Source organism: Luteimonas sp. Soil_C_5 (assembly GCF_057656615.1).
Genome location: NZ_JBDGKA010000004.1, coordinates 55,856 through 111,826, shown reverse-complemented (window position 1 = coordinate 111,826; position 55,971 = coordinate 55,856). Strand labels below are relative to the sequence as shown.

General features: G+C 66.6%; 53 protein-coding genes (2 of these 53 only partly in view). 30 read left to right on the top strand and 23 right to left on the bottom strand.

Annotated elements, in window-relative coordinates:
• Positions 1-754: the 3' portion of an NADP-dependent malic enzyme gene (locus AC3A5K_RS12375; protein ID WP_487617847.1), read on the top strand. 1,529 nt of this gene lie to the left of the window's left edge; 754 of the gene's 2,283 nt are visible here — the last part of the coding sequence; the start codon falls outside the window, past its left edge; its stop codon occupies positions 752-754.
• Between the two features lie 88 nt (positions 755-842).
• Here AC3A5K_RS12375 and AC3A5K_RS12370 read toward each other — a convergent pair whose 3' ends face one another.
• The 3 genes from AC3A5K_RS12370 to AC3A5K_RS12360 are packed head-to-tail and all read right to left on the bottom strand — an operon-like array spanning position 843 to position 3,490.
• Positions 843-1,235: a response regulator gene (locus AC3A5K_RS12370; RefSeq protein WP_487617846.1), complete on the bottom strand. Its 393-nt coding sequence runs from the start codon at positions 1,233-1,235 to the stop codon at positions 843-845.
• Positions 1,236-1,239: 4 nt separating this feature from the next.
• A complete protein-coding gene (locus tag AC3A5K_RS12365) occupies positions 1,240-1,680 on the bottom strand; it encodes a response regulator (RefSeq protein WP_487617845.1) in 441 nt (146 codons plus the stop codon).
• A gap of 1 nt (position 1,681) precedes the next feature.
• Positions 1,682-3,490: a sensor histidine kinase gene (locus AC3A5K_RS12360; RefSeq protein ID WP_487617844.1), complete on the bottom strand. Its 1,809-nt coding sequence runs from the start codon at positions 3,488-3,490 to the stop codon at positions 1,682-1,684.
• 199 nt (positions 3,491-3,689) lie between these two features.
• Here AC3A5K_RS12360 and aceE point away from each other — a divergent pair, with 199 nt between their 5' ends.
• Both aceE and AC3A5K_RS12350 read left to right on the top strand, forming a co-directional pair.
• Positions 3,690-6,380, top strand: coding sequence for a pyruvate dehydrogenase (acetyl-transferring), homodimeric type (gene aceE, locus AC3A5K_RS12355; RefSeq protein WP_487617843.1), 2,691 nt, complete (start codon positions 3,690-3,692; stop codon positions 6,378-6,380).
• A gap of 59 nt (positions 6,381-6,439) precedes the next feature.
• Positions 6,440-9,445 (top strand): reverse transcriptase domain-containing protein, encoded by a 3,006-nt coding sequence (locus AC3A5K_RS12350; RefSeq protein ID WP_487617842.1) that lies wholly within the window; start codon positions 6,440-6,442, stop codon positions 9,443-9,445.
• A 119-nt stretch (positions 9,446-9,564) separates the two neighbouring features.
• On the opposite strand, the gene AC3A5K_RS12345 is transcribed toward AC3A5K_RS12350, so the two are convergent.
• A complete protein-coding gene (locus AC3A5K_RS12345) occupies positions 9,565-9,789 on the bottom strand; it encodes a hypothetical protein (RefSeq protein ID WP_487617841.1) in 225 nt (74 codons plus the stop codon).
• 86 nt (positions 9,790-9,875) lie between these two features.
• Here AC3A5K_RS12345 and AC3A5K_RS12340 point away from each other — a divergent pair, with 86 nt between their 5' ends.
• From AC3A5K_RS12340 to AC3A5K_RS12330, 3 genes are all read left to right on the top strand, one after another.
• Positions 9,876-10,214 (top strand): hypothetical protein, encoded by a 339-nt coding sequence (locus AC3A5K_RS12340; protein WP_487617840.1) that lies wholly within the window; start codon positions 9,876-9,878, stop codon positions 10,212-10,214.
• A 128-nt stretch (positions 10,215-10,342) separates the two neighbouring features.
• Positions 10,343-11,674 (top strand): serine hydrolase domain-containing protein, encoded by a 1,332-nt coding sequence (locus tag AC3A5K_RS12335; RefSeq protein ID WP_487617839.1) that lies wholly within the window; start codon positions 10,343-10,345, stop codon positions 11,672-11,674.
• A 110-nt stretch (positions 11,675-11,784) separates the two neighbouring features.
• The gene (locus AC3A5K_RS12330; RefSeq protein ID WP_487617838.1) at positions 11,785-13,122 is read left to right on the top strand and encodes a Fic family protein; all 1,338 of its coding nucleotides are present in this window, start codon (positions 11,785-11,787) and stop codon (positions 13,120-13,122) included.
• 189 nt (positions 13,123-13,311) lie between these two features.
• Here AC3A5K_RS12330 and AC3A5K_RS12325 read toward each other — a convergent pair whose 3' ends face one another.
• Positions 13,312-14,619, bottom strand: a complete 1,308-nt coding sequence (locus tag AC3A5K_RS12325) for a putative bifunctional diguanylate cyclase/phosphodiesterase (RefSeq protein ID WP_487617837.1) — start codon at positions 14,617-14,619, stop codon at positions 13,312-13,314.
• Between the two features lie 495 nt (positions 14,620-15,114).
• Here AC3A5K_RS12325 and AC3A5K_RS12320 point away from each other — a divergent pair, with 495 nt between their 5' ends.
• A complete protein-coding gene (locus AC3A5K_RS12320) occupies positions 15,115-15,510 on the top strand; it encodes a hypothetical protein (protein ID WP_487617836.1) in 396 nt (131 codons plus the stop codon).
• A gap of 213 nt (positions 15,511-15,723) precedes the next feature.
• On the opposite strand, the gene AC3A5K_RS12315 is transcribed toward AC3A5K_RS12320, so the two are convergent.
• A complete protein-coding gene (locus tag AC3A5K_RS12315; protein ID WP_487617835.1) occupies positions 15,724-16,728 on the bottom strand; it encodes a DUF1990 domain-containing protein in 1,005 nt (334 codons plus the stop codon).
• A 454-nt stretch (positions 16,729-17,182) separates the two neighbouring features.
• Here AC3A5K_RS12315 and AC3A5K_RS12310 point away from each other — a divergent pair, with 454 nt between their 5' ends.
• Positions 17,183-17,368, top strand: a complete 186-nt coding sequence (locus tag AC3A5K_RS12310) for a hypothetical protein (RefSeq protein WP_487617834.1) — start codon at positions 17,183-17,185, stop codon at positions 17,366-17,368.
• 210 nt (positions 17,369-17,578) lie between these two features.
• On the opposite strand, the gene AC3A5K_RS12305 is transcribed toward AC3A5K_RS12310, so the two are convergent.
• Positions 17,579-18,646, bottom strand: a complete 1,068-nt coding sequence (locus AC3A5K_RS12305) for a hypothetical protein (protein ID WP_487617833.1) — start codon at positions 18,644-18,646, stop codon at positions 17,579-17,581.
• 320 nt (positions 18,647-18,966) lie between these two features.
• On the opposite strand from AC3A5K_RS12305, the gene AC3A5K_RS12300 reads away from it, so the two are divergent.
• The gene (locus tag AC3A5K_RS12300; RefSeq protein WP_487617832.1) at positions 18,967-20,073 is read left to right on the top strand and encodes an LBF_2804 family protein; all 1,107 of its coding nucleotides are present in this window, start codon (positions 18,967-18,969) and stop codon (positions 20,071-20,073) included.
• Between the two features lie 147 nt (positions 20,074-20,220).
• Here AC3A5K_RS12300 and AC3A5K_RS12295 read toward each other — a convergent pair whose 3' ends face one another.
• Positions 20,221-20,799 carry a CGNR zinc finger domain-containing protein gene (locus AC3A5K_RS12295; RefSeq protein WP_487617831.1) on the bottom strand — a complete coding sequence of 193 codons (579 nt, stop codon included), beginning with the start codon at positions 20,797-20,799 and terminating at the stop codon, positions 20,221-20,223.
• 88 nt (positions 20,800-20,887) lie between these two features.
• Between AC3A5K_RS12295 and AC3A5K_RS12290 the strand changes: the two genes are divergently transcribed.
• Positions 20,888-21,847: an alpha/beta fold hydrolase gene (locus AC3A5K_RS12290; protein ID WP_487617830.1), complete on the top strand. Its 960-nt coding sequence runs from the start codon at positions 20,888-20,890 to the stop codon at positions 21,845-21,847.
• Between the two features lie 33 nt (positions 21,848-21,880).
• Here the strand turns inward: AC3A5K_RS12290 and AC3A5K_RS12285 are convergent, their stop codons facing one another.
• Together AC3A5K_RS12285 and AC3A5K_RS12280 are read right to left on the bottom strand one after the other, a co-directional pair.
• Positions 21,881-23,266, bottom strand: coding sequence for an alpha/beta fold hydrolase (locus tag AC3A5K_RS12285; protein ID WP_487617829.1), 1,386 nt, complete (start codon positions 23,264-23,266; stop codon positions 21,881-21,883).
• 204 nt (positions 23,267-23,470) lie between these two features.
• Complete coding sequence (locus tag AC3A5K_RS12280; RefSeq protein ID WP_487617828.1) at positions 23,471-24,361, bottom strand: LysR family transcriptional regulator; 891 nt, start codon at positions 24,359-24,361, stop codon at positions 23,471-23,473.
• 111 nt (positions 24,362-24,472) lie between these two features.
• Between AC3A5K_RS12280 and AC3A5K_RS12275 the strand changes: the two genes are divergently transcribed.
• Entirely contained in the window at positions 24,473-25,582 is a 1,110-nt protein-coding gene (locus tag AC3A5K_RS12275) for an aldo/keto reductase (protein ID WP_487617827.1), read from the top strand.
• A gap of 361 nt (positions 25,583-25,943) precedes the next feature.
• On the opposite strand, the gene AC3A5K_RS12270 is transcribed toward AC3A5K_RS12275, so the two are convergent.
• The 3 genes from AC3A5K_RS12270 to AC3A5K_RS12260 form a co-directional block, all read right to left on the bottom strand.
• Positions 25,944-26,390, bottom strand: coding sequence for a nuclear transport factor 2 family protein (locus tag AC3A5K_RS12270; RefSeq protein WP_487617826.1), 447 nt, complete (start codon positions 26,388-26,390; stop codon positions 25,944-25,946).
• 70 nt (positions 26,391-26,460) lie between these two features.
• Positions 26,461-27,372 (bottom strand): type 1 glutamine amidotransferase domain-containing protein, encoded by a 912-nt coding sequence (locus AC3A5K_RS12265; RefSeq protein WP_487617825.1) that lies wholly within the window; start codon positions 27,370-27,372, stop codon positions 26,461-26,463.
• A 69-nt stretch (positions 27,373-27,441) separates the two neighbouring features.
• Positions 27,442-28,479 carry an AraC family transcriptional regulator gene (locus AC3A5K_RS12260; RefSeq protein ID WP_487617824.1) on the bottom strand — a complete coding sequence of 346 codons (1,038 nt, stop codon included), beginning with the start codon at positions 28,477-28,479 and terminating at the stop codon, positions 27,442-27,444.
• 416 nt (positions 28,480-28,895) lie between these two features.
• Here AC3A5K_RS12260 and AC3A5K_RS12255 point away from each other — a divergent pair, with 416 nt between their 5' ends.
• From AC3A5K_RS12255 to AC3A5K_RS12230, 6 genes are all read left to right on the top strand, one after another.
• Positions 28,896-30,014, top strand: coding sequence for an ATP-binding protein (locus AC3A5K_RS12255; protein ID WP_487617823.1), 1,119 nt, complete (start codon positions 28,896-28,898; stop codon positions 30,012-30,014).
• A 304-nt stretch (positions 30,015-30,318) separates the two neighbouring features.
• On the top strand, positions 30,319-30,720 hold the full coding sequence (locus tag AC3A5K_RS12250; RefSeq protein WP_487617822.1) for a DUF4878 domain-containing protein: 402 nt from the start codon (positions 30,319-30,321) through the stop codon (positions 30,718-30,720).
• Between the two features lie 14 nt (positions 30,721-30,734).
• The gene (locus AC3A5K_RS12245; RefSeq protein ID WP_487617821.1) at positions 30,735-31,367 is read left to right on the top strand and encodes a YiiX/YebB-like N1pC/P60 family cysteine hydrolase; all 633 of its coding nucleotides are present in this window, start codon (positions 30,735-30,737) and stop codon (positions 31,365-31,367) included.
• A 107-nt stretch (positions 31,368-31,474) separates the two neighbouring features.
• Positions 31,475-32,455 carry an NAD(P)H-quinone oxidoreductase gene (locus AC3A5K_RS12240; protein ID WP_487617820.1) on the top strand — a complete coding sequence of 327 codons (981 nt, stop codon included), beginning with the start codon at positions 31,475-31,477 and terminating at the stop codon, positions 32,453-32,455.
• Entirely contained in the window at positions 32,452-32,952 is a 501-nt protein-coding gene (locus AC3A5K_RS12235; RefSeq protein ID WP_487617819.1) for a CIA30 family protein, read from the top strand. The genes AC3A5K_RS12240 and AC3A5K_RS12235 overlap by 4 nt, the downstream gene beginning before the upstream one ends.
• Before the next feature lie 179 nt (positions 32,953-33,131).
• On the top strand, positions 33,132-34,205 hold the full coding sequence (locus AC3A5K_RS12230; protein ID WP_487617818.1) for a hypothetical protein: 1,074 nt from the start codon (positions 33,132-33,134) through the stop codon (positions 34,203-34,205).
• Positions 34,206-34,425: 220 nt separating this feature from the next.
• On the opposite strand, the gene AC3A5K_RS12225 is transcribed toward AC3A5K_RS12230, so the two are convergent.
• Entirely contained in the window at positions 34,426-34,563 is a 138-nt protein-coding gene (locus AC3A5K_RS12225; RefSeq protein WP_487617817.1) for a hypothetical protein, read from the bottom strand.
• On the opposite strand from AC3A5K_RS12225, the gene AC3A5K_RS12220 reads away from it, so the two are divergent.
• The 3 genes from AC3A5K_RS12220 (at position 34,562) to AC3A5K_RS12210 (ending at position 36,881) form a co-directional block, all read left to right on the top strand.
• Positions 34,562-34,702 (top strand): hypothetical protein, encoded by a 141-nt coding sequence (locus AC3A5K_RS12220; RefSeq protein ID WP_487617816.1) that lies wholly within the window; start codon positions 34,562-34,564, stop codon positions 34,700-34,702. The genes AC3A5K_RS12225 and AC3A5K_RS12220 overlap by 2 nt on opposite strands.
• Positions 34,703-34,941: 239 nt before the next feature.
• Positions 34,942-35,682 (top strand): DUF4142 domain-containing protein, encoded by a 741-nt coding sequence (locus AC3A5K_RS12215; RefSeq protein ID WP_487617815.1) that lies wholly within the window; start codon positions 34,942-34,944, stop codon positions 35,680-35,682.
• Between the two features lie 698 nt (positions 35,683-36,380).
• Positions 36,381-36,881, top strand: a complete 501-nt coding sequence (locus tag AC3A5K_RS12210; protein WP_487617814.1) for a hypothetical protein — start codon at positions 36,381-36,383, stop codon at positions 36,879-36,881.
• An 87-nt stretch (positions 36,882-36,968) separates the two neighbouring features.
• Here AC3A5K_RS12210 and AC3A5K_RS12205 read toward each other — a convergent pair whose 3' ends face one another.
• Complete coding sequence (locus tag AC3A5K_RS12205) at positions 36,969-37,319, bottom strand: hypothetical protein (protein ID WP_487617813.1); 351 nt, start codon at positions 37,317-37,319, stop codon at positions 36,969-36,971.
• A gap of 145 nt (positions 37,320-37,464) precedes the next feature.
• On the opposite strand from AC3A5K_RS12205, the gene AC3A5K_RS12200 reads away from it, so the two are divergent.
• A complete protein-coding gene (locus AC3A5K_RS12200) occupies positions 37,465-38,067 on the top strand; it encodes a hypothetical protein (protein ID WP_487617812.1) in 603 nt (200 codons plus the stop codon).
• Positions 38,068-38,175: 108 nt separating this feature from the next.
• On the opposite strand, the gene AC3A5K_RS12195 is transcribed toward AC3A5K_RS12200, so the two are convergent.
• Both AC3A5K_RS12195 and AC3A5K_RS12190 read right to left on the bottom strand, forming a co-directional pair.
• Positions 38,176-38,715: a pyridoxamine 5'-phosphate oxidase family protein gene (locus AC3A5K_RS12195; protein ID WP_487617811.1), complete on the bottom strand. Its 540-nt coding sequence runs from the start codon at positions 38,713-38,715 to the stop codon at positions 38,176-38,178.
• A gap of 383 nt (positions 38,716-39,098) precedes the next feature.
• Positions 39,099-40,247, bottom strand: a complete 1,149-nt coding sequence (locus AC3A5K_RS12190; RefSeq protein WP_487617810.1) for an extracellular catalytic domain type 1 short-chain-length polyhydroxyalkanoate depolymerase — start codon at positions 40,245-40,247, stop codon at positions 39,099-39,101.
• A gap of 208 nt (positions 40,248-40,455) precedes the next feature.
• Here AC3A5K_RS12190 and AC3A5K_RS12185 point away from each other — a divergent pair, with 208 nt between their 5' ends.
• On the top strand, positions 40,456-41,349 hold the full coding sequence (locus AC3A5K_RS12185; protein WP_487617809.1) for a hypothetical protein: 894 nt from the start codon (positions 40,456-40,458) through the stop codon (positions 41,347-41,349).
• A gap of 144 nt (positions 41,350-41,493) precedes the next feature.
• Here the strand turns inward: AC3A5K_RS12185 and AC3A5K_RS12180 are convergent, their stop codons facing one another.
• Positions 41,494-41,838 (bottom strand): excalibur calcium-binding domain-containing protein, encoded by a 345-nt coding sequence (locus tag AC3A5K_RS12180; protein WP_487617808.1) that lies wholly within the window; start codon positions 41,836-41,838, stop codon positions 41,494-41,496.
• Between the two features lie 115 nt (positions 41,839-41,953).
• Positions 41,954-42,178 (bottom strand): hypothetical protein, encoded by a 225-nt coding sequence (locus tag AC3A5K_RS12175; protein WP_487617807.1) that lies wholly within the window; start codon positions 42,176-42,178, stop codon positions 41,954-41,956.
• A gap of 420 nt (positions 42,179-42,598) precedes the next feature.
• Between AC3A5K_RS12175 and AC3A5K_RS12170 the strand changes: the two genes are divergently transcribed.
• Complete coding sequence (locus AC3A5K_RS12170) at positions 42,599-45,187, top strand: bifunctional diguanylate cyclase/phosphodiesterase (RefSeq protein ID WP_487617806.1); 2,589 nt, start codon at positions 42,599-42,601, stop codon at positions 45,185-45,187.
• A 42-nt stretch (positions 45,188-45,229) separates the two neighbouring features.
• Here AC3A5K_RS12170 and AC3A5K_RS12165 read toward each other — a convergent pair whose 3' ends face one another.
• Positions 45,230-46,168, bottom strand: coding sequence for a GAF domain-containing protein (locus AC3A5K_RS12165; protein ID WP_487617805.1), 939 nt, complete (start codon positions 46,166-46,168; stop codon positions 45,230-45,232).
• A 144-nt stretch (positions 46,169-46,312) separates the two neighbouring features.
• The gene (locus AC3A5K_RS12160; RefSeq protein WP_487617804.1) at positions 46,313-46,930 is read right to left on the bottom strand and encodes a TetR/AcrR family transcriptional regulator; all 618 of its coding nucleotides are present in this window, start codon (positions 46,928-46,930) and stop codon (positions 46,313-46,315) included.
• A gap of 164 nt (positions 46,931-47,094) precedes the next feature.
• On the opposite strand from AC3A5K_RS12160, the gene AC3A5K_RS12155 reads away from it, so the two are divergent.
• A complete protein-coding gene (locus AC3A5K_RS12155) occupies positions 47,095-48,174 on the top strand; it encodes an MBL fold metallo-hydrolase (protein WP_487617803.1) in 1,080 nt (359 codons plus the stop codon).
• A 148-nt stretch (positions 48,175-48,322) separates the two neighbouring features.
• Complete coding sequence (locus tag AC3A5K_RS12150) at positions 48,323-49,981, top strand: hypothetical protein (protein WP_487617802.1); 1,659 nt, start codon at positions 48,323-48,325, stop codon at positions 49,979-49,981.
• A 71-nt stretch (positions 49,982-50,052) separates the two neighbouring features.
• On the opposite strand, the gene AC3A5K_RS12145 is transcribed toward AC3A5K_RS12150, so the two are convergent.
• Positions 50,053-50,925 (bottom strand): class I SAM-dependent methyltransferase, encoded by an 873-nt coding sequence (locus AC3A5K_RS12145; RefSeq protein WP_487617801.1) that lies wholly within the window; start codon positions 50,923-50,925, stop codon positions 50,053-50,055.
• A gap of 95 nt (positions 50,926-51,020) precedes the next feature.
• Between AC3A5K_RS12145 and AC3A5K_RS12140 the strand changes: the two genes are divergently transcribed.
• Both AC3A5K_RS12140 and AC3A5K_RS12135 read left to right on the top strand, forming a co-directional pair.
• The gene (locus AC3A5K_RS12140; protein WP_487617800.1) at positions 51,021-52,118 is read left to right on the top strand and encodes an ABC transporter substrate-binding protein; all 1,098 of its coding nucleotides are present in this window, start codon (positions 51,021-51,023) and stop codon (positions 52,116-52,118) included.
• A gap of 251 nt (positions 52,119-52,369) precedes the next feature.
• On the top strand, positions 52,370-53,080 hold the full coding sequence (locus AC3A5K_RS12135) for an outer membrane protein (RefSeq protein WP_487617799.1): 711 nt from the start codon (positions 52,370-52,372) through the stop codon (positions 53,078-53,080).
• 109 nt (positions 53,081-53,189) lie between these two features.
• On the opposite strand, the gene AC3A5K_RS12130 is transcribed toward AC3A5K_RS12135, so the two are convergent.
• Complete coding sequence (locus tag AC3A5K_RS12130) at positions 53,190-53,477, bottom strand: hypothetical protein (RefSeq protein WP_487617798.1); 288 nt, start codon at positions 53,475-53,477, stop codon at positions 53,190-53,192.
• 237 nt (positions 53,478-53,714) lie between these two features.
• Between AC3A5K_RS12130 and AC3A5K_RS12125 the strand changes: the two genes are divergently transcribed.
• The 3 genes from AC3A5K_RS12125 to AC3A5K_RS12115 all read left to right on the top strand — a co-directional run.
• On the top strand, positions 53,715-54,539 hold the full coding sequence (locus tag AC3A5K_RS12125; protein ID WP_487617797.1) for an alpha/beta fold hydrolase: 825 nt from the start codon (positions 53,715-53,717) through the stop codon (positions 54,537-54,539).
• A gap of 85 nt (positions 54,540-54,624) precedes the next feature.
• Positions 54,625-55,731, top strand: coding sequence for a catalase family protein (locus AC3A5K_RS12120; protein ID WP_487617796.1), 1,107 nt, complete (start codon positions 54,625-54,627; stop codon positions 55,729-55,731).
• A gap of 94 nt (positions 55,732-55,825) precedes the next feature.
• On the top strand, positions 55,826-55,971 hold the start of the coding sequence (locus AC3A5K_RS12115; protein WP_487617795.1) for a GAF domain-containing sensor histidine kinase. 1,099 nt of this gene lie beyond the right edge of the window; 146 of the gene's 1,245 nt are visible here — the first part of the coding sequence; its start codon is at positions 55,826-55,828; its stop codon lies off the right edge, out of view.

Sequence of the window (55,971 nt, the reverse complement as noted above, 5' to 3'; positions counted from 1 at the left end):
GCACTACCACGCGCTGACCTCGCGTCGCGGCGTGACGCCGGAATCGGCGAAGAACCTGCTGCGTTCGCGCCCGACGCTGATCGCCGCGATCATGGTCGACCGCGGCGAAGCCGACGCGATGATCACCGGCATCGTCGGCCGCTTCCACAAGAAGCTGGGCTACGTGCGCAGCGTGCTGGGCCTCGACCCGGGCCTGCAGAGCACCTCGGCGATGACCGGCGTGGTCAACGACCAGGGCCTGTGGTTCTTCCTCGACACCCACGTGCAGCCGGACCCGACCGCCGAGCAGATCGCCGAGAGCACCATCCAGGGCGCCTACCGCCTGAAGCTGTTCGGCATCGAGCCCAAGATCGCGCTGCTGTCGCATTCCAACTTCGGCAGCCACGACGATCCCAGCGCCCGCAAGATGCGCGAGGTGCGCGAGATCCTCGTGCGCCGCGCGCCCAAGCTGGAGTTCGACGGCGAGATGATGGGCGACACCGCGTGGGACGAGACGCTGCGCCGGCGCATGCTGCCCGAGACCACGCTCAGCGGCCGCGCCAACCTGTTCGTCTTCCCGAACATGGACGCCGCCAACATCACCTACAACATGATCCGGGTGATGACCGGCGGCGCCGCGCTGGGCCCGATCCTGATGGGCGTCAACAAGCCCGCGCACATCCTGACCCCGTCGGCCACGCCGCGCCGGGTGATCAACATGACCGCGATCGCCGCGGTGGATGCGCAGATCCGCAAGGCGCAACTGGCGGACTGAGGTCCGCGCGCGCTGCGCTGATGGAAACGAAACAGGCCGGTGCACTGCACCGGCCTGTTTCATGTTGCGAACGTGTCGACCGCGCCGTTCAGACCGTCGGCAGCACTTCGCGCACCGCGTCCGGCAGCCGGTCCAGTTCGTCCTTGTAGACCAGGCCGTCGCCGACCGGCAGCTCTTCGCCGGGCATGCCGATCGCCGAGCCGGTCAGGAACAGCACCGGCACGCCCGGGCGCAGGGCGCGGGTGAGTTCCAGCGCTTCGGCGCCGGAGAAGCCGGGCAGGTTGACGTCCGACAGCAGCAGCTGCGGCGCGAAGGCCTGCAGCGCCTCGCGCAGCCCGGCCTCGCCGTGCACCGTGCGCACGTCGACCGCCAGGCCGGCATCGGCCAGCGCCAGTTCCGTCAGTTCGGCGTCGTCGCGCGAATCGTCGAGGATCAACACGCGCAGGCGGCCATCCGGTGCCGCCGTCTCGTCAGGCGTCATGCGCTTATTCGACGTCCGGCACTTCGTTGAGCACGGCCCAGAACTTGCCGAGCGTGCGCACCGCGTCGAAGAACTGGTCCACGTCCACCGGCTTGACGACATAGGCGTTCACGCCCAGGTCCCAGCTGCGGGCGAGATCGCTTTCCTCGCGCGACGACGACAGGATCACCACCGGCATGCGCTTGAGCGTTTCGTGGTCGCGCAGCTGCTTGAGCACTTCCAGACCGTCCATGCGCGGCATCTTGATGTCGAGCAGCAGCACCGCCGGGTCGCCCTCGGGACGGTCGGCGAACTTGCCGCGGCGGAACAGGTAGTCGATCGCCTCGACGCCGTCCTCGACATGCACGATCGGGTTGGCGAGGTGGGCCTCGCGCAGCGCATCGATGGCCATCTCGGCATCGTGCGGGCTGTCCTCGGCGAGGAGGATCGTGCGGATTTCGCTCATGTCAGTGGGTTCCGGTGGTCGTGGAAGCACCCGAGTCCTGACCGGACGCGGGCAACGTGAAGAAGAAGGTGGCGCCCTGGCCTGGCGCGGCCTCGGCCCAGATGCGGCCGCCGTGGCGACCCAGCACGCGACGCACGCTGGCCAGACCGACGCCGGTGCCGGGGAACTCGCTGGCCGAGTGCAGGCGCTGGAACACGCCGAACAGTTTGCCCGCGTACTGCATGTCGAAGCCGGCGCCATTGTCGCGCACGCTGAACTGATAGCCACCCTCGTCCAGGCGCGTGCAGTCGACGGTGATCTGCGCCGGCTCGGTGGCGCTGCTGTACTTGACCGCATTGCCCAGCAGGTTCATCCACACCTGGCGCAGCATGTTCTCGTCGCCGACGACGATCGGCAGCGGCGCCACCGACCATTCGATGCGGTGGTCCGGATTCTCGGAATGCGCATTGCTGTCCAGCATCGCCCGGGTGTCGGCGACCATCGACTGCAGGTCCACGCTCTGCAGGCGCATCGCGTTGCGGCCCAGGCGCGAATACACCAGCAGGTCGTCGATCAGCGCCGACATGCGCCGCGCCGACGAACCGATGACGTTGAGGTAATGCGTGCTCTTCTCGTCGACCTCGTCGCCGAGGTGGCGGCCCAGCTTGTCGGCGAAGCCGGCGATGTGGCGCAGCGGCGCGCGCAGATCGTGGGAGACCGAATAACTGAAGGCCTCCAGCTCGCGGTTGACGTCCGAGACCTGCTCCACCTTGCCTTCCAGCTGCTGGTTGAGCTCGCGGATCTGGCGCTCGCTGATGCTCTGCGCGGTGACGTCGGACGCGGTGATCAGCGCCACCGCATCCTCGCGGTCGGGCAGGGGCATGCGCCGGGCGTTGATCAGCATCGTGCGCTCGACGCCGTCGGCGGTCGGCTGGCTCAGCGTGTAGTCCCACAGCTCGCGGTCGCGGGCCAGCACGTCGTGCAGCCGGCGCAGGGTGTCCTGGTTTTCCCAGGCGCCGCCGCCCAGTTCGGCCAGACGGCGCCCGCGGGCGTCCTCGTCCACGCCGTAGAGTTCGGCGAAGGCGGCGTTGTGCATCACCACGCGCTGCTGGGCATCGATCAGCACGATCGGCTCGCGCACCGTGTCCAGCACGGCCACGGCCCGGTTGCTGGCCTGGCTGGCCTGGCGTTCGGCGCTGACGCGACCGCTCTGCTGGCGCAGCGCGAAGTAGCTGGCGCCCAGCAACAGCAGCAGCTGCACGATCATCGCCGACCAGCTGGCCATCGTGGCGCGGCGGTTGGCGGCGTCGGCGTAGGCCTTGCGGTCCTGCAGCAGGTCTTCCTCGGCGGCCACGATGTCCTGCACCAGCCGCTGGATCGGGTACAGGACGATCATCTCGTCGATCTGTTCGTAGGTCGCGTCCTCGGCCGCGGCCACCACGATGTCGATCCGGCCCAGCCGCAGCTCCAGCGTATTGCGCAGCGCGCCCAGCCTGGCCTGCTGCTCGGGATTGTCGCGGGTCAGCACCAGCACCTGGTCGAGATTGGGCAGCGCCCGCTCGCGGGCGTCCTCGATGCGCTGGCGCAGCAGCGGCGTGTCGATGCCGCGCGTACGCGCGATCGCCGCGCCTTCCAGGCTGCGCGCATCGGCCGACACCCAGTGGATCAGGGTCTGCACTTCGCGCGTGTGGATCACCGCCGTGGTCGCTTCTTCGGCCTCGGTGGTCGCATTGCGGATGATCAGGAACGGCCCGATCACGATCAGCGCGATCGCCACGGCAAGCACGGGCGTGCGCCAGCGACTGAAGGGCGAGGTGGCGGAAAAGGGCATCGGAGGCGGGACTCGGGCACGGACGGGCAAGCGCGCCATGATGCCGCAGCCTCCCCTGAACAGCGGATCATCGCCGAGGCCCGCACCGCTGGCAATCGCCACCGTTCGGCACCGTCCGGTACCCGGTGTCACCCCTGTTAGAATCGGGGGTCCGATCGACCCTTACACCGCGACCCAGAGTGTCGCGCTGGAGCACAGAATGAACTGGCTGAACGACGTCCTGCAGAACGACCCCGATCCGACCGAGACCCGCGAATGGGTCGAGTCGCTCAAGGCCGTCATCGAAGCCGATGGTGCCGAGCGCGCGCACGGCCTGCTGGAAAACATGGTCGAGCTGACGCGCCGCGCCGGTGCGCACCTGCCGTTCGCGCCGACCACCGAATACGTCAACACCATCCCCACGCATCTCGAGCCGCAGATGCCGGGCAATTCCGAGCTGGAATGGCGCATCCGCTCCATCATCCGCTGGAACGCGATGGCGATGGTGGTGCGCGCGAACCGCAAGCCGGGCGACCTCGGCGGCCACATCGCCAGCTTCGCCTCCAGCGCCACGCTGTACGACGTCGGCTTCAACCACTTCTTCCGCGCGCCGTCGGCCGATCACCCGGGCGACGTCATCGCCACGCAGGGCCACAGCTCGCCGGGCATCTACGCGCGCTCGTTCCTGGAAGGCCGCTTCACCGAGGCCCAGCTCGACCACTTCCGCATGGAAGTCGACGGCCAGGGCATCTCGTCCTATCCGCACCCCTGGCTGATGCCCGACTACTGGCAGGTGCCCACGGTCTCGATGGGCCTGGGCCCGATCGCCGCCATCTACCAGGCGCGCTACTGGAAGTACCTCGAAGCCCGCGGCCTGATGCCCAAGTCCGACCGCAAGGTGTGGTGCTTCATGGGCGACGGCGAGACGGACGAGCCGGAAAGCCTCGGCGCGATCTCGGTCGCCGGCCGCGAAGGCCTCGACAACCTGGTCTTCGTCATCAACTGCAACCTGCAGCGCCTCGACGGCCCGGTGCGCGGCAACGGCAAGATCATCCAGGAACTGGAAGGCGGCTTCCGCGGCGCCGGCTGGAACGTCGTCAAGACCATCTGGGGCAGCTACTGGGATCCGCTTCTTGCCAAGGACAAGGACGGCATGCTCAAGAAGCTGATGATGGAGACCGTCGACGGCGAGTACCAGAACTGCAAGGCGTTCGGCGGCGCGTACACGCGCGAGAACTTCTTCGGCAAGTACGACGAAACCGCGAACCTCGTCGCCAACCTCAGCGACGACGACATCTGGCGCCTCAACCGCGGTGGCCACGATCCGCACAAGGTCTTCGCCGCCTACCAGAACGCGATGGACACCAAGGGCCAGCCCACGGTCATCCTCGCCAAGACGGTCAAGGGCTACGGCCTGGGCAGCGCCGGTGAAGCGCTCAACCCGACCCACAACACCAAGAAGCTCGACGACGAAGCCGTGCGCACCTTCCGCGACCGCTTCAAGATTCCGGTGTCCGACGCCGCGCTCAAGGACGGCGAAATCCCGTTCTATCACCCGGGCAAGGATTCCGAGGAAGTGCAGTACATGCTCGAGCGCCGCCAGGCGCTGGGCGGCTTCCTGCCGCAGCGTCGCCGCAAGAGCACCGAGACCCTCAAGGCGCCCGAGCTCAAGGTGTTCGACCGCCTGATGCAGGACACCGGCGAGCGTTCGATCAGCACCACCATGGCGTTCGTGCAGTCGCTGTCCATCATCCTGCGCGACAAGCAGGTGGGCCCGCGCGTGGTGCCGATCGTGGCCGACGAGGCCCGCACCTTCGGCATGGAAGGCCTGTTCCGCCAGCTGGGCATCTACGCCCCGCAGGGCCAGAAGTACAAGCCGGTCGACCGTGACCAGCTCTCGTACTACCGCGAAGACGCGGCCGGCCAGGTGCTGGAAGAAGGCATCACCGAGGCCGGCGCGTTCTCCAGCTGGATGGCCGCCGCGACCAGCTACAGCACCAACGACGTGCCGATGCTGCCGTTCTACATCTACTACTCGATGTTCGGCTTCCAGCGCATCGGTGACTCCGCCTGGCAAGCCGCCGACATGCGCGCCCGCGGCTTCCTGCTCGGCGCTACCGCCGGCCGCACCACGCTCAACGGCGAAGGCCTGCAGCACGAAGACGGCCACAGCCACCTGCTGGCTGGCGCCATCCCGAACTGCCGCGCGTATGACCCGACGTTCGCCGGCGAAGTGGCGGTGATCCTGCACTACGGCATGCAGCGCATGCTCGACCAGCAGGAAGACGAGTTCTTCTATCTCACCCTGATGAACGAGAACTACAGCCACCCGGCGCTGCCTGAAGGCGCGGCCGAGGGCGTCATCAAGGGCATGTACCTGCTCAAGGATGCCGGCAAGGCCAAGAAAGGCGAGCTGCGCGTGCAGCTGCTGGGCTCGGGCACCATCCTGCGCGAGGCCATCGCCGCCGCCGAACTGCTGGATAAGGACTTCGGCGTCACCGCCGACATCTGGTCCTGCCCCAGCTTCACCGAGCTGCGTCGCGACGGTTGGGATGCCGAGCGCTGGAACCGCTTCAACCCCGAAGCCAAGACCCCGCGCAAGGCATACGTCACCCAGCTGCTCGAAGGCCGCCAGGGCCCGGTCATCGCCGCCACGGACTACGTCCGCGCGTTCGCCGACCAGATCCGCGCCTTCGTGCCCGCCACGTACACCGTGCTCGGCACCGATGGCTTCGGCCGCTCGGATACGCGTGCCAATCTGCGCCGTCACTTCGAGGTGGATCGTTACTACATCGCCCAGGCGGCGATCGACGCGCTGGCAAAGGACGGCAAGATGACCGGCAAGGATGTCGCCCGGGCGATCAAGCTGTACAAGATCGATCCGGAGAAGGCGAATCCGGTTGGGGTTTGATTGAATTCAAGTCAGAAGGGCAGCTTAGGCTGCCCTTTTTTTTTGGGGAAAGTTTACAAATGAAGATGGAATTTCTAGAGCTGTCAGAGCTCTACCTCGCTTATAAGAAGGCTAAGTCGGATGCGTTCTTCGAAGCAGTGCATTTTGATGCCCTTGCATTTTCAAGGTATGAGGAGCATCTGCACAAGAACCTGACCCGTCTGCTGAGGGAGCTTAAATCAGGAGGGTGGTGGAAAGACCCATTGCGGATAGGCGGGCACTTGTTTGCTCCGAAGGGACTCGCTTTGCCAAGAAGCTGGATGGATACCCGCGGGCATTTCTCTAGCCTTGATCCATGTGAAGATTGGCGCAAAAAATTTGAAAGCACCGGTGATAAACCGGCGGCGGATTTCCGGCTGATAATGTCGGCGTCGGTCGATTACCAGATAATAAGTGCGCTATGGATTATAAAAGTTGGCCATGTTTTCGAAGCTAGCCTTGATAAGAGGCTTAGCTACGGAAACAGACTTCGCCGACGTAGTTCTTGGCGAGATCCCATGGCCGAGGGTGGGCTCAATAGAGACTCGCTTGGATTATTTACGCCGTATTTTAGCGCTTACCAAGCTTGGCGAGAGAATGGGCTTACAGCGATCCGCCGCGCCGTGTCGCAGAACAAGTCTGTCATTGCTGCAACAATGGACGCGAAGCGCTACTACCACAATATCTCACCTGAGTTTCTACTTCGGTCTCAGTATATTGACTCTATAGGGGTTTCGCTTTCGGATGAGCAGGTGGGCTTCACTCGACTTTTTATAGACAGCCTTCATTCTTGGTATGAAGCTACGCCTGACTTCAAGGAGCGGCCTGAGGGAGCTCTGCCGGTAGGGCTTTCTGCCTCCAAGGTTATCGCCAATGTAGCGCTTTCTGAATTCGATAAGAAAATTGAGTCTAAAATATCACCCGAATATTATGGAAGATACGTGGATGATATTTTTCTGGTGGTTCAAGCTCCTGATGAAATATCATCCTCTAGCGAATTTTTTAGCTGGATTTCGGAAAAATACGGGGAGGATCTTTTATTTGACAGTGTTAGTCAGTCCACCGAGCTAAGGACGCCCTATCTGACCGACAGTAGGATTCAGTTTTCAAATGAAAAGCAGAAAGTGTTCAAGGTGGAGAAGAATTTCGGTTTGGATCTGGTGGGCCAGATAGAGCAGCAGATTCGCAGCAGATCGAGCGAATATCGGCTGCTGCCGGTTCTTCCTGAAACAACAGAGGGGATGCTGGCAAAGGCGTTACTTACGTCTTCAGATGCAAGTCTTGAGGCGGATGCCTTACGTAAGGCGGATACGGTTTCAATCAGGCGCCTTGGATTTGCGATGCTTCTAGGTGACGTCGAAGCGCATGCTCGAGATCTGACGCCGGGAAGCTGGAAGAAGACTCGGAATATCTTCTACGGAATGGTTGAGCGCTACGTAATCACTCCGGTAGGTGTATTTGACTACTTTAATTACATTGTGCGCGTAATTGGCCTCGCAGTGGCGTGCAGTGATTTCAAGCAAGCCTCGTCGCTCGTAGCCAAGTTCAGTAAGGTCATGGGGTTGATTCGTGAAACCGTCAGCCACGATCCGAACAAATTGGATAAGCTGCAACAGCTCTACGCTAGAAACTTTTTTCAGGTCTCTCTGCAGTCGGCAACAGTGAAAGGGTTTAAAGTTCAGCCCGCATACTTATCATTGATGAGGAAAATAAAGTCAATCAGCGAGATTCAGACGCCGAGCGTCTCGAAAACTCCGCTCAGGGAGGCGTCGAATAGGCTTCTCTTTTCTGACATGGGTCGGCGAGCGTACAAAGACATGTGGATTAATCAGCCGGCGACTAAAGGGCCGCGATCGCCTCGCGCTCCTTCTGATCTTGCGGTCCAGAGGGAGCTTCGATTGGGAGGTCTGCGAAGATTCACGCAAGTAGCCGATCGAGACTATCAAAAGATCTACTGGCCCGGTGTGGCCTTTGCAACAAGACCGCTAACTGTCCACGAGATGACAGCTGTTGCTCCCGATCTATTGACTTCTCCGGTGTTGCTAAGGAGCGCTCTTTTTGCTCTTCGAGGCGCAAGATCTAGGGCTCGCGGAGCGCCTATGATATCCAGGTCAGAGGGACGAAGCGCACAGGTAATTTTGTCAGTCCCTAACAAAATTAAAGATACCGTTAGGGTGGCCATCGTGAGCTATCTTACAGATCAGGAGGACTGGAGCTCTGCGCTCGCCGGAAAGCCAAACCGCAGCTTGGCTAGATATAAACGATTTAATCGAATAATAAACGATATTTTGTCAAGCGAATCTAAGCTTGACTATGTGGTCTTTCCAGAGGCATCTGTCCCGCGGCGCTGGGCTTTCAGTGCAGCGGCCAAACTTGCCAGGTCGAATGTATCGTTTCTGGCGGGATTGGAGAATCAGGCGGCGTCCGGGTACTTCAATAACGATGCCCTCATCGCCCTTTGCACTAGATGGCCTGGATATAGTTCTCATATTTCTTATATTCAACCAAAGATGTTGCCGGCCCACGAGGAGCGGAAAGCACTTGCTAACGCAGGAAGAATTTTGCGGCCGGTTGAGCTCGAGCGTGCTAGGCCGATCTACAAGCACGGAGATCATTTCTTCGGCGTTCTTATTTGCAGTGACCTCACTAACATCGATAACAGGAGAAGCTTCCAGGGTTGTGTAGATACCCTGTTCGTTCTCGAGTGGAATCGCGATGTCAATTCGTTTTCCGCGCTTGTGGAAGCGGCGGCACAGGATCTTCACGCATACGTCGTTCAAGTCAACAGCCGTCAGTATGGTGATAGCCGCGTCAGGGCCCCGGCTGTTGAGTCTTATAAACGTGACGTGGTCCAAGTCAAAGGCGGTGACGAGGACTACTACGTTGTGGCGCCATTGAACGCATCCGATCTTAAAAAATTTCATCGGTCACGCGGCACTGGTAAGGACTGGAAGCCGTTGCCGATCGGATTTTCAATGTCTGATGAGAGGAAGCGAGCGGCGGGTCGAATATGGCGTCGGAAATCTAACGTCTCGCCTCGGAAATAGCGGATGCTGCTCTAAGCGGGATAACGGGGTCGGATAACGGGGTCAGGTTCACTTCCTTGCTCCCGTTGCTGCTAGGTTCCGCCGGTTCTAACCCTTCTGCAGCTGAGGCAGGCTGCCACTCACGGAGTCGAACCCATCGTGTCGGCGTCGACCGGTTGCAGGTTGCGGTCGAGTCGATGGTGCTCTCGCATCTCCATCGCGGTTCGCAGGAGGCCCACCATGCCCAGACCGAAGGCGAGCAGTCCGAGCGACAGCTGACTCAGCACCGGATCGCCCGAGACATAGGCCCCTGCAAGTCCCAACGTCATCGCGCCGAATGCGTAGGCCGCAAGCAGGCCCAGCATCCAGATAACGGGGTCAGGTTCACTTCCACGTTCTGTGAGCTCTCGGTGAGAGCAGGTTACAACCGAGGCTGCAAGGAGCGCGCGCGATGGATGCATCAACCCTAGGGGTTCTGATCGGAGGGCTCGTGCTTGGGGCAGGCTTTTATTGGGCGTGGACTCCCACTGCGCCCCTTGGTGTGATGGAACCTTATCTGGGGCATGAGAGCTTTCGGCGCATGCACTTCTGGGTCTGGATCAAATTTCTAGTGATTTTCGTGCCTTCAGTGATTTATTTTCCAGAGGCAGACCCCGACCATCCGCTGGCGCAGATAGCGTGGGCCGCACTGCTCGGTGGATTTTCCACCTTTCATGCGCGTTTTCTTGCGACAAGCGAGGCGCGGTGGGACAAGAGAGCGGGCGTGAGACCGTTCCCAACCAATAGTTAACGATCCCAAGTTCACTTCTCGGCTCGATTGGGGACACACTCGCCGCTCCGGTGACCGGCAAGGAAGGAGTGCTCATGTGGATCCCGTTGAAAGCGGCAGTTTTGCTGTTTTGCCTCGCAATGCCGGCATTGGCCAAGCCCTCCGCTGAGACAGCTTTCGACGAATGGCTGGACGCATTCAACCGCAATGAACGCGCTGCGCTGACCGAATTCAACGAACGACGATTCGGCGAGCCCGAGCACAACATCGAGTACCTGCTCGACAGTCGCGAAGAGACCGGCGGCCTGGATGTGGTCGCGGTCGAACGCAGCGAGCCCTTGGAGTTCGTCGCGCTGACGCAGGAGCGCAGCTTTCCCGTCCAGCGACGCATCACCGTGAAGGTCGAGGACGCCGCGTCGGGGCGTCTCGAACACATCACACAGGCGCCGCTGCAGATTTCGCAGGCGAAGGCGCTGGAGGCTTTCGACGCGTTCGCCACGCAGTTGGCGGCAGCGGATCGCTTCTCGGGCGTGCTGGTCATCGAGCAGAACGGCCAGCGTCTCTATGCCAAGCCATTCGGGATCGCCAATCGCGAAGACGACACGCCGGTGGGGCTGGACACGTCGTTCCTGTTCGCATCGCAGGGCAAGATGTTCACCGCCGCGGCAGTGCTGCAGCTGGTCGATGCCAGGAAGGTGGGCCTCGACGATCCCGTCGGCAAGTTCCTGACCGACTACCCCAATCAGGAGATGGCGGCCGTCACGATCCGGCAGTTGCTCTCGCATCAGGGCGGCACCGGCGACATCGGCGTGCTGCAGCCGGACGAAAGCGCGAACCGCGCATGGGTGCGCTCCATTGCAGATATGATCAAGCTCAACGGCGACCGCGCACCGGCGTTCCCGCCGGGATCTGACTTCGAGTACTCGAACTACGGTTTCCTGTTGCTCGGCGCGGTGGTCGAGGCGGTCAGCGGCCAGAGCTACTACGACTACGTGGCCGAACACATCTTCGCGCCCGCCGGCATGACGGCCACGCGCTTCCCGACGCTGGAAGAAATGGATGGCGTCGCACGCGGCTACACGCAGGCCGACGACGGCACGCTGGTGCCGAACACCGATCAGTTGCCATGGCGCGGCACACCCGCAGGCGGCGGCGTCACCACGGCGGATGACGAAGTGCGATTCGTCGAAGCGCTCAAGGCCGGCAAGCTGATCCCGCTGCCGCTGCTGGAAGAGGCGATCAAGCAGCAGACCGACTGGTACGGCTACGGCTTCATCTCGTCAGGCCCACCCGAGTTTCCGCACTGGGGCCACGGCGGCGGTGCGCCCGGCAACAGCGTCGCGCTGTCGATCTATCCGACTAACGATATGACCATGGTGTGCCTCAGCAACCGCGATCCGCCGATCTGCGATCGCCTGCTGACGCGGCTGCATTGGCATCTGTCGCCGCCGGCAGCAGCGAGCGACGCCTCGGAACGCTAATGCTGTGAGCCAGGCACGTTCATCCCGAAGCCGCGTCATGAACGCGGTTTGCGTGCCAGGAAGATTTGATATAAATATCTATCAGATTTATAGAAAACTGATAGTTCGCCATGAAGCTACCGGTCAAGGCACCGCAACTCGCTGATTTTCTTCGAAAGGGCGGCGCCGACATTGCGGCGCTGCTGCGCCACGGGATCGGTCCGGAGGTCAACGGTGTCTATGACCACTGGGACCATGTCAGGCATCTGACGCCACCTGCTGGGCTGAGTGCCGAGCGCTGGTGGGCCGGCATCAAGTTGGCCCGTGCAGGTCTGGAGCGGCCTGTCGCCTTGGCCGACAAGGCGGGGCAGCCGTTCACCGTGTCGCTGACCAGCAACATGCAGCGGCAGTTGCACTTCCTGGACCGCGAGGCGGCCGGTGCGATCCAGGCCAGCGGTCTGGTGGATGAAGACACGACCCGAAAGCACTATCTGATGCGTTCGCTGATCGAGGAAGCGATGACCTCATCGCAACTGGAAGGCGCCTCCACCACGCGGCAGATCGCCAAGGAAATGCTCAGCACCGGGCGTGCGCCCCGCGATCGCAGCGAACGGATGATCCACAACAACTACGCGATGATGCAGTCGCTGCGGCGACGGCAGGCGGATCCGCTCACCATCGATTCCATTCTCGAGATCCATCGCGAGTTGATGGATGACGCAATGGATGATCCATCGCAGGCGGGCCGTCTGCGCACGGCCGAAGACAATGTCGTCGTCCAGGACCGGCTCGACCCGGAGATCGTGCTGCATGTGCCGCCGCGTGCTGCGGAACTTTCGCAACGCCTGCAGGCACTCTGCGATTTCGCCAATGCCAAGGACGAAGGCGAGTTCCTGCATCCGATTGTCCGTGCGATCGCGATCCATTTCCAGATCGGCTACGACCACCCGTTCTGCGATGGCAACGGCCGCACCGCGCGCGCCTTGTTCTACTGGTCAATGCTGCGGTCTGGATACTGGTTGAGCGAGTACATCTCCATCTCCAGCGTGCTGAAGAAGGCGCCGGTGCCTTACATCCGCGCCTACCTCTACACGGAGAGCGACGGGACCGACCTGACCTACTTCGTCGCGCACCAGTTGAACGTCATCATCGATGCCGTCGAGGGCTTGCGGGGCTACCTCGCGAGAAAAGGACGCGAACGCAGCCAGGCCGAAACACTGTTGCGTCCCGGTTCTCCGTTTGGCGCGCTGCTGAACCATCGTCAGCGTGCGTTGCTGCTGCACGCCATCCGCAACCCCGAAAGCGCTTACGAGATCGCCGGTCATCAGGCGGCCCATCGGGTCACCTATCCAACCGCGCGCGCGGATCTGCTGGGCCTGGTCAAGCTTGGACTGCTCGATCAAGGGCGCAGCGGAAAGGCGTTCGTGTTCACGCCTGCGGAAGAGATGGCCAAGCGCCTGAAGCGTTGAAGTGCGGGAGGAAGCGCCAAGCTGGGGCGGGAACGTCGCTCGCGGGTATGCGCCAGTTTGCGGACCGGCGAAAAATCATGCTCTGCGCCACGCTGCGCTACCGATTCCGAAGCGCTAAATCGATGGGATAACGAGGGGTCTCGGTGGCAGGTTCACTTACCTCGCGGGCTGATGCCGCCAACCGTCTCTTCAATGCGCGTCCAGCCAGGCCTCCAACATCGCTTCGGGCATGGGACGTGCAAACAGATACCCCTGAAAGTGGTCGCAACCCATCCCGATCAGCAGATCGCGTTGGGCCACGGTTTCGACGCCCTCGGCCAGCGCGCTCATGTGCATCACCTGCGAGATCTCGATGATCTTGCCCAGCAGGTGTTGCGCGCGGTCCTGGCTGGCGGCTTCCTGCACGAATTGGCGGTCGATCTTGAGCTTGCGCACCGGCAGCTGGCGCAGCGTGGCCAGGGACGAATAGCCGGTGCCGAAATCGTCGAGTGCCCAGGTGATGCCCAGTGCTTCGATCGCGCGCATCTTGTCGACGATCGCAGACGTGTTGGCGGACAACGCGGATTCCGTGAGTTCCAGCTCCAGCAGGGCAGGGTCGATGCCCGCCTGGTGGATGACGGCCGTGAGCGACGTCGTGAACGCCTCGTCCATCAGCTGCATGGGGCTGACGTTGACCGCGATGCGGAGGTGACGTGTATGCGCCCCGCCGGACCAGGCTTTGAGCGTCTCGCAGGCCTGGCGCAGGACCTCCAGGCCGATGTCGTTGATCAGCGTGCTCTCTTCGGCCACGGGGATGAACACATCGGGTGACAGCAGGGTGCCCGACGGGTGGCGCCAGCGCGCCAGCGCTTCCACGCCCGTGACCGTGCCGTCGCCGCGCACCTGCGGCTGGTACATCAACTCGATCTCCCCATTGCGCACGGCGCGTCCGAGTTCACGCTCGATCTGCAGGCGCCTGCCGACGTCCGCCCGGTAGATCTTGAAAATGGCGGCCAGCAGCGCGATGGCGAAGATGATGTTGGAGCGTGCGCCCCACTCCCTCACCTCGACGGGCGGCGAAATTCCCGGCGCCAGTGGATCCAGCGCCCCGGCTGCGAACGCCGCGAACGCCGCCAGGCAGATCATTGGAAAGATCAGGGAGCCGTAGCGCTCCCGCGCTTCGAAAATGAAGGCGGCTCCAGCCGCCAGCGGAAGCAGGAACATGTGTGCGGATCGTGGCACCCACGCAATGGGCGCATCGATCAACGCGATGGCGCACACCGCGACCAGGATACCGTGTGCGACCAGCAGGACCGACTTGCCGTCGCTTCGCTTGCTGCGGGTCAGTGCCAGCACGCCGACCACCGCAACGGCGAAGAACAGCCCCGACAGTTCCGCGCGATCGAAATACCAGTAGCACACGGTCCACGCCAGCCCGAGGACGATGCACGCCACGCCTGTCAGCAACAGAATGGCGGCCACCTTCTCGCGACGCGCCGTGGTCTGGAATTTCAGCATTCCGTGCTGATCGTGGCCATCTACATCCGTCATTCTTTGATCGTTCTTTGAGCGCCAGCGCCACATGGTGACGCCATGTCGTCTCCGGGAGAAGGCTAACGGGGGGCCTACGGGGAACGTCGTCTCGCACTGGATGCTGATTCGAAGCAGCGTCGATTCGATCCAGATGATCCCGATGCCAGTTTCACTTCTATCTGAAGGGCGGTCATCCTCCGAAGGTCCTCCTTCACGGCGCGGTGGATGCTGCGGTCTCTCCGCTAACGGGGAGCGCGTTCAATGGCGCACGCGGTGCGTCCGGCAACCAGATTGCATCCAAGCCACAGCGGCGGCTCACGAGCTGGCGGGCTGGTGGAGGGCACCAGAGCCTTCGTGACCTCGCAGAACTGGCAAGCTTGGCGATTGGTGCAGCGCTAGGCGGCAGAGGCGGCGTCGCTTCGGCGTTGCTGACGCAGCAGTTCACTTGGTCGAGACGATCAAGCTCTAAAGGGGAGGGGAGTGAAAAAGGCAACACAAGCGATAGCGCGTGATGCTTTCGGTCTATGGATATCGGGCTTGTTCAAGACGGTGGTGGGCTGGCATCCGGAGCTGACTTTCGATCAGCACAAGAACGAATTTTTTCTGGTGCTAAAGGAGCTTCTGGATGCCGGGGTAATAAAATTCATCGCGCCTGGCGCGGACGTCTATGTCTCTGACCTTAATCCTGATCCTGCCTTCAAAATTGAAGACGAGAGTTGTCACTGGTCAATCGAAGCGGAAGATATCGTGTGCTATTTGAGGAGTCAGTGGCCACGCGATGTTGCAAATGAAGATGACGAGGATCTTGTGATGTACTTTTTTGAAATGCCCACCATTATTTGGGTAGATGATGAAGGGAATTATCTTGCATCTTGAATTCTGGTGTGTCTGGTGATCAGGGTGATTTGGTCTGGTCCGCGGTGGCCTCTAACGCTCATGGCTTAAGGCGTCGGCCTCGTAAAGCGCGTGCCAGCCGGCAGATTCACGTGTCCGATCCGCCCGGCTGCACGGCACCCTCGCTCAGCATGGCGTGGATGTGAAAATCAGAGGGTCGTGCGTAGCTCAGCGTTGAGGGCGTTGCGCCTCATCTCAGAACCACTGACGCACCCAGTTCACGCCGTCCTCGACGCGGTCGCCCGTCCAGTCGGCGGCATCGCTGACGACGTCGCCCGCCCTGTCTGACACGTCGCGGATGACGTCACCGCCCGGAATCCCGAGGCGATCCATGGCATCACCGGCCTCGGCGCCCCAGTGATCGAAGGTCTCGTTGGCCAGCTCACCCCCGATATCGATGAAGACATCCGCGGCTGCACCGGGGTCACGCAGGATCTCGACGACCGGCCCCAGCACTGCCGCCGGCTGGATACCGGTGCCGAGGCCTTCGTAGCCGCGGTCGCCGTTGAACTGTTCATAGATCTCGCGATGCGCGAACTGCCAGCTCTGGTGCTGGGCCGTGGAGATCGGCGCGATCTCCTGGGCATCGCCGACGATCTGGGTGCTGGCCTGGAAGCGGGCGTCCTGCGTCAGGACGGCGCCGCCATTGCAGTCGGTGAACGTGAAGGTCTGTTCGCCGCGCAGGACGTGGCCGTCGAGGGTGTTGATGGTGATGGCGTTGCTGCCGGGATCCAGGCGGATCTCGACGGGAAGCCATGTAGGCGGCGGGCCACCGACTTCGAGCATGTAGCGCTCGCCATCGACGAGGCGGTCGGCAGGGGGGCGTATTTCCATGCCGCCCGCGTTGAACACTTCGTTCGGATTGTTGACGAAGTGTTCGTATGCCTCTTGCGCGGTGGTGTTGGGGATTTCGCTTTGATAGACGGCGTGGGTGACGTCCTGGCCGTCGAGCCCGATGGGCGGGTTCGGGTCGAGCTGGTTGAGGGTGTCGACGACTTCATTGTCGGGTGGCGTGCGGGTGGCGCCCGGGATCTGGCCGGAGGCGTAACTCGCCGCAGCGTCTACGCTCAGTGCCAATAGCGCATCGCGCTGATGTTCCTGATCGTCGTGACTGCCGCCCACCTGGAGATCCGGGTCCGGTCCATCCACTCCGAGCGTGAACGCGTTGGGTCCGGCGTCGACCGTCGTGCTGGGCGTCATGCCGGGCCCGCGAGGATCCGCGGGGGGCAGTTCACAGCGATCCACGGGGCCGGTTGGAGGGGCGTAGGTGCAGGACTGGATGGACGGGGACATGTGCAGACCAGCGCGCAGGAGTGGTATCGAATCTTGAGCGCGTCTGCTGGCGCGGCAACATTGGGGCGAGCCCTAGGCGGAAGGTCGGTGGCGCGCTTCGTCGCGGCTTCGAGCGACCGCGGCGTCAGATCCTGGCCGAATGTCGCGGCGCACACCGAGGCCTGGACGCGGCCGGTCGGTCCTGCGGCGCGACGCTTCGAGAGGGGCTGCCAGGCAGAGGTCAGGCCGCTCGCGCTCACGCCGCTGACTGTGAGCGCATGCCAAGGCCCACAGGTGCGACAAACTGTCGCGCGGGTGCCCTTGGGGACAGGTCTAAGATGCCACTCGACGGATGTCGAATGACAGCCTGGATGCAGCACAAATGTACGATTGGTTCCCGATAGTCTTCATCGTCTTCAAGGTCGTCGTGCTCGGCACGGGCATGTTCTTCGCGATCAAGTGGCATCACGATCAGGCGAAGCAGGACGCGCGGGAAAAGGCCGAGCGGGAGAAGGCTGAGCGGGACCGTGCCGCGCAAACGCAGGCGGACGACGTCGGCGACTCGTAGGCCCCTACGCACGTGACGGGTCGACCTGGCCGACGGCCGCAACGGCGCGTCGTGGCGATCCGAATGACCAAGGCACGTGATGTGGGTTTGCCTGATGCGGAGGCGGGGGCATCGGACATGCTGCCAACGCCTTGGTCCCTTCGATGCCGATTCGAGTGAGGCGAGGCGGCCGCCGGTCCCATGCGATCACCGCGTCGCTCCTGGGTGCGACTACCTTGCCTGCCGGCACTCGCGCAGCGTGATGCCGTTCAACTGCAGGTCGTCGACCACACCTTCCAGCGTCACCCAGTCCTGCGAACCGAGTGTCGCGAACAGGGCCGCCTGGTCGCTCGCCAGTTGGCAGTGCACGGTGAAGAAGCTGTTGTTCATGTCGTTGTCTGCGCGTACCCGCAGCAGCCCGCGCGTCGGCGTAACGAGATAGCCGACGGTCATGGTGTCGCTCAGTCCGCCCCGGCTGGTCGTGTAGACCTGCCCGTCGATCCGGTAGCGCCGGCCGAGGTACTTGGCGATGAAGGGCAGCACGCGCGCGTCCACGTCACGCTGTCCGAGTGAGCGGGCGTTGCGTCCCAGCAGCGCGTCCTTGAGCGAGGCGGTCGTGGTGCTGGCGCCCACGCGCCGCGCTTCCTTGCCCAGCTCGTCGGAGAAGGCGACGGCGTCGACCGCGGTGACCGTGTCCATGTTGTCGGCTGCGCGTGCGTCGCGCGCGATCGCTTCGCCGGCGGCGCCGGGCACGATGCCGGCCAACATGCCGCACATGTGCCGCTGCGCATCCGCGTCGGCGATCTGCTGGCCGCGCTGCAGCGACATGACGAGGCCGAACTTGCCGCCGGGCTCGCCACTGGCCGTCACGATGACGGGCGGGTTGTTGGTGGTCTGGATGAGGAACAGCAGGCCTTCGTCGGGCTTGATGTTGTCGTAGCCGACTTCGAACTTCTCGTCGCGTGCCAGCTTGCGGATCTGGCCCAGGCCGCTCGACACGCTGACGCCCGGATGCTGTTGCAGGGCGACGAAGGTCATGCCATTGCGCGGATCCCCGACCGCATTGAAGTTACAGTCCGTGGCTTGTGCCTGTGCCGCCCACATCAGCGCTGTCGAGGCCACCAGCGCTGCGATTCCCTGCTTCATGGGTCTGTTCCTGTCACGTCCCGGGTGGAGCGTGATTGTCGAGTCGCCGACATGTTCTCGACAAGCCGTACCGTGAAGCATCCTCGGCACCTGACGGCGCCGGCTCTGCTGATCGCTGCGACCTCCACGATGGATGGCGACGTCGACGGACAACTCTCGAGTGCTGCGACGAAGAGAAGCGGGCTCGATTCCGACTACGCCAGACCCCAAGGCGCGGCGAGTGCGAAATCCGCATCCCGTGACCTGAGCGTGGTTGTGAGCTCCGTTGGCTCAGCCCAAGCCAGACGCGGAGCACGCCGGGTGACACATTCGAGGAACAGCGAATGGAACACCGGCATTGCCGGTCGCAAGCGTCAACGCCTGGGATCGCTCCAGCTCAATCGTAGCCGCAGACCATCGGCCGTCTGCGCGTGCATCCGGTCTTGTCAAAGCGGTCGTTAGACTCGACCGCCCTTCATCGCGCTGGAGCATCGTTGAATACCGAAGCGGACGCCGAACGCCTCAACGTCGTCGAACGCACCGGACTGGCGTTCCTGCGCCGTGGCTGCCGTCGCGACGACAGCGAGATCCGGCCCTGGCAGGACGAAGACCGTGCGCGCATCCGGCGATTGCAGATCTGGGCGATCGGCTTGTGCGGGCTGGCGGGCGCGGTGTCTGCGGCGCTGATCGGCGCGGCGGATCTGTGGCTCCGCAACGTAATGGGCACCGGAAGCGATCCCTCGCTGTTGTCGCCGGGCAGTGATGTCGCGTACTGGGCCTGGTACGGCGGGATTGCGCTGCTGCTGAGCCTCCTGGAAATCCTGGCGATGTACTGGGTGCTGCTGCGCGCGGTCGCGGGCATTGCCGACGCAGCCGGTCTGTCGTTTGCCCGGGGCGATGTCGGCGACGTGCTGACGACGGGCCTGTCCCGCGCGGCGCTGGACATTCCGAATCCGCGGCGTTCGCTGCATGGTCTCGATCCCTATGCGCGCACCTCGCGCTTCAAGCTGCTGGCGTACACCGCGCTCTACCGGGTCAAGGTCGGCGCGACCAGTTTCATCGTGCGCATTCTCGCCCGCCGTGTGCTCGCGCGAAGCGGCTTGCGTGTGCTGCTGCCGTTCGCGGCGGTGCCCGTGTTCGCCGGCTGGAATGCGCTGATCGCCTGGTGGGTGATCCGCGAGGCGCGCGTGCGCGCCGCCGGTCCTTTGGCTGTTCGCGAAGCGGTCGCGGCGCTGGAGCGGGCGCAGCTGGATGACGACGGCCAGCGCCTGGCCCTGGATGCCGTCGCGGAACTCGTGGTCGCAGCCGAGGACGCGCATCCCAATTACGACCTGCTGCTCGCGCGCCTGTGCGAAGCGCTCGGGCTTGAAGCCCGTATCCCCGAATGGACCGGGGTGCGCACCCGTCTCGCCGATGCCGATGCAGCGACGCAGCGCGCTGTGCTGGCGCTGATGACGACGACGACCGCCCTGCGTGGACGCAGCAGTCGTCGCCAGAGACGCGTACTCGAATCCGCGTACATCGCGTGCAAGCAGCCACTCGGCGACGCGCTGCCTGCCGCGCGGCGGCGCATTGCCGAAGGGCGTTGCGCGCCGGAATAGGTGTACATCGAATGCGCGCTGCGTCCGTGCCGGTGTCAGTCTGTAGAACACAGGGCGGCAGGCGGCATGTCGGTTTGCAGACGCGTGCGCAATGCGAAGCGCGTTGCACCATGGCCTAGTCCGCAGGGCGCCAGCGGCACACCCGCGTCAGTCGGCGTATTGCCGAGCACGGTATGCCGCCACCTTCATGCGATTGCCGCATAGCGCCATGCTGCACCAGCGACGCTGGTGCGATTTGGTGGTGTCGTGGAACAGCAGCGTGCAGTCGTGTGCTTCGCAGTGTCGGACGTGGCGCAGGTCCTTTTCCGTGAGCAGCTGTACCAGGGCGACCACGACAGAGTGCAGCAGGCTGCCACTGCTGTCGTTGCGGCGGCGCTCGACCAGTGCCGGCCGACGCACGCGTGCATCCCAGACCAGCGCCTTCCCGGGTCGACCGGCTTCCAGCACGTCGTTGACAATCTTTGCTTCGAACGCCTCTCCGGCGCAGGCCGCGGTGACCAGTCGCTCCATCTCGTCCCGTAAGGCACGTGCGAGCTTCCCGATGCCTTTGGGCGCGCGCACGGCGGTGTCGCACTGTATGCCGGCCAGCCTCAGCCACTGCAGCACACTGTCGTCATCGCGCAGGACATCCAGGCGCTGTGCGGCCGGGCCGAACCTGGTGTTGATGAAATCCAGTGCCAGATCACCGGCTAAAAAATGGGGTGCGGGTGCGTTCGGGGTACTCAATGCGTAACCTCATAATCTCTGTTTGACAGGTTACCACTTGTCTCCGTAACCTTCAAAAGAACGAATTGAAGGTTACGGAGGTGGCGACATGAAACCGATACACGTTGCGGCGGGATCGGGGCCGAGTACCGGGACGGCGGCTGGAAGTGCCCGGGGCGCCGCAGTGAATACGCAAGTGCACTACCGCTATGCACAGGTAGGCGAGGTCAACGTGTTCTATCGAGAAGCCGGTTCCCGCACTGCGCCCAAGGTACTGCTGCTGCACGGCTTCGCCGCATCGTCCTACATGTATCGGGACGTGATTGCGGCACTGGCCGACCGCTATCACGTGATTGCGCCGGACCTGCCGGCGTTCGGCTTTACCCAGGCGCCGGCGCGCGAGGCGTACGCGTACACCTTCGACAATCTGGCGCACACAATCGACCGCTTCACCGAACAGCTCGGGCTTGATCGCTATGCGCTGATGGTCCACGACTACGGGGCGCCGGTGGGATGGCGTCTGGCCACCGCGCATCCGGAGCGAATCACCGCGCTCATCTCGCAGAACGGCAACGCGTACGAGGACGGCCTGGCCGCAGGCTGGGCGCCGATCCAGACCTATTGGGCCTCGCCGACCGACGAGCATCGCGCTGCGCTCGCGGACTTCCCCACCGCGGAGACGATCCGCTGGCAGTATCTCGAAGGCGTGCCGGATGCGAGCCTGGTCCCTCTGGACGGATACACGCTTGAAGGTCTGCACGTCGCCAGACCCGGCAATGCCGACATCCAGCTCGACCTGCTGCTGGATTACGCCTCGAACGTCGCGCTGTATCCGCGCTTCCAGCAGTACTTCCGCGACTACCAACCGCCGTTGTTGGCGGTCTGGGGGCGCCACGATCCCTACTTTCTGCCGGCAGGTGCGGAGGCCTGGCGGCGTGATCTGCCGGAAGCGGAGATCCACTTCTACGATACGGGACACTTCGCACTGGAAACGCATGCGAGAGAGATCGTGCCTGTGATTCGTGCATTCCTGGAGCGGCATCTGCCGCAGGCCTCTGTAGCGCCCTGACCACAAAGCCGCCCACGGAGATGCCCGTCCCGTTTACTGCGCCGTCTCTGGCTCGCCGCAGGTCTGCATCACTTCCGCGTCATCGAGAAATGCAGTGGTCGCTGCGACGAAGCAGGTCGGCGCGAAGAACGCGAGCATGTGCGCGCCGCGCTCGACGGTCGTCATCTGGACCGGTCCCGCGTTCGCCAGCGTGGACACGTGGGCCTTGGCGCCTGGGTACGACGTATTCGGATCCAGCGTGCCGTGGATGACGAGCGTGCGGGGCAGGCGATCGGGCGTGCGGCCGAAGAAACGGTCGCGCGGATACAGCGGCATGGGCGGATCGACCAGGAAGCCGGGAATCGCGCTGGTGAACAGCGCATCGCGTGCTTCGGTGTCGACGGTCGTGCGGTCGAGGTCCGGACGGCTGTTGTTTTCCGACGACGAGATCAGCATGACCAGCGGCAGCGAGGGCGGTGCAAGCGGGTCTGCCGTGAGCACTGCCTGGATCTCCTGCAGGTCGACGAGCGCGGCCTGCAGGGGAGCGGCGTCGTTGCGGGTCAGGGCGTCGACGATGGTCGGCAGGCGGTCGCGAAGCGTCGGGAAATTCAGCAGCGTGCCGAGAGTGCGACGCAGATCGCCGCTGGGGACGTGCGTGCGCCATGCGGCTTGCGGCTCGGCGTTGGCCAACACGCTTGCGTAGGCGGCGGAGGCGTCCGGCCCCAGCACTTCGCGGCCGACGGCATCGACCAGCGCGGTGCGATGGCTCAGATCCCAGTGCGCCTCGGACTCCGGCGGCACCAGGCCATCCAGCACCAGACCATCGAGCGGCTGGGGTGCGATCTGCAGCATGCGCAGCGCGAGCTGGGTGCCGTAGGACACCGCGTAGACGTGCACATCGCCCGCGCGGCGGTGCCTGGCGATGAGCGCCGACAGGTCCTGCGCCGACTGGGTAATGGTGAACGCTGCGGTGCGCGCGGCATCGGCGTACATCGCGCCGATGCACGGTCCCCATTCGCTGTCGGCCAGCGCGACGCCGTCGGTACTGTCCGGCGATTCCTGCGCCGGGCACAGGCGCGTGGAGCGCCCGGTGCCGCGATGGTCAGGAATGACCAGGTCGTGATCGGGAAACGCGGCGCGGAAGGTCGCGAACATGGGATGCAGCGAGACGCCGGGCTCGCCGGGTCCGCCGGCGATCAACCAGACTTCACCGCGACGGCGGTCGGGATCGGGCGCCGGCACGCGGCGGACGAAGACGTCGATGCTGGCGTCGTCGGGGGCCTCGTGGCGCAGCGGCAGGGTGGCGATCACGCACTCGCTGCCCGCGAACAGTTGCGCGGGTGACGCGTCCGGACATGGCGCCGGCACATCGGCAGCGCGCGTCGTATGCGGCAGCCACGTGCCGGAGATCAGAAGGAAAACGGCCGCGTAGACGCGCATCGATGGGATTCCATGGAAGGTCCGCGACGCTAGCAGTTCGTCAGGCCGGACGGCCCACGTCGAAAGTCACAGGGCGACAGGGAAACCGCGGACCGGAGCGATGGCGCCGATTGCACGCGGCACCGGCGCCGTCATGTGCGTGCCGCTCGCCGGGACATGGCTGGAGACTCCAACGTCACAAGCCGCACTGCGCACTGCCACGTCTCACTCGACGCGTAGTGCATCAATCAGTGCGCGAAGCGCGGGTGGCGTCTGTCGCCGACTGGGGTGATAGAGGTGGTAACCGGGGAAGGGCACGCACCAGTCGTCGAGCACCTGGACCAGGCGGCCGGCGGCGATGTCGTCGGCCACTTCATGCGTCATCACGTAGCCGAGGCCCACGCCGGCGCGCACGGCGGCCAGGGTCAGCGGGACCTCGTCGACGACCAGGGGGCCCTGGGTGCGCACGTTGTATTCGCGGCCGTCGCGTTCGAACTCCCAGGGCAGCAATCCGCCGGTGCTCTTGAGCCGGTAGCCGATGCAGGCGTGGCGATCGAGGTCGCCGGGCGAGACGGGCGGCGGATGCCGCGCGAAGTACGCCGGCGTGCCGACGACGATCGTGCGCAGGTCGGGACCGACACGCACCGAGATCATGTCGAGGTCGACGTCTTCCCCGAACCGGATGCCGGCATCGAAGCCTTCGCCGACGAGATCGGTCAGGCCGTTGTCGATGCTCACTTCCACGCGCACGTCGGGATTGGCCAGCAGGAACGCCGGCAGTTTCGGTTCGAGCACCATCTGCGCGGCGTAGGCGAACGTGGTGATGCGGATCGTCCCCGAGGGCGCGTCGCGCCAGTCGCCCAGCGCCTGCAGGCCCTGTTCGATCTCCGCAAGCGCCGGCGTCAGCGAACGCAGCAGACGTTCGCCGGCCTCGGTCGGCGCGACGTTGCGCGTGGTGCGCGCGAGCAGGCGCACACCCAGCCGGGTTTCGAGACCGCGCATCGCATGGCTCAGCGCCGACGGCGACATGCCCAGGGTGCCGGCGGCCTTCGTGAAGCTGCGCGCGCGGGCGACGGCCGCAAACGCCAGCAGATCGTTGAGTTCGCCTCGTTGCATTGCTGCAGTGTGCTCACAAGCCCATGTGATCGGCAACGGCTAATCGCGCGCAGCGATCGGACGTAGCCTGTAGGCAGGTCGCCAACCCCCAGGCGACGGATGGGAGTTTTCATGAATCTGACGCATTATCGCAGCCTCGGTCGCTCCGGCCTGCTGGTGAGTCCGTTGGCATTGGGCACGATGACCTTCGGCACCGAACGCTGGGGCACCGGAGAGGCCGCCTCGCGTGCGGTGTTCGATGCCTATGTCGACGCAGGCGGCAACTTCATCGACACCGCCGACATCTACGCCGCCGGCCGCGGCGAGGAGATGCTCGGCGGCTTCCTGGCCGCGGGTGGCCAGCGCGACACGCTGGTCGTGGCGACCAAATCCGGCTTTCCGCGCACGCCGGGCACACCGACCGCGGGCGGCAACGGTGCGAAGAACATCCGCGCCGCACTGGACGCATCGCTCAGGCGCCTGCGCACCGACTACATCGATCTGTACTGGACGCACGTCTGGGACCGGGTGACGCCGCCCGAGGAGGTTCTGCAGACGCTGACCGATGCGGTGCGCGCCGGCCGGATCCTGCACTACGGATTTTCGAACGCGCCGGGCTGGTACGTGTCGCGCGTGGCCACGCTGGCGCAGGCGCATGGCCTGCCTGCGCCGATCGGCCTGCAGTACCAGTATTCGCTGCTCGATCGCGGCGTCGAGTTCGACATCCTGCCGGCCGGCAACGCACTCGGTCTGGGCCTGGTGCCATGGAGTCCGCTGGGCGCCGGCATGCTGACCGGCAAGTACGGGCGCGAGATGCTGGCCCAGGCCGCGCGTGGGACGGAGCTGCCCGAACACGCGGGCGAGCCGACGCAGGGCGATACGCAGAGCGATGGCCGGCTCAATGGCGACAATCCCTTCGGCGGCATGCTGTTCACCGAACACAACTTCGACATCGTCGATGCGTTGCGCGAGGTGTCGGCGGAAGTGGAGCGTTCGATGGCGGAGGTCGCGCTGGCCTGGGTCGCGGGTCGCGCGGGCGTGTCGTCGGTCCTGATCGGCGCCAGCCGCGTCGAGCAGCTGCACCAGAACATCGCCGCGCTGGACATGGTGCTGACCGATGCGCAGCAGGCGCGTCTGGATGCGGTCAGCCGGCCGCCGATGGTCAATCCGTATTACATCTTCGAGCTGCCGGCACGCATGCGTTTCGGTGTCGACGAAGTGGCGGCTTGGCCGGCGGGTTGAGAACGCGGCGCGCCTGCGCGGTGTGATGTGCGCGAATGTCGCATCGAATCGTCCGTTGCGAACGGTTCGCTGGAATCACGCTTTTTGCATACGGCGGACTGAAGTGATCGGGTGCGCGGCGTGCGTCATGCGCGCCGCTGTTCGCCTGTGCGCATGCAGGTGTCGTGCAGCGCACTGCGGATGACAGAGGCGCGTCGCGACGTCGCGACCGCGCCTGGCGACATCGGCCGCATCGTCGTGCGCGCCGGGCGAACGTCGTGTTCGCGGTTCGAACGCATCGGCGCATCTCGACGCACACGGAACGCGCCAGCCACCCGGTGGCCGGCGCGTTGCCGGGTACGTGACGCGGTGGGCGGCGTCTTCAGTCCGTCAGAAAGCCCGTCCACGTCTTGCTGGCAATCATCCACTGGCCTTCGATCTTGATCAGGACGACATAGTCCACGCCGCGCCAGCCGGGGTAATCCAGATCCACGCGCACAGCCGCGAGGTCACGGGCCACGTCGACGATTTCGTAGCTGCGCTTGCGCTGGTCTTCGTTCGCCGCGGGTGCGCCGTTGAAGCCTTCCGCGAACTGCGCGCCGGTGCGCTGCAGCAGCGCGGGACCGCGATTCTCCGAGGTGCCGATCATCACGCCATCGGTGCGGAACACCTGTTTCGCCAATGCGTTGTCGGCCGTGTTGTAGGCGCGCATGAAGGTCTGCATGACGCGGTCCACGGCGTCGCGGTCGCTGGTCTGGGCCATGGCGGAGGCGGGCAGCAGGAGGAAGAGGGCGGCCGCGAAGGCCGTGGTGCGGTGTGAGGTGTGCATGGGTCGATCCTTGTGGTGGTGGTTTGGAGGTGTGCAACAGCGACGGCGCCTGGCGATGGCGCCGGAGGAATCAGCCTTGCGCGTCGTTGACGCCGGGCGATGCGGCAAGCCTGCGCAGCACGTCGACGACGGCCTCGGCCACGGGCGCTGCGGAGGCGTAGTTCTGGCCGGTGACGACGCGGCCATCGACTTCGATGTACGGGGCTCTGCTGTCGACCATGCGGAAGTCGCCGCCGCGGGCTTCGACCGTCTGCCGGATCAGGAACGGGAATTCCCGGAAGTACGCGGCGTCCTGGTCTTCGTGGTCTTCGGGATAGCCGCTGATGCGCTTGCCCGACACCAGATAGCGGCCATCGGCGAGCCGGAGGTGCACGATGCCCGCCGTGCCGTGGCACACGGCCGAGATCACGCCGCCGTTGCGCTCGTACACATGCAGGGCGATGCGCTGCAGCGCCGCATCTTCCGGTACGCCGTACATGGCGTTGCTGCCGCCGACGTAATAGACGGCGCGGTAGCGGTCGGGATCGATCTGCGCGGGCGTCGCGGTGTTGCGCAGCCCGGCCATGATGCGTGCGTCTTCGAGGCGGGGCGCCACCTCGTCATCGATATACGGGGGCAGGATCGGCACGTCGCCGCCGTCGGGCGTCACGAAGTCCACCGCATAGCCCGCGGCGTGGAACGTATCCCAGGCGTGCACCACCTCGCCGAAGCTGATGCTGGCCGGGATGGCCGAGCTGCCGTGCACCTGGCTGCTGGCGAGGATGAAGAGGATGCGCTCAGGACCCGCCGGCGCAGGTGTCCGGTTGCGCGCGCTGGCGGCGGTGGTGACGGTGCTGGCCCACGCCGTGGGCGCGGCCGTCAGCAGGCGGTCGACGGCGGCTGGCCCGGCGCTCGCGTCGATCGGATAGGCGCTGGAAATGCCGCACAGCCACGGTGACAACACCAGAAGCAGGAGCGACAGGAGGAGGCGGACTGCGTGCATGGCGCTGGCTCGAAGGAAGGAGCCGGTACCCTAGGTGATCCCTTTCGGATCAATGCATTGCAACGTCTTTCAGGAGTCCTGGAATCGATTCTGGGAGTCGGCGCGTGCGGCGCGGAACGCCGCCGGCGTGGCGCCTTCGTGCTTCTTGAAGGCGCTGTAGAAGGTCGACATCGACTGGAAGCCGGCTTCTTCTGCGACGACTTCCAGCGGCTTCGCGGGGGTCTGTCGCAGCAGCGTCCTGGCCTCGATCACGCGCAGCTGCGCGAGGTACTGCTTGAACGAGGTCTGGTTGTGATGGTTCAACAGCTGCGACAGCCGGGTGGCGGGCACGCCGAGTCGACGTGCGAGACGGGGCAGCGTGAGCGCCGGATCCAGATGCAGACGCTCGCGCGCCATCAGGTCGGCCAGCGCTTGGAGATGTGCGGCGGCCTCGGACTCTGGAATCTGGCGGTCCTGGTAGGGCTCGATCGGCGCCTGGCCCGCGCGCAGGCGCAGGTAGACCAGCACGCTGGCCGCGAGCACGAAGGTGAAGGACAGCGCACCGACGATGTAGGAGGTGTAGCCGGCCGTGTAGTAAGCGGTCCAGATGATCCAGATTCCGGCCAGAGCGCCCAGCAGCAACGTGCCCGATGGCGTGCCACGAAGCCGCGCGCGATGGCGGTACAGCTGGGCGGTCGCCAGCAGCAGATAGCCCAGCCACGCGTAGTTGATGCCCGGCGTGATCACGCCGCGCCACAGCGCGACATGGTCGACATAGGGAAACAGCAGATTGACGGCCGCGGCGACGACCAGCAGCGCGCCGGTGTGCCAGCGGTCCGCCGTGCCGGGGCCGGGCGCATCGGCCTGGCTCGAGCGCACCAGAAAGAACAGACAGGGCCCGATCATGAAGCAGGCGGTCAGGCCGAGCTGCAGCACGACCAGCGGAATGTCCGGCCAGAAATGGAAGGCCACCGACTTTCCGGTGCGCACGCCGACCATCAGGATCAGCAGCGCCAGCCAGCGCTGCGTGGGCTGCCCCTTCGCCCGCCACCACAGGAACGACGCCACGCCGATCCCGTTGAAGGCGCCGAGCATGGCGAAGAAGAACAGGAAGTGTTGGCTCAGCATGGTCGAGGCATTCGAGGGATGGCGGTCGTCGGTCGGTGTTCCCAAGATCGCGGGCGAGCTGCCACGAATGGGGAGGCGCGCATTCTGACGCGACTTCGAACCTGGGCGTCGCCCCGGTGGTCGCGTCGAAGGCGCCCGATAGTACTGCGCGTAAATGGAGTTGCGGTTGGGCAGAGGCGGCGCACCGCTCGGCGGGAGGGCGCCCGTGCGACCGGGCCATCGTGCGCGTCGTGCCGATGACAGGTGACGTGTCCTTAGCCCGGTTGGCATGCAGCGCGCAGCGTGCTGTGTTCGCACCACGACGCGAGCATGGAGCGCGAGCCGCTCACCGCGACGCCGTGCGCTGCGTTTGGCGCGGAAGGTCGGCCTCCACCTGCACTGTATGATCGCCACTCCACGCAGTGCGGAGCGATGACATGCGCCTGGCCGATTTCATCGAACAGCACGACGCGAAGATTCTGGCAGGGGCCGAAGCATTCGCCGAAACCCAGGCGCCTGCCGGCGTCGAGCTGAGCGTCAAGGCGTTGCGCAATCATCTGCCGCAGATCCTGAAAGCCGTCGTGCGCGACCTTCGCAGCGCACAGAGCGCCGCGGAACAGCACGCCAAATCCGAAGGGCGCGCCCCCGAAGACACCGGCCCCGAGTCGGCCGCGAGCTATCACGGCAGGACGCGTGCCGTCGCCGGATTCGGTCTGAACCAGATGGTCGCCGAGTACCGCGCCTTGCGTGCCGCAGTGCTCCGCCTGTGGGCCGAGCACGAGACGTTTTCGGCCAAGGCTGTCGAGGACGTGATCCGCTTCAACGAAGCCATCGATCAGGCGGTGGCCGAGTCGCTGGCCGAATACTCCGCCGAGGTCGAATCCTGGCGCCAGATCTTCCTCGGCGCGCTCGGCCACGATCTGCGCGGTCCGCTGACCGCGATCGTGCTGACGGCCGACACGCTGTCCGAGAAGACACGCGGCACGCCGTATGCGCGCTATGCCGAACGCATCATCAGTGGCGGTGCGCGCATGACCGAACTGCTGAACGACCTGCTCGAGTACAGCAAGAGCAAGCTGGGCGCCGGCATGGTCATCCATCGCGAAGCCTGCGATCTCGGCCAGGTGCTCGGCGCGGAAGTGGAACTGCTGCGCGCGGCCCTGCCGCAGGCCTCGATCCGTTTCGATGTCGACGGCTCGACACACGGCCACTTCGATGCATCGCGTCTCCGCGAGGCGCTGCACAACCTCGTGACCAACGCCGCGAAGTACGGCGAGCCCGGCACGGCTCTGCGTGTGGGCGTGTCCGGCGAGGCAGACCGCGTGCTGATCACGGTCGCCAATGCCGGCGCACCGCTGTCGGACGACGCGCTGCACGCGATGTTCGACCCCCTGCGCCGCGGCGCCAAGACCGCATCGACGGGCGAACACGTCAGCCTCGGACTCGGACTGTTCATCGTGCGCGAGATCGCCAGCGCCCACGGCGGCAGCGCGACTGCCGCATCGGCCGACGGCATGACGACATTCGCCATCGCGCTGCCGCGCACGCTGGCCTGAGGGTCGGGAGCGACTGCGCGCTGGGTCTGTTTGCGCGCACCGCAGCCTGGGTTCGGTCCGGACGCAAAGTCACAGGTCTGCGTGGCGTGTGCGTTGGCATGCGGCGTGAGCAGCGGATATCCGTGCACCACGCATCGCCTTGATGGCTGGCCGCGAATCGTGGCCAGGGTCGAGGGCCATCCGCGCGCGCAGGGCTTCTATCGACGCACGCCATCGACCAGCCGATGGGCAATGCACATGTTGAGCTGCGAAGCGCACAGACCGTCGTAGAATCTCCCATACATAATCTGCAAGGAAAGCTCCGATGCGCACGTTTCGTCCCTTCGTGCTGATGTCCCTTCTGTTGACGGTGCTGACGCTGGCCGCCTGTTCGTCGAGCAAGCCGGAAGCCGCCGTGCAGGAGTTCTACCGGGCCGTGGAAAAGGGCCAGATCGACAAGGCGATCGAGCACTTCTCGTTCGCGGACGTGTCTGCCGACAGCATGGTGCAGGCCAAGGGCAAGGTGCAGATGGTGGTGGGCGAGATGAAGTCCCGCATTGACGCCAACGATGGTCTGGACAAGGTCGAGGTTCTGGAATCGAACGTCGATGAAGGCGGGGAGACCGCACGCGTCAGGGTCCGTCTCGTCTTCGGCAATGGCAAGGACACCACGGAATCGCACCGGATGAGCCGCGATGACGGCAAGTGGAAGATCGTCCTGCGCTGAGCGTTCGAACCCGCGTGCGATGGTTCTGCGGACTCGCGCTGGCCGCCGTTGCGGCAGTGTCCGCGGCAGCCGACGGTGAATCGTCGAGAGGCACGCTGCAGGCCGGGGATCTGGTCTTCCGGCGTGGCACCGAGTCGGTCAGCGCGCTGGTGCTGGCCGTCGACCGCGGCCGCTTCAGTCATGTCGGAATGGTGGTGGGCCGGCCGGGCGACTGGAAGGTGCTCCATGCCACGCCTTCGGAAGTGCCAGGGCAGCCCGACGGGGTGACGCTCGATTCGATGGCGTTCTTTCTGGACGCCACCCGCAGCACGGACCATGCGTTCTATGCGGTGCACGCCACGCCCCGGCAACGCGATGCCGCCGTGCGCCATGCGCTGGATGTCCGCGGCATGCCGTTCCGCGTCGGCGATGCCAGCGGCACGTACTGCACGCTGCTGGTCTGGGACGCCTGGCGCCGTGGCGGCGTCGACCTGGACGTCCGCTTTTCCCGCGTTGCCCTGCCGCTGATGCAGGGCGACTACCTGTTGCCCAGCCAGCTGCGCCTGTCGTCCCGTCTGCGGCCCCTGCCTCGGCACGCCGCTGATGCAGCAGATGCGCCGGTTGCTGCGACGGCAGTGCAGGGCGCGCGCAGATTGGAGCGCCGCTGAGCGGCCAGATCCATGCGGGCAGGGTGAAGGCCTGACCCGATCACAACGTGCGTGCCGTTATGGTCCACCGCTCTGCGAGCCACGCTCGCGACCGCAGGACTGTTGCCATGCCAGAGTCGACCATGACCGCCATCGCCATCCGGGGTGGCACGGGCGATGCCGATGCCTTGCACGCGGTGCGGCTGCCGCGGCCCGAGCCCAGGGATGGTGAGGTGTTGATCCGGGTACGCGCCGCCGGCGTAAACCGGCCGGACATCGCCCAGCGCGGCGGCAAGTACCCGCCGCCGCCCGGTGCATCTGAAACGCTTGGTCTGGAAGTCGCAGGCGAGATCGTGCACGGCGCTGGCCGCTGGAAGACCGGCGATCGCGTCTGTGCGCTGCTGGGCGGTGGCGGTTATGCCGAGTACGCCGTCGCCGATGCACGCCATGTGCTGCCGATTCCGGAAGGCCTCGACTGGGCGCATGCGGCGGCGCTGCCCGAAACGGTGTTCACCGTGTACGCCAATGTGTTCGAACACGGCGCGTTGCAGTCGGGCGAATGGCTGCTGGTGCATGGTGCGACCTCGGGCATCGGCGTGGCCGCGATCCAGATGGCGAAGGCGGCCGGCGCGCATGTGCTGGCCAGCAGCCGCGGCGCCGACAAGGCGGCGCGCACGCGCGCGCTGGGCGCGGATGTGTCGGTGGATACATCGACACTGGACTTCGGTGCGATCGCGAAGGAACACGGTGGCATCGACGTGGCGCTGGACATGGTCGGCGCGCCGACGTTCGATGCCACGCTGGACGCGCTGAATCCGAAGGGCCGCATCGTCTACATCGCGACGCTCGGTGGCCCGGTGCTGCAGGTGCCGGTGATGAAATTGATGCAGAAGCAGGCGGTGCTCACCGGGTCCACCTTGCGCCCGCGCAGTGCCGACGAGAAGGCGCGCCTGGCCGTGGCCGTCGAACGTGTGGTCTGGCCGTGGATCGCCGAGGGCCGGGTCAACGCGATCATCGACCGCACCTTCCCGCTGGCCGAAGCCGCCGCCGCCCATGCGTATCTCGAAAGCGGCGAGCACTTCGGCAAGGTGGTGCTGGAGTTCCCGTGAGCGCATCGCCCGTGTTTCCGGTGGGTGACGTCGAGGCGCACTGGATCACGCTTGACGACGATGTGATGGGCGGGCATTCGCGCAGCCGCGTCGCCGTGCGCGATGGCGTGCTGCGGTTTTCGGGCACGACATCGCTGGAAGACAAGGGCGGCTTCGCGTCCATCCGCGCACGGGGCGCCTTCGCTCTTGCGGACGCGATCGGCCTGCGTCTGCGCGTCCTCGGCAATGGCCGCGCGTATCAGCTGCGCATCGCAACCGATGCACGCCACCGTGGCTCGCACGTGTCCTGGCGCGGCGACTTCGCGACGCGCGCGGGCGAATGGCATGAGGTCACCGTTGCGTTCGCCGACATGCAGCCCACGTACCGTGGCACAGTGCTCGAAGGTCCAGCGCTGGACCTGTCGAAGGTCGAAGAAATCGGCCTGCTGATCGGCGACGGGCGCGCAGGCGGCTTCAGCCTGGAGGTCGCCTGGCTCGCACCCGTGCACGGGGAATGACCAGGGCGCAGGGCCGCCGCAATCTGACGTCCAAGCACTGCATCCCGAGGTGACTCCGCCGGGCGTCGCGCGCCGCCCGCGGACGCTGCCACGACAGCCCCGCTGCACGCTACATTGCCGTCTTTCCGGTGATGGATCACGACATGGCACGCAGGTGGTTTCGCAAAGGAATGATGTCGATGACGCTTGCAGGCGTCATCGCCGTGACCGGATGCTCGGACATCGCATCCCCCGGTGCCGCGACCGATGCTGATGACGTAGCAATACAGGCGGAGGCTGCACCCGATGCAGTGGCCGATGAAGCCGCGCCCCCGGCCAGCGAAGTCACGACACCAGACCAGCGTGCCGCGACGAAACCCTTCGAGTTCGAGCCGGCCAGCGGGGAGGTGTCGTCCCCGGATGTCTGTCGACTCGATGGCTTCGTGATGCCGGCCGATGCCCGCGTCTATGCCGCGGGCGGTTATGCCGGCGCGGCCGCGGGCTTCCAGATCGACCAGAGTGGTCATTCGGCGACCACGATGCAGGTCGCCGTCCATGAGGCCGATGCGCCGGTCGTGCTGCTGCTGGGCGCCTACGAACCCACGGTCTGGACGGTGGGCTGGACAGAACGCACGCGGATCGCGGCCGTGGTGGTGACCGGCTACCACCGCCAGCAGGTGACCGGCCTGCCGGCGGATGTGCCGGTCCTGGTGAGCACTTACGACAACCGCGGCGCCTGCGGCTATGCCTATGTGGGCGACGATGGATCGGCGAAGCTCAACCCGATCGCGCGCCAGCTGTTCGGACGTCCGGTCGATGTGGCCTACGCGGCGCGCAACGGACGCGTCACCGTGGGCGACCTGCCCGCTGGCGCCGACCTGGTCACCGATGCCGCGGCCGCTCCGGTGGAGCACTTTCAGTTGAAGGACGCGCCCCTCGCCGGGCAGGCGGGCATCGATGCGGCGTTGCGCGCCGGCATCCTGCGGGCGACGACGCCGGCCGATGTGCAGGCCTGGGAACGCGCGCAGCAGCAGGCGGGGACGCGTGATGTGCCGCCGGTGGTGGGCGGCAGCGCATCGCGTACGCCAGGCGTGCCGTATCGAAGCTACACGGTGCTGCAGGCCTTCCAGATTCCGGCGGGTCTGCATGGCGCGCATTCGGCCACGTTCTTCGTCGCCCGCGGCGCACCGCCGCCGACCGGTGATCCCGGCCATTCGGCGATCCAGTTCCTCGATACGGGGCACTGCGTAGGTCTGACCTGCGGGATGCGATAGCGGGACTGTGCGGTGCCGGATGACGCGGCTGCGATCCGGATTCGGCCACGCAGCCATCGGACGGCAGGGGCTGCGCGATCGCGCCTGCTCCGCAACGCAGATCATTCGCCATGCGGCGTCCTCGGCGTTGAACGTCTTAGTCGCTGGATTCCATGCGTGCCGGTGTCCACGGCGTCACCCATTGCACGCAGCACCCGCGCCGTAACAGGGTGCGCCTGCATCAGCGCGGGATGATTTTGTCCGCCGTCAGCTTTTCACGGATGCGCCGGAGATGAATGCCCGTCGATGGCGCGCGCTTCACCAAGCGGCGCGCAGCGTGCATCACCGGCGAATGTCCGCCGATGGAGAGTCCGCGCATGACACACAACCAGTCGAACCAGAACCCCGGTGGCCAATCGGGCCACGATCCCCAGACCGATCCGGGCGAGCAGGCGCCGGGCCGGGGTGACCCGAACCGCGGCAGCAGCCCGGGTCAGGATCAGAACGAAGAGGAATGAATTTGGGGCGGATGGATCGGACGCGCCGGCGCGCGTCCGGTCCGGATGACGTCATCGCGTTTGGCGCGCAGCACTTGCATGTGCGCGTGCACACGAGGCCTCTGTTGCAGCTCTGATGCATCGTGTCGATTGGCCGGGTGGCATGTGTTGCCGGGTTCCGTTCAAGACGGCGCGCGGCACTCACTGTGTCCATCCGGCAACCGGGCCAGGCTCACGCTTCCTTTGCCGAGTACACAGCCATGAAACCTGCGATCAGTCTGCTTGCCGCCGCGCTTGCACTCGTTCTGTCCGCCTGCGCCAACGATGAGGCCGGGAACGATCGTGCGTCGACCGATGCAGCCGGTGCGTCCTCGGCCGCGATGAATCCGCCCGCGCCGCCCGTCGATCCCGCAGCCTCCGGGCCCGCCACGATGGCTGCAGGCACCGACAACGCTGCATCGGCCGCTGCCGGCCAGGCTGCGAGCGAAGGCGACCGCAAGGCGCTGATGGCGGTCGAGGAAGTCGATCGCCACGAAATCGCCGCCGCACAGGACGCCCTGTCCAAGAACGTCGAGGGCAACGTGCGCCGCTATGCGGAGTCGCTGCGCGACGATCACACCCGCAACCTCGCGGCGACGCGTCGCCTGATCGACAGCACCGGCGGCGGGATGGCCGCGCCGGCGACGCAGGACGCCGCTGCAGCGCCCGCCGCGACCGGAGCGGGCACAAGCGCGGAGATGCCGGTCGATGCCGGACTCGCCGCGATGCAGGACAAGCATGAGGCCGAGCGCACGCGCCTGTCGTCGTTGACCGGTGCCGCCTTCGCCACTGCATGGGTCACCGCGATGGTGACCGGCCACGAGGAAGCACTGGCGAAGCTCGACAACGAGCTGATTCCCGGTGCCAGCGATCCCCTCGTGCTCACCCACCTGCGCGACACGCGAACCGCCATCGCCCGTCATCTCGACGCCGCACGCGCGTTGCAGCCCGCCAACCGCTGATCCGGCGATCAGGGCAGAGCCGTCCACGTGACGGCTCTGGATCCGGCGATGTCGACCGGATACGCGCGCGTCGATTCCGATCGACGGCGTTCGCCCGATGCCACCGGCTGCGGTCGAATGCGCGGTCCATCCCGGCAGGAAACACGGACGGCGTGCGTAGGGAACCGCGGTGTCTCTCTGGCGTTGCACGCATGCGTTGACGCAGTGCCACGAGATTTGAGGGGCTGCGTGCGCGCTGCGTGGCAGCCAGTGTCTGACGGCGCACGCTGCGGATGCCCGGATACAACGTCGCGTGTCTTTTCAGCGAATGCGGCCATTTTCTTTGCTGCGATGGTCACCGCCGACGCGAGCCGTTCAAGGCGAAATCGCGTAGCCGATCCTGTTTTCGTCGCGTGGGGCAGGTGTCTTCAGGCGCCACACCCGATGCCGGCGCACGGCAGCAGCCTCCAGATGCGGTTCCGGCGTCCACGGGACAGGCGTTGCAGATGGCCGGTCGCGTGCGAGAGCGCGAGACCACAGTGCTGCAGCCGCCAGTGACCGTGGATGGGGAGACGCAACAGCGGACGCGAAGGCGGGTCAGGCGATGACAGCAGCGGCTTGCACCGTCTACGATCCGGATCGGGCCCGACGTGGGGAAGCGTCGAGGCCGGGACGACGTCCCATGGACGCGACGATCGGATCTTCGAAGGGAATCGAACATGATCAAGACCTTGTTGCTGGGCATCGTGCTGTTGGTGGGGGCGGTGATCGTGTACGAGCACGGCTGCCGTATTTCCGAGTCGGACGTCCGTGCGCACCATCGCGCGCAGATGGAAGCGCTCCGGCGATTCGACAGCCAGACGATGTGCGATTCGATGGCGAAGGACTTCAGGTTGCGGTCCACGGAGCACGTCGGCGGCACGCAGGTCCGGCGCGACTCGCTGCGTGACGACACCTGCGAAGACCTGCGTGACTCCACCGCGACTCTCGAAACCATCTCGCGCCGCACAAGGGGCCTGCTGGAGGTCGACTTCGTCGTCGACATCACCCGGATCGATGTGGCGCCCGGTGGGCGACGCGCGTCGGTCGAGGCGACCACGACCGCGAGCATCGCCGGCCAGTTGATCTCGAGATCGCGTTCGAAAGGGGAGCTGTCGCGTGCGTTCTGGCGCATCCGCGATCACGGCGGCGAAGCGCAGACCTGGGTGTACGTGCAATAGGAGCGGACGTGCAGTTGGACCGGCAGGGCCCGCCGCGTGTCCGATACCGCTTGCCGCACGCGTGCACATGTGCGCGATCAGCGACTTTCAGTCATCGTCGGATGCAGCCAGCGCCTGGTACCACGCCGCATACGGCGTGTTCTTCACCAGATAGCGGTTGAAATCGGGTGCGCCGTCGGTCCACCACACCGGTCCACGCTCGCCGAGCGCGTGCTTGGCGGCGTCGACGTCGCGGCGCGCAGCGGACAGGGCCGCGGCGTCATCCTGCTGTCCGGCGGACTTCACCGCGCGTCGCGCGTCCATCAGGGCGGACACCTGCGTCGCGCGCTCGGCGTCGGACAGTGCGGGATTGCTCGCGCGCCACAAGCGACCGCGTACGACGAGATAACGGCCGTCGGGTGTGACCGGTGGTGGCGCGGACGTGGCGTCGGTCGGCATGGCGCGAGTCTAGGGCGGGCGTCATCGCGTCGCCGTGTGTGCACCGCGCGATACACGACGCTTCACGACATGCAAAGGCCCGCGCCGCGAGGATCGGTGTTCCTGATCCGCCATTGTTGCCGGCGGTCGCCATCATGAGGTCCACATGCCCCACCGGAAATCCGTACGTCAGCCGAAGTCACTCGTGGGCGCGATCGCGCTCGGACTGGTCTCGACCGCGCTGCTCGCTGCATGCGCACCCGCCACGCCGGATCCACAGACCGAACCCGACGTCCCTGCGCTGGCGCCGACGCCCGTTGCAGCCGACGAAGTGACGCCGGACATGGCGCCGCCATCGCCGGTGGCGGCGTCCGGCACCGTGGGTGGCGACGGGTCGGAGATCCAGCTCGATACCTTGACCGGCGACGACGTGTCCGGCGCCGGCCTGCAGGGCGAGCTGGCCTGCAGTTTCTCGGAAGACGGGCAGACGCAGCCGCTGCTCCATGCCATGGGCGTGGTGGCTTCGGACGAGCCCGCGCAGGGCGTGGTCAAGGTGGCCGGTTACGTGGAGCCCGTGCGCGCGCCAGGCGGGTTCGACGGCATGGCCGAGAATCCGGTGTTCACCGGGCAGGGCAAGACGATCCGCATCGAAGCGACCGGGCCAGCCACCGGCGGCGGCGAGTCGCCGGCGCGTCCGGCGACGCTGACCTACCAGCGCGCCGATGGTGCAAGCCGCACCATCGAAGGCCTGTGGCAGTGCGGACCGTAAGTCCGCCGATCTGATTCGCCGCAACGCATGACGGCGCCGCAGGCTAGCGGCGCCGTCATCGTGTGCGCTGGGTGCAACGGGCGGTGGACACCGCCCGCCGCACAGGCATCAGGGCGTCAGCGTGCCTTCGACCGAGTCGTCGAGCGTCTTGCCGATTGCCGCGCCGATCATCATCTTCGTCGCCGCGACGAACTCGCCGTGCTTGTTGTCCCAGTAGTAGCCCGTGGTGGGCGCGACGCGGATCACCGTGATGCGCGGATCGTCCTTGCCTTCGGTGAACCAGGTCTTGAGCACCGGGTTCCACAGGTCATCGATCTGGTCGCGGTCGCGGCTGATCGTGGCGTGGCCTTCCAGGACGAGAAAGCCGGAGTGCTTCGCCGACTGCAGGAACAGCCGGACGTTCGGATCGGCTTCGATCTCGGCATTCTTGTGGCTGTCGGACGAACTCAGAAACCACAGCGCACCGGCCGCGTCCGCTTTTTTGATCGACATCGGGCGCGTGCCGCCGGTCTCGCTGTGATGCAGTGGCGTGGTGCAGAAGAAACACGAGTCGGCATCGTCGGACATGTCCTGGATGCGTGCGACGGCATCTCCGGCGGTGAGGTTCTTCCGGGTGTCTTCGGGCTGGTTGCGATTGATGGAATCCATGGGTGTCTCCGGTGGTGGCAGGACGCGGGGCGTCGATGCGTGAGCCTGTGGGCGGATGGCGTCGCGGATGGGCAATGCGGCGCTGTCCGGAAATACGGTGTCGATTCGAAAACGGATCCAGCGACGGTGGTCAAGCGTCGACGCATGGACATCCGGGCCAGACGGCCGGAGGCCAGGTGCCACATCGGATTGCGCTGCAGACGTCGCGGTGAAGCCGGAGCCGTGGAGGGACGGGCAGCGTGGGCGCGCAGCGGTGATCCGGGTGTGACCCGAATGTGAGCGGTGCGTCGTTTCAGGCCCTCAGTTACGACAGGTGGGCACACACGCCGCAGGGGTCACCGCAATCTGCGCGCGCGCTGCATGGGCAGCGTCGCGAACCGCGCTCAGCGGGTCTGTTGCAGACAGAACGCCAGGATCAGCGTCGATGCATCGGGCCCCTTCGGATCCGTATGACTGCCGGCCGGATCGCCGCCGCTCCAGGTGTGGCCGGCGCCCTCGATCACCACGTGTTCGACGCGCACATGGTCCTGCGCATCTCGGAACACGGTCCGGACGACCTCGCGTCCGTTGATCGACGTGGTGCTGCCTGTATCTGCCTGCAGCGGCGGTCCACCTGCCGCGCCGGCGATCGCGTCATCGACGATCGCCCGGCCGTTGTCGACCTGTACGGTGCGATCGGCCGTACCGTGCAGCACGATCGTCGGCACTGGAGGGCCAGCGTCGGCAGTGCCGGTCGGAAGCATGCGCGCGGTGCCGCGTCCCTGCATCGCCGCGAAGGCGCCGGGTACGTCGTGGGCCGCGCCGAAGGGCAGACCCGAATGCGCGCCGACCGCGGCAAAGATCTCGGGATAGGTACGGCCCAGGATCACCGCCATCGCCGCACCGGCCGACAGCCCCGCGACATACACGCGGCGCGGATCCACGCGGTGGCGCGTCCCGATCTCGCCGACGATGCCGGCCAGGATCGCGGGCTCGCCTGCGCCGCGTTGCTGGTTTTCGCGGCGGAACCAGTTCCAGCATCGCGACCCGTTGTCGCGTGGCGTCTGTTCGGGATAGGCCACCAGCACGCCGTGCGCAGCGGCGACCGCGTTCATGCGTGTGCCGGTCGCGAAGTCGTCCGGCGATTGCGTGCAGCCGTGCAGCATCAGCATCAACGGGGCGCCATCGACGGCATCCGGATCGAGGCCCTCGGGCACGTACAGCGTGTAGGCCCGGCTGCCGGCTGCACCGGTGTAGGTGAACCGGGTGGTGTCGCCGGCGCCACGTGCCGCCGGCGGCGCTGTCTCGCCGCGTGCGCGGACAACGTCAGCGGCGTCCGGGGCTGGCGTTTCATCGGTCGCGGGCGATACCAGGCCAGCCTGACGCAAGGCGTCGTGGATGGTCTGCTGCACGCTGCCGGTCGCGCTGTCGGCGCCGATGCCGGAGGCCGCAAGCGCGCGCTGGATCGTTGCCTGCACCTGGGTGGCGGCGCCGCTCGTATGCGCGGACAGGGGGGAACTGAAGCGTCGAACGAGCTTCTGGAAAGATTTCACGTGCAGCACCATGCGGGTGGGGGGAATCCGCCGGATCAGCCTAGGCGATGGCGCGTGAGCGGGGTGGGGCGGGCGACGGGGCGTCCCTGCCGACGGATCGAGGTAGCTGCAGCCGTTCATCGCAACCCGCGATGGCGCCGTGGCACTCTGGCGCGGCGGCCGGACAGCCGGCCTGCGTCCATCGACCCCACACACGGAGTAACGCGCGATGTCCTACGGATCCCGGATCGGCCTGCTGGCTGCGTTGTGCGTGCTGGTCGCCTGTACCGACGTGCCGGATGCCGCACCGCCCGCAGCTCAAGCGGACAGCGGCGTCGCGACCACGGAACGTGCCGTGGTCGCCCCGACAGCCGCATTGCCGCCGCCGCCCGATGAAGCCGAGGTGCGCGTCGCACTCCACGGCGAGGATGCCGTCGCCGGGGCGGCCGACGACGACGGGCATCTGGGCACCCTGTGGCTGGGCTATCCGTTCACGGATGCGGGCGTGCACCGCTTCACCGGGTTCGTCACGACGACGCGGCGCTTCGATGCGGCGGACGCTGACGATTCGCTGATGAAGCATGACGGTACGGTCGCGCTGGGCCAGGCGACCTTCGAGTGGACCGGTGCGGCGTGGCGCGTGCAGTCGACGGACGGCTACGTGGGCGAATTCGGACGCAACGTGCAGCCCGAAGCGCTGGACACCACGCGGGCGGTCGCGCGTCACGACACCGCAGGCGGGCGGATGCTGATCGCCGTCCCGACGCGCGACTTCATCAACGGCAGCGCGCAGCAGCGCTTCGCGATGTTCGTGTTCGATCCCGCGTCGGTGGTGCAGCCGCAGGGCCGGCCCTGGCGTTACCTGGGCTCGGTCGACGGTGGCGAGGACAACGCGGCGGCCTGCGCCGGGGGCGAGGTGATGCCGTGCATCCGCGCGGTCGGCACCCTGACGTTCGCGGCTGCCACGGGCGATGCGCGATTGCCGGACATCGAGGTGAGCTACACCGGCACGACCATCGCCGCGCCGGGCACGACGCGCGCCCTCGGGCCTGCAGATACGCAGCGTTACCGCTTCGATGACGAATCGGAGTTGTATCAGCGCCAGGCGTCGCCAGCGTCGTAACGCGTCCGCGTCCGCGCGGGACGCCGGTGGACCGGGCATCGCACCGGTTCGCTGCAAGCGATGGCGATGGAGATGATCCAGCGCGCAACCCGATGATGCGCATGGCCGGCGTGCCGTGCGTCGTGCGCGTCTGACACCTCGCCCCTACTCGCAGCCGATACCGTCGTTGTCCCGGTCGAGGTGTGGCCCATAGCCCGGCTCGCCGCGACGCACCGGGGCGGCGCCGGCGGCGCGTGCTTCGGTGCAGTTCCGGTATGCGCCTGTACTGCGCAGCGACGATGCGTCCGCGTCGAAACGCAGGGACGGCATGGCGGCATCCGCAGCACGCGCAGGTGCCACCGCGGCCGGGCCGCGGTGGCAGTGATCGCCGCCGTTGCGGCGGTCGTGATGACAGCCGTTGCGGTCCAGCCCACCACCGTGCGCGTGCACGGCAGCGGGCATGACGATCATCAGAAGCAGGAGTCCGGCAAAGATCCGGGAGGTGCGCATGCATTGATCAGGCAGGAAGTCGAACAGCGACCTGCATGGCGCATGCCATCCCTTGGAGACAAGAACGCGCGTCGTGACACGCGAGACGTGTGTCCTACGCCGTAACGCGCGCGGATCAGGGCTCGCCGAAGCTGCGGCTGGAGTGCGCACCGGCGCCCGGCGTCGGGCCGACATCGAGCTGTTCGCCGACCAGGACCGGATCGCCATGCGGCGCCGTGCGGCCACCGTCGTCGCTGATCGATCCGGTGGGCTTGGCGACCTTGGCAGGCTGGCGACCCTGCCACTTCTTGTAGGCGAAATAGCTGAGTGCACCGGCAGCAACGATTCTGAGCATCTTCATGAGGCATCTCGTGGGGTCGATCGGGCGCCCAGAGTGGCCATGGCCCGGTGATCCGCGCGTGACCCGGGCGCGGGCGCCATCCGCGCGGTGATCAGGTGTTGCGGTGTCCCGCGGTCGGTCGTCATGCCATTGCCCGCTGCTGCGTGGTGGCTGCGGCGTTCCGTGAACCGGTTGTCGTTCGCCACACCGCTCAAGACGGGATGCGATCGACCGATAGAGTTCCGGATCGGCCACGTTGCCTGCCTCGCGATGGGATCCCGCGGGGCGCGTCGTCTGGAAACAGGTGGCGTCGGCGTGTCGATCGGTCGTACCGTCGTCGTGTCCGGGTCCGTCATGCGTATGCGCTCAGTGGAGACAATCCAGGATTCACCGCCGTCCTCGCCTGGCGCCAGGCGACGGACGCCCGGGCGCGGTTTGCCGATGCTGCCGCCGATCGGCTGGGCGGCCCTGGTGCTGGTACTGGGCCTGCTGGTCACCGCGGTGCTGGCGCAGCGCGAGTCGCGGATCGCCGATGCGCGCACCGCCGGCCTGCACACCTCGCTTGCCGATGCAGCGCAGGGCCGGCTGCGGGAACCGCTGGAAGGCGCCGCGATCGCACTGCGCGCGATGCAGACGGTGTTCCTGTCCAACGATGCGATGGACCAGCACGCGTTCGCGCGCTTCCAGCAGAACCTGCGCGCGGTGGACGAGGTGCCCGGCTACCGGTTGACCGGGTTCGCCCGCAGCACGCCGAATGCCTCCGGCACGTCGTCCTCCTACCGTTACGAGCTGGTGACGCCGCTGGAAGGCAACGAGGCCGTGCTCGGCTTCGACGTCAGCACCCAGCCGGCGAACCTGCAGGCACTGCAGCGTGCACGCGACAGCGACAGCGTGGTCATGTCCGCGCCGTTCCGGCTGGCGCAACTCGATCTGCCGGGCACCGCCGGACTGGGCGTGACGCTGCGCCTGCCCGTATATGCGCAGGGCCAGGTGCCGGTCGACATCGACGAGCGCCGGGCGCGCGAGATCGGTGCCCTCGCGATCAGCCTGCAGCTCGACCCGATGGTGCGCGCCGCGCTCAAGGGCCGGATCCTGGAATTCCTCCACGTCGAAGTGCGCGATCTGGATGCGGCGCCTGGCGAGGACGCCGTCTTCGTCGCCGGCCCGCGGCCGGACGGGGCTGCCGGCGTCGCCACCCGCACGGTGGAGTTCGGCGGCCGCCGCTGGGAGCTGCGGTTCCAGCCGCTCGATGCGCGGTCCGATGCCGCCGGCGTGCGCACCACCGTCGTCGCCGGCGTGGCGATCAGCGTGCTGCTGGCCCTGCTGTTGTGGTCGGTGGCCAGCACCCATCGGCGCGCGTTGTTGCTGGGTCAGCGCATGAGTGCGCGCTTCAGCGAAAGCGAAGCGCGGTTCCGCGCGCTCAACGAACTGCTGCCGGTCCTGGTGCTGCTGGCCGACGAGCACGCGGGCCGCGTCACCTACGCCAACCAGACCGCGCGCCAGCGGCTGGGTGAGATCGTCGGGCGTCCGCTGGAGACGCTGTTCGCCGACGAGAGCGTGCGTGTCGACCTCCACGCTGCGGCGCGCGACGGGGGCTGGGACGGCCGGGAGGTCGCGATCGTCGCGACCGGCGGCATGTTCTGGGCGCGGGTGTCGCTGGCGGTGGTGGTGGTCGACGGCGCGCCGCATCTGCTGCTGACCGCGACCGATATCAGCGAGCAGCGCGCGCTGACCGAACGGCTGAGCTACCAGGCCTCGCACGATGCGCTGACCGAGCTGTGCAACCGGCGCGAGTTCGAGCTGCGGCTGTCGCGCGTACTGGCCGAACGCGCCGCACGTCCCGACGTGGCACCGTTCGCCCTGCTGTATTTCGACCTCGACCAGTTCAAGGTCATCAACGATCTGTCCGGACACATGGCCGGCGACCAGCTGCTGGTCGAACTGGTGATGGCGCTGCGCATGAACATGCGCGAAGGCGATCTGCTGGCGCGGCTGGGCGGCGACGAATTCGGGCTGCTGGCCTTCAACGTCGACGAGGCAATGGCGCTGGCCCTGGCCGAGCGGCTGCGCCGCTGCATCGATGCGGTGCGCTTCGTCTGGCACGGACGCACGTATTCGGTCAGCGCCAGCATCGGCGTGGTGATGGCCGACCGCGTCGGCCTCAGCCTGAAGGACGTGATGGCCTGGGCCGACAGCGCCTGCTACCAGGCCAAGGAAAACGGCCGCAATCGCGTGCATCTCTACCGCGAGGACGACGACAGCACGCGCCGGCACGGCGAGATGGAATGGGCCAACCGGCTGCGCGGTGCGATGGAGCAGGACCGCCTGCTGCTCGACTTCCAGGAAATCGTGCCGGTCATCGACACGCCCGGCAGCGGCGCGCACGTCGAACTGCTGCTGCGGTTGCGCGACGAGTCGGGCCATGAAGTGATGCCGGGCACCTTCCTGCCGGCCGCCGAGCGCTACGGACTGATGCCCGAGGTGGACCGCTGGGTGATCCGCACCGCGGTCGCCAATTTCGCAGCGTTGCATCCCGACGGCGCGGCCCTGCGCACCTGCGCGATCAACCTGTCGGGCGCCAGCATCGAGGACGACGACCTCGCCGGGTTCATCCTCGGCTGCATCGCCGAACACGGCGTGCCGGCGGACCGCTTCTGCCTGGAAATTACCGAGACCGTCGCGGTGCGCAGCCTGCTCAAGGTGGCCGGCGTGATCGAGCGTCTGCGCGCGGCCGGCTGCCGCATCGCGCTCGACGACTTCGGCGCCGGCATGTCCTCGTTCGGCTATCTGAAGAATCTGCCGGTCGACATCATCAAGATCGACGGCAGTTTCATCCGCGAAATCGAAACCGATCCGATGAGCCGCACCATCGTCAGCGCGATCGTGCAGATCGGACATCAGCGCGGTCTGAAGGTCGTCGCCGAATGGGTCGACGACGTGCGCATGCGTGATGTGCTGGCCGAGCTCGGCGTCGACTACGGGCAGGGCTTCGGTCTGCACCGGCCGCAGCGGGTGCTGTTCCAGCGCTGATCGGTTTCGCAGTCGGACGCGCGCACGCCGCGCTGGTGGTGATCAGCGCAAATCGGCGTCGCGTCGATCCAGCAGCGCGGCATCGGCGCGCAGGAAGACCGCACCGGTCGGCTCTCCGGCCCGGCCATGGGCGGTGCCGCTGAGGAAGCGCAGACCCTGGGCGCCGGTCTCCTGCGCGATCACCGCCTGCAGGCGCGCCAGCGTGTCGGCCGCCGCCTCGCCGTGCAGCACGGCCACGTACTCGCCGCTGCCGCTGCTGCGGGTCACCGCGTCGCCGGCGGTGCCCGCAAGCGCCTGTTCCAGCGCCGCATCGAGCTGCAGCAGCAGCTTCTCCGTCGTGCGTTCGCCGATGCGTTCGACGGTGCCGGCGTGGTCCTGCAGTTCGATCAGGGCCAGCAGATAACCCGCATCGTCCGCCTCGGGCGCGTTGGTCGCCGGCGCGGCCTCGGCGACGAAGGCGGTGTGTTCGAGCGCACGTTCGCGTGCACGCGCTTCGAGCAGCGTCATGGTCACGCGCGCCAGCGACTGCAAGGCGGTGCGCTGCGTGTCGGTGAGCGTGCGCGGTGCGTCGTCGAGTACGCAGACCGTGCCGATCGCCGCGCCGTCCGGGGCCACCAGCGGCATGCCGGCGTAGAAGCGGATGTCGCCCGCGTCGCCATTGACGTAGGGGTTGGCGGCGAAGCGGTCGTCATCGCGCAGGTCGGCGACTTCCAGCAGCGTGTCCGGCGCGCGGATCGCGTGGTCGCAGATCGCCACCTCGCGCTGGGTCTGCTGCACGTCGATGCCGGTGCGCGCCTTGAACCATTGGCGGTCGTGGTCGATCAGCGTGATCAGGGCGCTGGGCGTGCCGCACAGCGTGGCCGCGAGATGGACGATGTCGTCGTAGGCGGCCTCGGGCAGGCTGTCGAGCACGTGGTAGCGGTCGAGCGCGCGCTGGCGTGCGGATTCGGTGTGCGGGGCGGGGGACGTCGCTGCGACCATCGGTTTCGGTCTCTCTACGGCGGGGCGTCGAGTGTCGCCACGGCGCCGTCAAGGGACGGTCACCCTGCGGGCAGTGCGCTGCCGCGTGCGCAGCGTGCAGGTCGTTGGCGACGCAAGGCGACAGCTTCGGCCATAGCCGACGGCTCAGGCGTAGTAGGCGAGGAACATGTCCACCGCCGAGCCGGCGACCTGCGCTTCCTGCGCGGCATCCAGCGGCGGTTGCCCCATCGACAGCTGCGGCCAGAATGCGAACCCCTTCAGCAGGCCCTGCAGCTGCATCGCCGCAAACCGGGGATCGTCGGTCTTCAGCCGGCCATCGGCAGCGGCGGCGATGACCCACGTGGTCAGGCCTTCCTCACGATCGCCCAGCTGGTCGAGCATGGTGCGCGCCAGGTCCGGCGAATGGATACCGGCGGCGATCGCCACCCGGGCCAGGTCGACGAAATGCGGGTCGTGCAACAGCCGCAGTTTCTGGTCGACCAGTTCCAGCAGCTGTGCGCGCAGCGGACGGTCCGGGCGGTAGGCGAGGTCCGGACCGCAGACACCCCGTTCCAGCATTTCCTCGAGGATGCGGACGAACAGCGCTTCCTTGCCTGGAAAGTGGTTGTAGACCGTGCGCTTGGACACACCGGCGCGGGCGGCGATGCGATCCATGCTGGTGGCCTCGTAGCCCGAGGCGCGGAACTCGGCCACGGCCGCCTCGAGGATGGCGGCGTGCTTGCGGTCGGTCAGGCGGAGCGTGGGGTCGGGTGCGGTCGTCACAGGGCAATTCTACACCGACCGGTTTACTTCCTGGATTCAATACGTAAACTGCACGGTGTAGTTCAGTGGAGCCATCCGCCGTGCCTTCCCGTCCCCCGCCTGCGCCACGCCGGTCCGTCCGCCGACGCCTGGCCCTGACCGTCCTCGTCTCCGGAGCTGTCCTCATGAGTGCCTGTCTGCTGTCGTACGCCCGTACCAGCCACCCCGTCGCCGACTACACCGCCTCGCCCCAGGCGGTCGACGGCAAGTTCCGCAATCCGGTCGAGCGCCCGGCGATGGGGCTGGGCAAGAGCCTGCGCCTGTTCTGGGATGTCCTGTTCAACAAGCCGGACGGCACGGTGCCGACGTCGCCGGTCCCGGTGCTGCCGCTGACCCGCGCCGACCTGGATGCCGCGCCCGACCGCAGCCTGTACCGGCTGGGCCATTCGACGCTGCTGCTGAAGCTGCGCGGCGGTTTCTGGATCACCGATCCGGTGTTCGCCGAACGCGCCTCGCCGGTGCAGTGGGCCGGTCCGCGTCGCTTCCACGCGCCGCCGATCGCGCTGGAGAACCTGCCGCCGCTGCGTGGCGTCGTGCTGTCGCACGACCACTACGACCATCTCGACCGCGCCACCGTGCGCGCGCTGGCCGAACGCGCGGAAGTCTTCCTCACGCCGCTCGGCGTCGGTGACCGCCTGATCCGCTGGGGAGTGCCGGCCGACAGGATCCGTCAGCTGGACTGGTGGCAGGGCACGACAGTCGACGGTCTGCAGTTCACCGCGACGCCGGGCCAGCATTTCTCCGGGCGCGGCCTGTTCGACGGCGACCGCACGCTGTGGGCGTCGTGGGTGATCGTGGATCCGCCGGCCGCTCCGGACGATCCGGGCCTGCGCTTGTTCTTCAGCGGCGACACCGGCTATTTCGACGGCTTCGCCGAGATCGGCCGCCGCTTCGGGCCGTTCGACGTGACCATGGTCGAAACCGGCGCCTACGACCGGCGCTGGGCCTTCGTGCACATGCTGCCCGAGCAGACGCTGCAGGCGCATCGCGATCTCGGCGGCCGCGTGCTGCTGCCGGTGCACAACGGCACCTTCGACCTGGCGATGCACGCCTGGGAAGAGCCCTTCGAGCGGATCAGCGCGCTCGCTACCGACCAGGGGCTGCCGCTGTCCACGCCGAAGATGGGCGAGCGTGTCGACCTCACCGCGCCGCAGCCGACCTCGGCTTGGTGGCGGGAGATGCAGATGTCCGCCACAGCCGACTGACCGGAACGGCCGGGCGGACCCGCCGGTCCGCAAAGGTCCGGCCGACCGGGGCATGAACGCCGGTCCGGACCTAGGGTTGCCCCGCATGCGACCGGCACGGGCCGCTGCCTAGAGTGGCGGCCAGTCATCGTGCTCGCCCGGAGCCCCCATGAACACCAGCGTCCAGCAGAATGCACTGCCCACCCAGCTTCCGACCCAGACGCCGAGCCAGCAGCCCGGCTGGAACCCGCAGGCAGAGGCCGAGCGCCTGCTCGGTGTGGGCTCGCAGATCTTCCGTGACGACTACGCGGCGCGCGCGGACGCGTTCGCCGACAGCCTCGACGGGCTGGATGCGCAGCAGCGGCAGGAGCTGACCGCGGCGATCCTCGATGCCGATTCGAACGCACTCAACTCCTGGCTCAATCCGTCCGAATTGAACGGTCTCGACGCACGCCAGCTCGGACTGGTGGGCGAAGCGATCGCAGGCGCCTACAACGCCGGGCATCCGGCGCTCGAGACCTTCGAGGTGCCGGCCAATCCATCGTCGTACGGTCCGGAGACACGCCAGCAGAGTCCGCTCGATGGCGCCGTGCTGTCGCAGAGTGCCTACAGCACCGGTTCGGGACTGGACACCGCGCAGCAGGCGCGTGATTTCGTCGAACTGATGTCGGCGGGCACCGGCCCCGAAGCGTCGCAGTTCCGTGCCGATTACGCCGAGCATCTGATCGAGCAGTACGTGCTCAACGACGCGGTCGATCAAGTGACCCGCGATGCGGCGGCCGGCATTGCCGCGCAGATGATCGGCAACGACACCACGCGTCCGGATCGCGTGGTCGACGCGCTGTCGGGCTTGAGCGCCGAGGATCGCGCGACGTTCCTCGAACACGTCGAGCGGTCGTCCAGCCTGTTCGGCAACGACAGCATCACGGGGCTCGCCAATGGCGATGCGCGCCAGCCCGATCCGGCCGACATCCGCCTGCAGGACGGCCTCAGCCTGCTGATGTCCGCCGTCGCGCGCAGCGCCGATCCCGCCGCGGCCACGCTCGCGATCGAATTCGCCGGACTGCCGGCGTCGAACGCCGACTGGTTCGGCCGCATGGAGGCCGGCGATCGCAACACGGCCTTGAGCCAATTGTTCCTGTCGCACAGCGATGCGGTGCTGGGTGCCATGAGCACCTACGACAGCGCGAGCGCCGGCAACGCGGCCGATCCCGGCGAGCGCATCTACAGCGCCAACGTCGATGCACTGGGCGCGCTGTTCGGCGAGATCCTGTTCAATCCCGATGCCTCGCTTCCGGGCGTCGTACAGGCCAACGTGCTCGATTACAGCGCCCAGCTGACGAGCGAGATCAATGCCAGCGCCGGCCGCGAGAACTACGAGGGCTTCGAAGAGGCATCCGGCCAGCTGGTCGTGCTGCGCGCCGCCACCGGCGAAGCCGTGGCCCAGCAGTACGACGCCATCGCTGCCAGCCGCGAATCCACGGCCCAGGCCATCGGCTTCCTGGTGGATCTGACCCTGGCCGCACTGCCTGCCAACCTGCGTGCCGGCGACGCGGTCCAGAACGCGTTGGCGGATGCGCTGCCGGAGGGCGCGATCCGCGAGGCGGTGCAGGGCCTGAGCGGGCAGATCGTCAGCGAGGTCTCCGGTCGCCTGACCACCGAGGCCAAGTCGCAACTGGCTGAAGCACTGGGCGAGGACTACGCCGACGTGATCGAGCAGTCGCAGCTCCAGGTGCAGATCGAGGAGCAGATGCTGGCCGGCATCGAGAACGAGCAGGACCGCGCCAACATCCGTCGCGACTCGGACGGGATCAGCGGCAACCGCTGATCATCGGATCGGACGAAGACATGACGCCGGCCAATTGGCCGGCGTTTTTCCAGGCGACGCGTCAGCCGTGATCAGCGCCGGTTCGCCAGCACACCGTCGAGCGCGAGCCCGGTCTTGAACCCCGCGGTCTCCAGCCGTCGCGCGACCTCGCGCGGCACGTCGCGGCCGCTGGTCAGGCGGTTCGGCGCCCCGGTGTAGTGGAACAGCCGTCCGCCCCGGCGCAGCACACGCGCGAGGTGGTTGTAGAACACCTGCGAATACAGTTCGCCGGCGATGCCGAAACGCGGCGGGTCGTGCAGCACTGCGTCGACGCTGGCATCGGCGATGTCGACGATGGCCTCGGAGATGTCGGCATGCGCCAGCAGCAGGCGACCGCCGCTCCCGGGCGCCTCCGGATCGGGCGACCAGGGATTGAGCGTGCGTAGCCACAGCACGTCCTCGTTCTTCTCGAACGAGCGGATCTGCGCGACGCCCGATTCGAGACAGCACGCGGCGAAGTAACCCAGACCACCGCAGGTATCGAGCACGGTCTTGCCGCGCGGCGCGACCAGCGCGACCTTCTGCCGCGCATCCTCGATCGGCGAGATCCGCGCCGAGACCAGCATCTTGATGCCGTCGATCTCGAACGTCGGCGGGCCCCAGTCGGTCGGCACCAGCTTGATCAGCGAGCGCCCATACCGCGACACCGCGGACCACGCATCGCCCTCCAGCACGTAGAGCGTGCGGTCCTTGAGCGTGCCCGGCCACGGATAGTCATGGCCGCGCCACGACCAGTGATCGTCGGCGACGGTCACCGTGTCGACGCTTCGGCCCAGGTCCAGCGATCCCGACCACTCGGTTGCACCGGCGCCGCGTGCGGCGAGCAGCGCCTCGGCAGTCTCGCGGGTCAACAGGGGGCCGGTGGCGTGGGGCATCGCGGAGTCGGACTCGGATCGGGCGGGCATCGTAACCGGTCCGCAGGCGCCCCCTGTCCGATTGCCTGCGCTTCGACGAGAATCGCGGCTCCGGACGGATGCCGTCCATTTTCGGAAGTCGTCGCATGCGCGTTGCCGCTATCACCGTGGCCGTTTCGGCCGGGCTGTTGCTGTCGGGGTGTGGGTTCAACGTGTCGGGTGACGGAGGGAAGACGGAGGCGGCGACGACCGCACGCGCCGACGCCGGCACGACCGCGCTGGAGATCGACGGCGAAGTGGCCGGCGAGATCACCTCGTCGAGTGGCGTCAACTACAGCGACGGCAGCCGCTACCAGAAGTTCTCGCTGCCGCTGACCGAAGGGCAGGCCGTGTCGCTGACGCTGGAAGGCCCGCTCACCGGCACGCTGGCGGTGTTCAACGGCGACCAGATGATCGGCCGCGGCGAAGGTCCGGGGCTCTCGTTCCGCGCGACCACGGCCGGCGACTATCTGGTCGTGGTCAGCGGCCGCGGCGCCGAGGCCTACGGCCCGTTCCGTCTGGGCGCGAAGGTCATCGCGGCCTACGACGGCAAGCCGCTGGCAGGCGAGGGCGAGGTCATGGACTGGCTGACCGGCAGTGCGCAGGACTACACGCTGCAGGTCGAGCGCGCCGGTCTGTACACCATCACGCTGGCGTCGACCGCGTTCGATCCGGTGTTGCGCGTGCGCGGACCGGGCGTCGAGGCGGAGAACGACGACAGCGGCGGCGGCACCGATTCGCTGCTGCGCCTGTTCCTCGAACCCGGCAGCTACACGATGAACGTCGCCGCGCTCGAAGGCGGCGGCAGTGGCGACTTCAATCTGGCCGTGCGTTACGCGCCGCTGCCCGGCGGCATGGTCACCCAGGACGGCACGGCGCTGGTCTCGGGCCAGACGGTGTTCGCGCGTGTCGAAGGCGGCAGCGGTCGCCAGTTCGTGCTTGATGTGCCGCGCGATACGCAGGTCACCCTGGATGCGCGCTCGGAGGAATTCGACACCGTGCTGCATGTCCAGGGTCCGGGGGGCGACTTCGAAGATGACGATGGTGGTGCCGGCACGAATTCGCGCCTGTCCACGCGCCTGACGGCGGGCCGCTACACCGTGCGCGTCGAAAGCCTCGGCAGTGGATCGGGCATGTTCGAAGTGCAGGCGCGCATCGACGGCGTCGAGCCGCCGCCGGCCGTCGAGGCGGTGACTGCGCCCTGAATTGCGTAGTCGCGTCGGGCGCGCGGCCTGTCGAACACAGGCCGTGACCCGTGGAACGGGGACAGGTTCCTCATCGCCGTAAACGCAACTTGAACACGCGCCCTGCAAATAGGTGCAGTGCGCGTGAAGGTTTGTGTGCGCTTCAGGCTGGACGGTCTTTACTGCGCCCCGCGACGCCGCTTGGCGTTGCGGAATTCCCCCGCAAAGACGCGGTTGATCGCGTCTCCAAGACCAAGAAAAGGAAGGCCCCGATGAAGAAGCTCCTGATTCCTGCCGCGATCGCGGCCGCGCTGTGCGCCCCGTCCGCATTCGCCCAGAGCATGGGCGGCGACACCTACCGTCCCGACCTGCAGGTCGGCGAAGGCAACGCATTCGTCGCCGGTAACGTCGGTCGTACCGACGGCGGCACCGCTGGCCGCTTCGGCACCGGCGATTTCAACGTGTTCGAAAGCCGTGATGGCCGCAAGACCGGCTACGGCCTGGTCGCCGGTTACCGCTGGAAGGTCGCGCCGAGCTTCGGCATCGGCATCGAAGGTGGTTACGCCGATCTCGGCAACATCGAAATCCGCAACGTCACCAACAGCGACAATGTGGACCAGAGCCGCGACACCAACGCGCTGCGCGGCTGGCAGATCGGCGGCAACGCGCGCTGGAACGTGATGCCGGCGTGGTACGTCAGCGGCCGCGGCGGTTATTTCCGCGCTTCCGACAACAACTTCGACTACTACAACTCGGTCGGCCAGAACCTGGGCCTCGAGAGCGGCGGCAGCGATGGCCGCAACAGCTGGTATGCCGGCGTCGGCACCGGCTGGAACGCCACCGAGAACTTCAGCGTCGGTGTGCATTACGACTACTACCGCGCCAAGTCCGGTGACGTGCGTGATCCGGTGAGCGGTGGTCGTTTCGACGGTCCGAAGCGTTCGACCGCACTGCTGGGTCTGCAGGCCGAGTACACGTTCTGATCCACGCTGTCCCGGCGCTCCGGCGCCGGGATGGTTCCGCGATACGACAAGGGCGCCCTCGGGCGCCCTTGTCATGTCCGCCTTTCGGAGGCCCGCCGCGTGGTGAGGCTCAGGCCGCGGTCGGGACCGCCAGCATCGACACGTTCGCGGCGCGGGCCGCGTCCGTCGCCACCACGGTCGGCGTGTCGAGGCCCAGATGACGCGCCAGTTCGCGTTCGTAGCTGCCGTCGGCATTGCGGATGCGCAGCGTCGCGTGCTCGCCCACCAGTTCCTGCACGAGGCCGCCTTCGGTCGCCTCACGCCGGCTCAGGAACGCCCGAACCACCTGGCCGGTGCCGTCGTTGCGCAGCACCCACAGGCTCTGCGACATGTCGTATTCCAGGGTGAAACTCTCCACGGGGCGCTCCTCCTGTCGGGTAGGCCGCGAGTCTGCTTACGCCTGCATCGGCGGCGTGTGAACCGGGATGCCCGGTCTCCACGCCCGGCTGGCAACTCCGACACGGCCCTTCACGATCACACCGTGCGCGCGCAGCTGTACCGGGTCGATATCGCGAACTGCGTCACAGGCGCCGCTTCACGCCCGACGGAAGGAGCGGCTCACAGCATGGCCGCTCCCCGTCCATCAGGAAGTCCCATGTCCTCTGTCTCCGCTTCCCCGCGCGTCCGTCTGCATGTCGAAGATTCCGGTGGCACCGGCCGCCCCGTCGTCCTGATCCACGGCTGGCCGCTCTCGGCCGCCTCGTGGTCGGAACAGGTCGGCCCTCTGAAAGACGCCGGCTATCGTGTCGTCGCCTATGACCGCCGCGGCTTCGGCCGTTCCGACAAGCCTGCGGACGGCTACGAGTACGACACCCTCGCCAACGATCTCGCGGGCGTGCTCGAAGATCTCGATCTGCGTGACGTCACCCTGGTGGGCTTTTCGATGGGCGGCGGCGAAGTCGCGCGCTATGTCGCCAACCACGGCGAGGACCGGCTGCACAGTGTGGTCTTCGCCGCGGCCGTGCCGCCGTATCTGATGAAGACCGACGACAACCCGGACGGCCCGTTGACGCAGGACAAGGCCCAGGAGATGGAAGACGGCCTGAAGGCCGATCGCGACACGTTCTTCGACGGCTTCACCACCGATTTCTTCAGCGTCGACGGCACCCTCAAGGTCGACGAGTCGCAGCGCCAGGCGGCGATCGCGCTGGCCCGCCAGTCGGACCAGACGGCGGCCCTCGGCTGCATGAAGGCGTTCGCCACGACCGATTTCCGCCAGGATCTCACCCAGGTCACCGTGCCGACCCTCGTACTGCACGGCGATGGCGACGCGACCGTGCCGTTCGAAGGCTCGGGCCAGCGTACCCACGCGGCGATCGCCGGCAGCGAACTGGTGGTGGTGCCGGATGCCCCGCACGGCTTCAACGTCAGCCACGCGGACGCCTTCAACCGCGCGCTGCTGGACTTCCTCGCCCGCTGAGTGGGGCTGGCGCAGCGTTGGCGGTCCCACGGGGCCGCCAGCCTGCGCGTCGTGACCGTGCTGACCGACTGTCCAGGAGAGCGTCATGTCCACGCCGTATCCCCTCGCGTACCAGCGTTACGACGCGCACCTGTCCACACCGGGTCCCGACGAGGCCGAACTTTCGGCCGAGCTCGACGCCGTGTTGCTGTCGATCTGCGAACAGACCTGGGAGGACGAAGGCCACGCCTTGCGCGCGGTCCACGCCAAGAGTCATGGCCTGCTGCAGGCGCGCGTGGAGATTCCCGCCGGCCTGGCACCCGAGTTGGCGCAGGGCGTGTTCGCAACGCCGGCGCACTACCCCGCGGTGCTGCGCTTTTCGACCACGCCGGGCGATCTGTTGGCCGACCGCGTGTCGACGCCACGCGGTGTCGCGCTGCGGCTGTGCAATGTCGATGGCGTACGTCTGCCGGGCGATGGTCCCGACGGCGTGCAGGATTTCATCATGGTCAATGGGCCGCACTTCAGTGCGCCGGACGGCAAGGCCTTCCTGCGCAGCCTGAAACTGCTGGCCAGAACGACCGATCGCATGACGCGTACCAAGCAGCTGGTGTCGGCGATCCTGCGCGGCACCGAACGTGGGCTCGAGGCGCTGGGCGGCGAAAGCGGCACGCTCAAGGCCATGGGCGGCGAGCCGCCGCACCACATTCTGGGCGAGACCTTCTTCAGCCAGCTGCCGCTGCGCTACGGCGAGCACATCGCCAAATTGCAGATGGTGCCGGTCTCGCCCGCACTGCGCGCGCTGGCGGATTCGAAGCTGGATCTCGCGGACGACGATGCGATCCGCTCGGCGGTCGTCGATTTCTGCCGCAGCCACGACGCCGAATGGGAGCTGCGTGCGCAGCTGTGCACCTCGCTCGCCGAGATGCCGATCGACGATGCACAGGCCGAGTGGGACGAGACGCGCAGCCCGTACCGGATCGTCGCGCGGGTCATTGCGCCGGCGCAGGACGCCTGGAGCGAGGCCGCCAGCCATGCCATCGACGACGGTGTCGGCTTCAGCCCCTGGCATGGCCTGGAGGCGCACCGGCCGCTGGGCGAAATCATGCGGCTGCGCCGCTCCGCGTACGCCGCGTCGCAGGGGTTCCGCGCCGGGAAACAGGGCGCACCGTTAGGCACCGGTTGTCCGTTCGCCTCCACGGGTCAGGCGTGACCGCCAGCGTCCGGTCGTCAGGCGATGGCGTTACCGCGCATCGCTGCATTCGGGCCATGGCGCACGCCCGGGTGGCCGCGTACGCTGACGCCCCATGAGTTCTCCGACGCGCGAGCCTGATCCGGCCATTGCCGATGTCGAAGCGGTTGCCCGCATCGGGGCCGTTCCGAAGATCCTCGACACCATCGTGCATCTGACCGGGATGCGCTTCGTCGCGATCGCGCGGGTGACCGAGGCCAG

Coding starts and splice junctions, on each gene's coding strand:
- AC3A5K_RS12370 (WP_487617846.1), bottom strand. CDS start 1,235: ATGACGCCTGACGAGACGGCGGCACCGGATGGCCGCCTGCGCGTGTTG.
- AC3A5K_RS12365 (WP_487617845.1), bottom strand. CDS start 1,680: ATGAGCGAAATCCGCACGATCCTCCTCGCCGAGGACAGCCCGCACGAT.
- AC3A5K_RS12360 (WP_487617844.1), bottom strand. CDS start 3,490: ATGCCCTTTTCCGCCACCTCGCCCTTCAGTCGCTGGCGCACGCCCGTG.
- aceE (WP_487617843.1), top strand. CDS start 3,690: ATGAACTGGCTGAACGACGTCCTGCAGAACGACCCCGATCCGACCGAG.
- AC3A5K_RS12350 (WP_487617842.1), top strand. CDS start 6,440: ATGAAGATGGAATTTCTAGAGCTGTCAGAGCTCTACCTCGCTTATAAG.
- AC3A5K_RS12345 (WP_487617841.1), bottom strand. CDS start 9,789: ATGCTGGGCCTGCTTGCGGCCTACGCATTCGGCGCGATGACGTTGGGA.
- AC3A5K_RS12340 (WP_487617840.1), top strand. CDS start 9,876: ATGGATGCATCAACCCTAGGGGTTCTGATCGGAGGGCTCGTGCTTGGG.
- AC3A5K_RS12330 (WP_487617838.1), top strand. CDS start 11,785: ATGAAGCTACCGGTCAAGGCACCGCAACTCGCTGATTTTCTTCGAAAG.
- AC3A5K_RS12325 (WP_487617837.1), bottom strand. CDS start 14,619: ATGCTGAAATTCCAGACCACGGCGCGTCGCGAGAAGGTGGCCGCCATT.
- AC3A5K_RS12315 (WP_487617835.1), bottom strand. CDS start 16,728: ATGACGCCCAGCACGACGGTCGACGCCGGACCCAACGCGTTCACGCTC.
- AC3A5K_RS12310 (WP_487617834.1), top strand. CDS start 17,183: ATGTACGATTGGTTCCCGATAGTCTTCATCGTCTTCAAGGTCGTCGTG.
- AC3A5K_RS12290 (WP_487617830.1), top strand. CDS start 20,888: ATGAAACCGATACACGTTGCGGCGGGATCGGGGCCGAGTACCGGGACG.
- AC3A5K_RS12285 (WP_487617829.1), bottom strand. CDS start 23,266: ATGCGCGTCTACGCGGCCGTTTTCCTTCTGATCTCCGGCACGTGGCTG.
- AC3A5K_RS12280 (WP_487617828.1), bottom strand. CDS start 24,361: ATGCAACGAGGCGAACTCAACGATCTGCTGGCGTTTGCGGCCGTCGCC.
- AC3A5K_RS12275 (WP_487617827.1), top strand. CDS start 24,473: ATGAATCTGACGCATTATCGCAGCCTCGGTCGCTCCGGCCTGCTGGTG.
- AC3A5K_RS12270 (WP_487617826.1), bottom strand. CDS start 26,390: ATGCACACCTCACACCGCACCACGGCCTTCGCGGCCGCCCTCTTCCTC.
- AC3A5K_RS12265 (WP_487617825.1), bottom strand. CDS start 27,372: ATGCACGCAGTCCGCCTCCTCCTGTCGCTCCTGCTTCTGGTGTTGTCA.
- AC3A5K_RS12260 (WP_487617824.1), bottom strand. CDS start 28,479: ATGCTGAGCCAACACTTCCTGTTCTTCTTCGCCATGCTCGGCGCCTTC.
- AC3A5K_RS12255 (WP_487617823.1), top strand. CDS start 28,896: ATGCGCCTGGCCGATTTCATCGAACAGCACGACGCGAAGATTCTGGCA.
- AC3A5K_RS12250 (WP_487617822.1), top strand. CDS start 30,319: ATGCGCACGTTTCGTCCCTTCGTGCTGATGTCCCTTCTGTTGACGGTG.
- AC3A5K_RS12240 (WP_487617820.1), top strand. CDS start 31,475: ATGCCAGAGTCGACCATGACCGCCATCGCCATCCGGGGTGGCACGGGC.
- AC3A5K_RS12230 (WP_487617818.1), top strand. CDS start 33,132: ATGACGCTTGCAGGCGTCATCGCCGTGACCGGATGCTCGGACATCGCA.
- AC3A5K_RS12220 (WP_487617816.1), top strand. CDS start 34,562: ATGACACACAACCAGTCGAACCAGAACCCCGGTGGCCAATCGGGCCAC.
- AC3A5K_RS12225 (WP_487617817.1), bottom strand. CDS start 34,563: ATGCGCGGACTCTCCATCGGCGGACATTCGCCGGTGATGCACGCTGCG.
- AC3A5K_RS12215 (WP_487617815.1), top strand. CDS start 34,942: ATGAAACCTGCGATCAGTCTGCTTGCCGCCGCGCTTGCACTCGTTCTG.
- AC3A5K_RS12210 (WP_487617814.1), top strand. CDS start 36,381: ATGATCAAGACCTTGTTGCTGGGCATCGTGCTGTTGGTGGGGGCGGTG.
- AC3A5K_RS12205 (WP_487617813.1), bottom strand. CDS start 37,319: ATGCCGACCGACGCCACGTCCGCGCCACCACCGGTCACACCCGACGGC.
- AC3A5K_RS12200 (WP_487617812.1), top strand. CDS start 37,465: ATGCCCCACCGGAAATCCGTACGTCAGCCGAAGTCACTCGTGGGCGCG.
- AC3A5K_RS12195 (WP_487617811.1), bottom strand. CDS start 38,715: ATGGATTCCATCAATCGCAACCAGCCCGAAGACACCCGGAAGAACCTC.
- AC3A5K_RS12185 (WP_487617809.1), top strand. CDS start 40,456: ATGTCCTACGGATCCCGGATCGGCCTGCTGGCTGCGTTGTGCGTGCTG.
- AC3A5K_RS12180 (WP_487617808.1), bottom strand. CDS start 41,838: ATGCGCACCTCCCGGATCTTTGCCGGACTCCTGCTTCTGATGATCGTC.
- AC3A5K_RS12175 (WP_487617807.1), bottom strand. CDS start 42,178: ATGAAGATGCTCAGAATCGTTGCTGCCGGTGCACTCAGCTATTTCGCC.
- AC3A5K_RS12170 (WP_487617806.1), top strand. CDS start 42,599: ATGCTGCCGCCGATCGGCTGGGCGGCCCTGGTGCTGGTACTGGGCCTG.
- AC3A5K_RS12165 (WP_487617805.1), bottom strand. CDS start 46,168: ATGGTCGCAGCGACGTCCCCCGCCCCGCACACCGAATCCGCACGCCAG.
- AC3A5K_RS12155 (WP_487617803.1), top strand. CDS start 47,095: ATGAGTGCCTGTCTGCTGTCGTACGCCCGTACCAGCCACCCCGTCGCC.
- AC3A5K_RS12150 (WP_487617802.1), top strand. CDS start 48,323: ATGAACACCAGCGTCCAGCAGAATGCACTGCCCACCCAGCTTCCGACC.
- AC3A5K_RS12145 (WP_487617801.1), bottom strand. CDS start 50,925: ATGCCCGCCCGATCCGAGTCCGACTCCGCGATGCCCCACGCCACCGGC.
- AC3A5K_RS12140 (WP_487617800.1), top strand. CDS start 51,021: ATGCGCGTTGCCGCTATCACCGTGGCCGTTTCGGCCGGGCTGTTGCTG.
- AC3A5K_RS12135 (WP_487617799.1), top strand. CDS start 52,370: ATGAAGAAGCTCCTGATTCCTGCCGCGATCGCGGCCGCGCTGTGCGCC.
- AC3A5K_RS12125 (WP_487617797.1), top strand. CDS start 53,715: ATGTCCTCTGTCTCCGCTTCCCCGCGCGTCCGTCTGCATGTCGAAGAT.
- AC3A5K_RS12120 (WP_487617796.1), top strand. CDS start 54,625: ATGTCCACGCCGTATCCCCTCGCGTACCAGCGTTACGACGCGCACCTG.